Origin of the sequence: Paenarthrobacter histidinolovorans (assembly GCF_014647595.1) — a bacterium.
GTDB classification, from domain to species: domain Bacteria; phylum Actinomycetota; class Actinomycetes; order Actinomycetales; family Micrococcaceae; genus Arthrobacter; species Arthrobacter histidinolovorans.
The window spans coordinates 1-55,292 of record NZ_BMPM01000007.1 but is presented as its reverse complement, the minus strand read 5'-3'; the positions used below and the strand labels follow the sequence as shown (position 1 = coordinate 55,292).

Genomic DNA, 55,292 nt, shown 5'->3' with positions numbered 1-55,292 from the left:
GCCGCAACAAGGGCCGTGTTGGCGCCGCGGCTGCTCCGGCCGCCATCCGTTCGGCGCTGGGTCCGCTGGCGTACCACCTGGACCGGGACGTGTTCGACGCCGGCGATGTGGTTGTGGAGGACGACTCACTGGAAGCGGGCCAGGAGCGCGCCGGCCGCGCCATTTCTGAATTGCTCGACGCCGGAAACCTCACCGTGGTGCTGGGCGGCGGCCACGAGACCGCGTTTGCCAGCTACCTGGGCGTCGCAGGCTCGGATGTGGTCAAGGGCAAGCGGCTGGGCGTGCTGAACCTTGACGCCCACTTCGACCTGCGGGATGAGCCCACGCCGAGCTCGGGCACGCCGTTCCTTCAGATGGCCCGGGCGGAAGCCGCCGCCGGGCGCGAACTGCAGTACGCCGTCGTCGGAATTTCCGAGCCGAACAACACCCGGACCCTTTTTGACACCGCCCAACGACTGGGCGTGAAGTACTTGCTCGACGAACGCTGCTCACCGGAGGCCGTGGAGGTGTTCGTCGCGGACTTCCTGGCCGGGGTGGACGTGCTCTACCTGACGATCGACCTCGACGTCATGCCGGCTTCGGTGGCGCCCGGGGTGAGCGCACCTGCGGCCTATGGCGTGCCGCTGCCCGTGATCAGCGCGGTCTGCCGGCAGGTTGCCGCAAGCGGGAAGTTGCTGCACGTGGACGTCGCCGAGTTGAACCCGGAATTCGATATTGATTCCCGGACTGCCAAGGTCGCTGCCCGGCTGGTGAACACCCTCCTGGGATAGTCGCCCCAGCCCCTTTTCCCACCGGCGTCCGCCGCTTAGCCTGTGTGGAGGGAAGGATGGCGATGCACGTAGTTAATGTGCAGGACAAGTGGGCCTGGGTATCCGGGCTGCTGGCCGTCGGCCTGGGGCTGGTGGCCCACATGGTGGCTGGCGGCAGCGCTCCGGCCCTTCCGGTTCTCCTTGCCTTCGCGGCGCTGTGCTGCCTTGCGGCCCAACTCCTGGCCCGCTGGGTCCACGGGCCTTTGATCCTGCTGCTGATATCCGGAGTGGCGCAGCAACTGCTGCACTTCGGGTTCGCCGCATTTGGCGGTTACTACCCTGGCAGCGGGTGGGTGGAGCACCTTCACGGCGTCGGGCAGAGTCCTGGCGATGCGCCGGCGGCAGCAGCTTCAAGCGGGGGTTCGCCGCACATCATGCTCTACACCCACATGGCCGCCGCCATCCTGACTCTTGTGGTTGCTGCCGGGGTAACGGGACTACTCAAACGCGCGTCATTGACGGCAACCAAGGGCAACACTGCGTAGCCGGACGAAAGGCTGCGTCGCCCGGCGAAAGCCTGGGCAACGAATGTTGGGCAGGCTTGGTCGAGCCCTTTAGTGTCGACTGCACGTGGTGTACCCAAGAGGCCAGGGAGCTGCCTGCAAAGCAGCGCACGCGGGTTCGAATCCCGCCACCACGTCCAATCGGGCTCCTGGGATCGTCCGCGAGGTGGCAGTAAATGCCAGTGTTTTGTCCAAACATTGGCATTAACTGCCAACTCGCCGCACGTGAGACCCAGCTCACTCCGTTGCCAGTCATCTTACAAATATTCGGCAAGCACCGACTATGATTGATGGGTCGCCCTCGCATGCGGCACGTAATAGGAGGCCCCCAATGACCCCTGCAATGACTGCAGAACGCGAAATTCGCCTGTCCTTTTCCAGGGCCGACGAAATCCACGACGGACTCGAGCAAGCCGTGGATGCATTGATCAAGAACGCAGCGGCAGACGCCAACTGCGGCATTCTGGTGACCAGGCACGAGCCCGGCACCTACACCGTGGCGCTGGACGAATCCGTTCCCTTCGGTCAGACCCACGAAGTACTCGCTGCCTGATTGCCACCCCTGACGGCATCACCGGCAGCGACACCAAAAGCCGGGGCCCGTTCCCTTCCGCATCTACTACCCGCGGAAGGGAACGAGCCCCGGCTTCTGTTTAAGCTCCCCCACCCAACTGAGTCGCAGCTGAGGTCGTTCCCAGCGCTGGGAACGACCTCAGCTGCGACTCAGTTGGGCATTCAGGCGCGGCGGAGAACCACGCCGTCGGACTTCATGAACAATTCCTTGCCCTCTTCGGTAACGCCGGGCCCTGAATGCTCAAGCCACACGACGTTTCCGCTGCTGGAAACTTCTTCAACCCGACCGGCTGCGATGACGTGGGCGTACTTGACCACTTCCACCGTGTCGCCGGCTTTCAGCATCTTCCAATCGGAAACCATAGCCGAGTGAGCGTTTCGCCTGGACAGGACTGCTCCGCGTGCCTTCATTGAACTTCTACCCCTTTGTGGATGTTCTCTGTTGTGTATTGAGTTGTGTGAACGGTTGCCCGTCAAGCCCACGACATCTTCGGCGTGGACGTGACGTACACCATAAGTTCTACTACATTTGCCACGCCCCGGTGCCTGCGTTGCGAACAAACACCGGGGCGTGACAAATCTGCCCATCAAATGAGCGTCTTATTCGTCGTCAGGCCAAAATCCCGACGGCGGATTCGGCGGCCGCACGGACCGCGCCGGAGCCAACCAAACGGTCAGCCGCTTCGAGTTCGGGCGACAGGAACCGGTCGGCTCCCGGTCCCTGGACCACTTCGCGAAGCACCTCAAGCACTGCCGTACCGGCAGGACCCGGAGTGAGTTCGCCGTCGGACAGCTGCGTACGCATGTCAATGGCGCGGGCGCTGGTGACGAGTTCGACGGCGAGCACCCGGCGCAGGTTCTCCACGGCCTTGCGCAGCTTCCGGGCTGCATGCCAGCCCATGGACACGTGGTCTTCCTGCATGGCGGAGCTCGGGATGGAGTCCACCGACGCCGGAACGGCCAGGCGCTTGTTGTCCGAGACCAGTCCGGCCTGCGTGTACTGGGCGATCATCAGGCCGGAGTCCACCCCGGGGTCTCCGGCGAGGAAGGCCGGCAGGCCGTGCGAACGGGCAGGGTCCAGCATGCGGTCCGTGCGGCGCTCGGCGATTGAGCTGAGGTCCGCAACGGCGATGGCCAGGAAGTCCAGGACATAAGCCACGGGGGCGCCGTGGAAGTTGCCGTTGGAGGTGACGCGACCATCGGGCAGGACCACAGGGTTGTCGATCGCAGCGGCGAGTTCGCGGGACGCTACCAGCGCGGCGTGGTCCACGGTGTCGCGGACAGCGCCGGCAACCTGCGGAGCACAACGCAGCGAGTAGGCGTCCTGCACCTTGGTGTCGTTGATCCGGTGGGAAGCAACGATCGGTGAGTTCGACAGTACGCGGAGCATGTTGTCGGCGCTGGCGGCCTGGCCCGGGTGCGGGCGGAGCGCTGCGTGAAGCTCCGGCAGGAACACCTGATCGGTGCCGAGCAGGGCCTCGACGCTGAGCGCGGCGGTGACGTCCGCCGTCGCGAGCAACAGACGGATGTCTGCGATGGCCATCAGCAGCATGCCGAGCATGCCTTCGGTGCCGTTGACGAGGGCCAGGCCCTCCTTTTCGGCCAGCGTGACGGGCTCGATGCCGTGCTGGGCCAGGAGCTCAGCGACAGGCGGCTTGCCAGCGGTTCCGTACAGTTCGCCGTCGGGACCGGTTGCTTCGCCTTCACCCATGAGGACCAGTGCGCAGTGTGACAGCGGTGCGAGGTCGCCTGAGCAACCCAGCGAGCCGAACTCGCGGACCAGCGGCGTGATGCCTGCGTTGAGGACGTCCACCATGGTCTGCAGGACCACGGGGCGGACGCCGGTGCGACCGGAGGCCAGGGTCTTGGCGCGGAGGAACATGATGCCGCGGACCACTTCGCGTTCCACGGCCGGGCCCATGCCGGCAGCGTGGCTGCGGATCAGCGACTTCTGCAGCTGGGTGCGGAGGTCGTTGGGGATGTGGCGGTTGGCGAGTGCGCCGAAGCCCGTGGAAATGCCGTACGCGGGGACGTCGCTGGTGGCGAGGTTATCGATGTGGGCGCGGACCTTGGCCACGTTGTCCAGGGCTTCCTGGGAGATGGTCACCTTGGCGTCGTGGCGTGCGACGGCGACGACGTCTTCCGGGGTTACGCCACTGGAGCCGAGGGTGACGGTCAGGGGTTCGTGGGTAGTGATAGTCACTTTTATTGCCTACTTCTCGTTCATGGGGATGCGGACGCCGCGTTCGTTGGCGACCTCGAGAGCACGGTCGTAGCCGGCGTCGACGTGGCGGATGACGCCCATGCCGGGGTCATTGGTCAACAGCCGTTCGAGCTTCTCCGCGGCCAGGTCAGTACCGTCAGCGACCGAAACCTGCCCGGCGTGCAGGGACCGGCCAATACCAACACCGCCACCGTGATGGATCGACACCCACGTAGCACCGGAAGAGGTGTTGATCAGGGCGTTCAGCAACGGCCAGTCAGCAATAGCGTCGGAACCATCAGCCATGGACTCGGTCTCCCGGTACGGGGACGCCACCGAACCCGAGTCCAGGTGGTCACGACCAATCACGATCGGGGCCTTGACCTTGCCCTCCTTGACCAACTGGTTGAACAACAACCCGGCCTTGGCGCGCTCGCCGTACCCAAGCCAGCAAATACGTGCCGGCAGGCCCTCGAACTCCACCCGCTCCTGCGCCGCGTCAATCCACTTATGCAGATGCTTGTTCTCCGGGAACAACTCCTTGATCGCCTCATCCGTGACCCGGATATCCTCCGGGTCACCCGAGAGCGCAACCCAACGGAACGGGCCAAGTCCCTCGCAGAACAGCGGACGAATATACGCCGGAACGAAACCCGGGAACTCAAACGCCCGGTCATAACCGCCCTTGCGTGCCTCATCACGGATCGAGTTGCCGTAATCAAACACCTCAGCACCGGCGTCCTGGAACTCCACCATGGCCTGCACGTGACGGGCCATCGAAGCCTGGGCCTTCTTGGTGAACCCTTCCGGATCCGCCTCGGCCTCGGTGTGCCACTCAGCCACGGTGATGCCCTCGGGCAGGTAGGACAACGGGTCATGCGCACTGGTCTGGTCCGTGACCACATCAAAAGTGATCTCCCCGGCCTTGTGACGGCGGAGCAGCTCGGGGAACACCTCGGCGGCGTTGCCCACGTAACCTACCGACCAGCCGCGACGCTCGTCCTTGGCCTTCTGGACCTTCGCGATCGCAGCATCGAGATCCGTTTCGACCTCGTCCAAGTACCGCTTACCCGCACGACGACGCAGCCGGGTCTCATCCACATCCACGATCAAGCACGCGCCATCATTCAACGTCACGGCCAACGGCTGCGCGCCGCCCATGCCACCACAGCCACCGGTCAGCGTCAGCGTCCCGGCCAGCGGTCCTTCGGTGGAACCCTCCTCGGCGGGGGCCGGGTGCCGACCCTCCGCTTTGAGCTTGTTCCCGACCGCAGCAAACGTCTCATACGTGCCCTGCAGGATGCCCTGCGTGCCGATGTAAATCCACGACCCAGCCGTCATCTGGCCGTACATCATCAAACCCTCAGCCTCGAGCCGGCGGAACTCAGGCCACGTCGCCCAATCCCCCACCAGGTTCGAGTTCGCCAACAACACCCGCGGAGCCCACTCATGAGTGCGGAACACACCCACCGGCTTGCCCGACTGAACCAACAGAGTCTCGTCCTTCTCCATGGTCTCCAACGTCCGGGTAATCGCATCAAACGCAGCCCATGACCGGACAGCACGGCCCGTGCCACCGTAAACAACCAAGTCATCCGGACGCTCAGCAACCTCCGGATCCAGGTTGTTCATCAACATGCGCAACGGCGCCTCGGTCTGCCACGACTTGGCAGTAAGCTCAGTACCCCGCGCGGCCTTGACCGGACGGGCACCAGAAGTGAAATCGGCGGGTGCCATGGTGACTCCTTCGTCTGTGGGAAGTGTGTGGTGAAAAGATCTTCTGCTTCTACTAAAGCCCCTTTATCAAGCGGCCGGAACGGCTTTTTGCAGGGTGCTGTCCGGTATCGCAGACATGCGGGGCCTCTCGCTTTCGCGCCGGAATGCGCGCATGCTGGACCCATGGCAACGTATCGAGTGTCCACCTTGGTCGCCGCGCCGCCGGAGCGGGTTTTCGACACCTGGACGGATCCGGACCGGTTCACGGAGTGGATCGGCGGTGTCACCCGCGTGACCGATCGCGTCGGCTCCGCCGCCCAAGCCGGCAGCAGCTACACGGTGTGGTTCGGCCGGATGGCCAGCCCGACGGAAGTCATCTCGGCAGAACGGCCCCGGCACCTGCGCACGCGGTTTGGCAACGCGATCCTCAAAGGGGAATCGGATGTCACGTTCACCCCGGAAGGTGACGGCACGCGCATCCAGCAGCTGTTCGAGACACGCGGTTTTGTGGCCACGGTGGTCGGACGACTCTTTGCCATGGGATCGTACCGGGGCAGTTTCCGGGGCGAGCTGGAGACATTCCGCGCCATGGTTGAACGCGATAATCCCGGAGCGGGCAGCGGGTAGCGGCGCGCTTAGGGTGCGTCAGCCCGCCGTCGGACGACCGTGGATCCGTACGGACAGTTCGTCCGCAGCTTTCCTGATGCGGGCAGCCAGTACCGGCCATTGCTCAGCGGGCACTTTGTCCTCCAGGAACGTGACGGCGACTGCCGCCGTCGGCCATCCAACGTGGTCCGTCACGGCGACGGCGATCGAACCGAACCCCGGGGTGATTTCCCCGTTTTCCGTGGCGTAGCCGCGCTGCCGCACCTGGTCCAAATGGGACGACAGAGCGGAGTACTTCATGATGGGGAACTCGACGTCATGCCTGGATGTGAAGGCGGCAGCGTTCGGGTACAGGGCGCGGACCTGCGACTTTGGCAGGGCAGCGAGGATCGCCCGGCCCGACGCCGTGAGGTGGCTGGGAAGGCGAACCCCGACGTCGGTCACCAGGCTTGGGCGGTTCTTGGCGCGTTCTTCCACGATGTAGAGGACGTCGCGGCCGTGGAGCACAGCCAAGTGGGCGCTCTCGCCGATCACGTCAACCAGCGAGGCCAGCATGGGTCGGCCCAACCGGGACAATGGCTCCTGCCGCGAATACGCGGAGCTGAGTTCGAAGGCACTGATGCCCAGTCCGTAGCGCTGTTCCTCGTGCAGGTGAAGGACGAAGCCGTTGGCCTCCATCACGCCAAGCAGGTGGTAAACGCTGGACCGCGGCAGGCCCAGTGCCGTCGCGATGTTCGACGCCGCCATCGGCCCCCGGCGCGACGCCAACAGTTTCAGGATGCGCAAGGTGTTTTCGGCAGCAGGGACTTTGGACGTGGCCTTGCCGGGCGCAGGTGGCGTGGTGGTCATGGTTCCTCGATGCTGGGGGATCTTGAGGGCTACCAAACCATACTGTCCGGTATCCCGTACTCAAGCGTGCATCTTTCGAAAGCCAATGACCAGCACCGGGCCACCGGGAGTGTCCGGAATACCGGACACTCCGACGTTGTTTCAGACCGACCCGGGCCGTTGCCGGCCAAACCTAGGCCGGGGTTTAGGCCGGAGATGCACCCTTGCGGCGCAACAGGAACGTGATGGCACCGGCCGCTGCCAAGACCAGCGCCACGATAAGGCCAATGGTCCAGCCACTCATGCCGGCAGCAGAGGCAGCCATCGGTGCAGCGGCCTCTTGGGACTCTGAATCCACCGACGCGGACTCCTTGGCAGCTGACGCTGCCGGCGGCACGGAAATGCTCGGTGCGGCCGAAGGCGTTGCTGCGGGCTTTTCCGCGGCTTCCGGCTCTGTTCTGGTTTCGGCCAGCCCGACGGCGGGAGCGTACTCGCGCGGCCAGGGAATAACGATCGGGGCTACCCCGGCGCCGGACTGCTGCGATCCGTCAACGCTGCCGGCAGCAACCTGCCCACCAGCGGCGGCGGCCTGGCGGGCAGCTTCTGCCGCCGCTTCTGCCTGGCGTGCCGCCTCCGTTTGACGTGCGGCTTCAGCGGCCTTGGCAGCGTCGGCGGCCTTGCCTGCGTCGACGGCTGCTGTATCCGCCAAGCCGGCAAGCTCGGCGATCATGGCATCGATCGAGGCAACGTGGGCAGCGGTTGTTTTGTCCCGATCGGCGGCTGCGGCCTGGCCTGCGGTCATGAAGGCCTCGAGATCTGCACGGCTGCCATCAAGAGCAACGCTCGCGGCCGCACGAACCTCCGGCGTCGAATCCAACGCGTAACTGGTCTGGATGCGATTATCCAGGTTTCGGGCTTGGTCATAGCCGTATTCGAGGAAGTAGCGTGTATCCGGGTGACTCCAGGACTTTCCGGCTATCGAGGCAGCCTTGCGAACGTATTCGCCGCCCGTAGCGTGGAGCTGGGCAACGCGCTGCCTCTCGTTGACCATGACGGTGCCATCCAACTTTTCTGCAGCATCGCGCCCGACGGTGATGAAGTCCTTGATCGCGGCGTCGCCACCCAGCAGGGCAGCCTCCGCGGCCTTCCGAACCTCCGGGGTACCTACCAGCGCAAGGTCCAAAGTGGCCTGGCGTGCTTCGGTGGTCAGGGTGTTGAAGTCGGCATCGGGAGCCGTCAGGGCTGCCAGAAGACCGGGCACTTCTTTGGCAGCCTTGGCAAAGGCTTCCCGTAGTGGCTTCTCAGTGATCATGCTTGCGCCGTCGATAACAGCACGTGGGAGTGCCTGGGCGGACTGGAACTTCCATTCGGCCGTCAAACGGGCCGAGTCTGCTTTTTTCGCAGCTGATGTCGCGTTTTTGGCTTTCTCCACGGCAAACCTGGCGCGATCAGCAACAGCTGCGGCGCCGTTGGGGTTGGCTCCGATATCGGCCTTGACCTGCTGGAGCAGCCCTGACACTGTCGTCAACTCAGCGTCGTGACCGGCAACCACGAACTGGCCGTAGCGAAGAAAGTCGGCCACCACATCCCCGTTTTCGGTTTTCAGCGCGGCCTCCGCAGCGGCAGAGACTGAAGGGTTCTCGGAAGCCAACACGGCATAAGCCGCCATGCGGTCCGTCATCCAGACCTTGGCGCGCCAGCCCTTAAGGACAAAATCCTCAATAGCCCCATCGCCCTTGTCCAGGCTCTCGGACGCGGCGCGTTCAACATGGACATTGCCGTACTCCTGAAAGAACGTAGCAGCGACTCTGAGGTCAGCCTTCCACGTCTCGGCCCAGCCCGTGGCGAGGAATGCATCGATCTTCTCAGGATTGTTCGCGGCCAAGGCGTCCGCAGCCGACGACCTCACACGCGCACTTCCCCGCGTCGTCAGTTCGGTAACCAGCTGCTTGCGGTCCGCCGCCAGCGCGACGTCCTGTCCGGCGTCGAGGAATGCCTGAAGCGCGTCCGCGCCGCCCACCAGGGCTGCAGCGGCGGCGGTGCGTGTTGCAGGACCGCCAGTCTTCCAGAGCTCAACAACGCCAGCGGTGTCACTTACCCGCTCCACGAACGGCACGGGAGCCTGCGACGCACTCGGAACCTCAAAATTCGGAACGTCATACGCCTGTGCGGGCGCGGCAAAGAGCAGGGTAGCCCCTGCTGCCAAGGCAACAACGGCAGCCGCCCAACGGCGTCGCGTAGCGCGGATTACGGAAATCATGAGTCCCCCAAGTAACAGATGCAAGAGTCAGCACAGAGTTCAAAGGGGGCGACGCGTAATGCGAGGGATGCCTGACCGTGTTGAAGAGCTGTCCGCGGTCATCCTATCCGACCGGGAACTATGACTTTTACCACCATCCATATGGCCGTAAGCGGAGTGTCTGCGATCAAAGACACCAAAGCCCCGTGAGTCCGATCACAAGGCTGCCAAAAGTGATCTGCTGGATAGCGATCCCCTCCCAAAGACGAGAAGGTTTTACTATGCAACAAACCAAGCTGGCCGCGGAGAGCTCTGTCCTCCAAGCCGCGGGTACGGCGCTCAGCCGAGGCCTCAACGTCCGCCACATCCGCTTCATGGCACTCGGATCGGCGATCGGCACGGGCCTGTTCTACGGCTCGGCGTCGGCCATCCAAAAAGCCGGCCCGGCCGTTCTGTTGGCCTACATCATCGGCGGCGCCGCCGTCTTCATGGTGATGCGCGGCCTCGGCGAAATGGCCGTGCGACACCCCGTGTCCGGTTCCTTCGGCCAATACGCCAGCCGCTACCTGGGCCCCTTCGCCGGTTTCGTGACCGGGTGGACCTATGTTTTCGAAATGGCAATCGTGGCCATCGCAGACGTCACGGCCTTCAGTATCTACATGGGCTTCTGGTTCCCGCAGGTGGACAGATGGATCTGGGTGCTCGCGATCATCCTGTTCCTGGGCGCCATGAACCTGCTCAGCGTGAAGGTGTTCGGCGAGCTTGAGTTCTGGTTCTCGCTGATCAAGGTTGTGGCGATTATCGCCATGATCGTGGGCGGTGCGGCAATCGTCGTGTTCGGCTTCCAAACGGGCGACGGCGGTGGCGTGGCACCGGGACTGGGGAACCTCGTCAACCACGGCGGTTTGTTCCCGAACGGCTTCGAGGGGCTCCTGGCCGCGTTCGCCGTCGTGATGTTTGCGTTTGGCGGGATCGAAACGATTGGCATCACCGCTGGCGAAGCCGCAGACCCCAAAAAGGTCATCCCGCAGGCCGTCAACACTGTGCCCGTACGTGTGCTCCTGTTCTACGTGCTGACTTTGGGCGTGCTGATGAGCATCTTCCCGTGGAACGAGATCGGCAGCAGCGGCAGCCCGTTTGTGCAGATTTTCGACGGACTGGGCATTCCGGCCGCTCCGCACATTCTGAACGCGGTGGTCATTACGGCCGCGCTCTCTGCGATCAACAGCGACATCTTTGGGGCCGGGCGCATCCTGTTCGGTCTGGCGCAGCAGGGCCACGCGCCAAAGAGCTTCAGCAAGATCTCCCGCCACGGCGTTCCGTGGATGACCGTGGTGATGATGGGCTGCATCCTGCTGGTTGGCGTGGTTTTGAACGCCGTCATTCCGGAAGACGTGTTCGTGCTCATTGCCTCGATCGCCACGTTTGCCACGGTGTGGGTCTGGGTGATGATCCTGGTTTCGCATGTCGCCATGAAGCGGGAGATCAAGCGCAAGGGCCTGCCGGCGTCGGAATTCGGGTCGCCGCTGTGGCCTGCCGCGTCCATCCTGACCATGGCGTTCATGGCGATGGTGATCGTGATCCTGGGGGTCTTCGAGGACACACGGGTTGCGTTGTACGTGGGCGGAACCTGGCTGGTCCTGCTGTTCGTGGCCTACAAATTGTGGGTCCGCGGTGGTGGCCTGCGTCGGGCCGAGCTGGTGGACGAGACCGCCTGATTCCCTGCGCCGATGTGACAGCTAATGCCAATATTCTCGCGGAACATTGGCATTACCTGTCACCTCGCGGAGGGAGCGAGGGAGAGCTGCTCTTCCAACTGCTCCATGGCCTCGGGAAAGCCGGCGATGTCAATGGTGCCCCGTGTTGTGTTCAGCTGGCTCGAGCGGACACCCCGGCCAAGCAAGCGCGCATCATTCGGGTGCGGGTCCCGAAAATCGGGCTCGGCCCTCCCGCTGACCAGGAAAGTGAAGAGCCTTTCCTGCGAAGGATTGTTCGGATCCGTTCTGACAAAGTCCACAGCTGGTGCCCGGAAGGACACCAGCCCGCGCTCCCACCCCACCCATCGACCGTTTTCCTGTGGCTCCCGGCAACGGATCCAACACTCCAGGTTTCCGCGTCGCAGCATGCGATGGAAGCGCAGCTCCGCGAAGAGAGCGTCCAAATACAGCACGGCGTAAGAACCAAAGACACCAACAACAGCAGTGATAACGGCCCAGTACAGCGGGGCCCCGGTGATCACAAGCATCACCGTGAACGCTGTCACGGCCGCAAGGTTGATCACGGTCGCGACTGTCCTACTGGAACGCAAAGACCTCACTTTAGCCATGCGGACACTCTAAAGTGCCAGCGGGTTGGTTCCCGCCGATGTGACAGCTAATGCCAATATTCTCGCGGAACATTGGCATTACCTGTCACCTCGCGGAGGGAGCGAGCGGGGCCCGCCCGCTACCGGGCCGACCAGCCGCCGTCCATGGTGTAGCTCGCACCGGTGACCATGCCGGCGTCGTCGGAGGCCATCCAGGCGGCCAACGACGCAACTTCCTCGGGCTCCACCAGCCGCTTCACCGCCGACTCCGTGAGCATCACTTTGGCCAGGACCTCGGCCTCGGGGATGCCGTGGAGTCGGGCTTGGTCGGCTATCTGGCGTTCCACCAACGGTGTCCGGACGTACCCGGGATTGATGCAGTTGGAGGTGACCCCGCGCTCGCCGCCCTCCAAAGCGGTGACCTTGCTGAGTCCCTCAAGACCGTGCTTGGCAGACACGTAGGCGCTCTTGTAAGCAGATGCCCGCAACCCGTGGACCGACGAGATGTTGATGATCCGGCCGAACCCATTGGCGTACATGTGCGGGAGAGCGGCCCGGATCAGGAGGAACGGCGCCTCCAGCATCAGGGCCAGGATCCGCCGGAACTCTGCGGGTTCGAACTCCTCGATCGGCGCGACCTTCTGGATGCCTGCGTTGTTGATCAGGATGTCGCAGTCGAGGCTGAGGGCGCCCAGCGCCTCAGTATCCAGCAGGTCCACTGTCCAGGCCGTGCCGCCGAGCTCATCGGCGAGGGCCGCAGCGCCGGAGGCATCGACGTCGGCCACTACTACTTTCGCACCACGGGCGGCCAGCGCCCGGGCGCAAGCAGCCCCGATGCCGCTCGCACCTCCCGTCACCAGTGCTTTGCGTCCGTTCAAGGAGTTGTCCATGGAGCTAGCCTTTCGAAGTAGATGAAGTGGCCAGCCCGTGGCGGATGGCATCCGCCTCGTCCACCTCTTGGAGCGCGATGCCCTTGGTTTCCTTGAGCGAGATAACCGCGACGGCGGTGATCGCGCAGGCGACCACGAGGTAGATCGCTGTGGGAACCCAGGAGCCGGTGTCCTTGAGCCACTGGGTGGCCAGCAGCGGCGCGAGTGAGCCGGCGAAGATCGACGTGACCTGCGAGCCGAGCGAGACACCGGAGTAGCGCATGCGCGTTGGGAAGAGCTCGGACATGATGGCCGGCTGACCGGCGTACATGAAGGCGTGCAGGCAGAGGCCGATGGTCACGGCAAGGACGATGACCACTGCGTTCTTGGTGTCGAACATGGGGAAGGCGAAGAACGGCCAGGTTGCTCCGGTGATGGCACCGATGAGGTAGACAGGCTTACGGCCCCACGAATCCACCAGCCGGCCGATCTGCGGAATGATCAGGAAGTGGATGACGTGGGCGATCAGGAGGGCCAGCAGGAGCGAGGACGTGTCGTACTTGTGAACACTCTTGAGGTAGACGATCGCGAAGCTCACCACGAGGTAGTACATGATGTTCTCTGCGAAGCGGAGGCCCATGGCCTGGAGAATGCCTTTGGGGTACTTGCGGATGACTTCGCCAACGCCGTAGCTGATGGCTTTGGACTCCTCCACCTGTGCCTTGGCTTCGAGGAAGATCGGGGCTTCCGTGACGTGGGTGCGGATGTAGTAGCCCACGAACACGATCACTGCCGAGAGCCAGAACGCGACGCGCCAACCCCAGCCGAGGAAGGCTTCGCTGCTCAGAGTGGTGGACATGACGAACAGGACCAGCGTGGCCAGGAGATTGCCCACCGGTACTGCCGCCTGCGGCCACGAGGACCAGAAGCCGCGCGATTTGTTGGGGCTGTGCTCAGCCACGAGAAGGACAGCGCCGCCCCATTCGCCGCCGAGCGCGAAGCCCTGGATGAAGCGGAGCGCCACCAGCATCGCCGGTGCCCAGTACCCGATGTCCATGAAACCGGGGAGGCAGCCCATCAGGAACGTCGAGACGCCGACGATCACGATGGTCAGCTGCAGCGTGGGCTTGCGGCCGAGCTTGTCGCCGATCTGACCGAACACGATCCCGCCCAGCGGCCGGGCGACGAAGCCCACCGCGTAGGTAATGAAGGCCTGGATGATGCCGTCCAGTTCGTTGCCCGTGCTCGGGAAGAAGTACTTGCCGAAAACCAACGTGGCGGCGGTGGCGTACAGGAAGAACTCGTACCACTCCACCACGGTGCCCACCATCGAGGCCGCGACGATCTTCTTCAGGCCGGAGCCTTTGCCGGCGTCTTTCCCGGCTTTTGATGCGGAGCGCTGCTCTACGCTCATATCCATCTCCTCAGTGTCCTCTTTGACCCTTTTGAACGTGATGTGATCCACAACACGAAATGCTCCACTGAGTATTGCTGCAGATTTGTTATGTCTCAATGACCAATAAGGCACCTTAGGTGTGCAGAATTGCAGATATGAATCCCAACCCGGATGACCTCCTCATCTTCCTTGCCGTCTCACGTTCAGGAAAATTTACGACGGCGGCCCAAGCCTTGGGACTGAACCACACCACGGTTTCGCGCAGGATAGCGGCGCTGGAGAAGGCACTCGGCGGCAGGGTCCTCGCGCGTGCCGCCGGTGGGTGGGAAGTGACGGAGTTGGGTGCCGAAGCCGTACTCGTCGCAGAGCGGATCGAAGCTGCGGTGAGTGCCCTGGGACCCAGTGATCGCGCACCCGACCCGATTACCGGCGTCGTACGAATGACCGCGACTGACGGATTCAGCGCCTATATCGCTGCGCCGGCGGTGGCCCGCTTGAGGAGGGAGCATCCCGGACTCAGCGTCGAGATCGTGACGGTGACGCGTCGGGCGTTGCAGCAGCGCTCCGGTCTGGACATCGAGGTGGTGGTCGGGACGCCGCAGGTGCACAGGGCCGAAGCGATCCGGCTCGGCGAGTACCGGCTGGGGATGTACGCGTCGCGCGCGTACCTGGCGGACCACGGGATGCCGTCCAGCATTGAGGAACTGACGCAGCATCAGCTGGTCTATTTCGTGGATTCCATGCTTCAGGTGGATGACCTGGACGCACCCCGAAGGCTGGTCCCGACCATGCGCGACGGTCTGAGCTCAACCAACGTGTTCGTCCATGTTGAGGCCACCCGGGCAGGGGCAGGGATCGGGTTTCTGCCGTGCTTCATGGCCGATCGGCACTCGGATTTGGTGCGGCTCCTGCCCTCAGACTTCGCGGAGCTGCTCCCCTACTGGATGGTCCTCCGCCCGGACTCCATGCGCCGCCCCGCGGTAGCCGCCGTCGTGCAGGCCTTACGGGAGGAGACGGAGCAGCGGCGGGAGGAACTGCTGGGGGCGAAGTGAGCTATCCGCCCGCGGGACGGGCCGTGAAGGCCAGGGTTCCATTTCGTCGGACAACGTGTAACATCCCCCTACGGGCATCGACGCCCGTGACGCTTTTTGGGGGGAAGTGATCACGATTCCAGCAAACAAACGGTGCAGGTTTCCGGCGCTTGCGGTCGATGCTGCATCCTCAATAGGCGTCCTATCACCGCACCCACTCCGCACGCTTCGCATCGCACGTCGGTCAGGTGTCCTATGAAGGGACTCTCATGAGCCAAAACCCCTATCCCACCGCTTATCCTCCACCCCAGGCCTACGGACAACCACCGCAAAGCAACAAGTCCTTCCTCGTGACATGGTTGCTATCCCTTCTCCTTGGCGTCTTTGGCGTGGACCGGTTCTATCTGGGCAAGGTAGGAACCGGCCTCCTCAAACTGTTTACCATCGGTGGCTTAGGCATATGGGCCCTCATAGATCTCATCCTGGTTCTGGCGAACCAAACGCGCGACAAGCAAGGTCTGCCGCTCGAGGGGTACCAGAAGCACAAGAAAGTGGCCCTAATAGTCACGGGCGTGGTCGTTCTCTTGAGTATCATTTTCAACGCAACCCGCGTTGGCTCCGGCCCAACAGCAGCCCCAAATGTATCCAGCACCAAAGCCGCATCCTCGGCATCGGCATCGGCTTCGGCATCTGCTTCGGCATCTGCTTCGGCTTCCGTGGACTCAACAGCTGAGAAGGAGGCGCAAGCCTCCGCAAAAGCGAAGGCGGACGCAGAATTGAAGGCAAAGGCTGATGCGGATGCTGCAGCAAAAGCCCAGACAGAGGCTGCGGCCAAAGCCGAAGCGGAGGCCTCCGCGAAGGCTAAAGCAGATGCAGACGCAGCTGCAAAGGCTGCGGCGGACGCTGCAGCAAAAGCTGCCGCTGGAACAGTCAGCCAACAAAACGCCCTGCGAAAAGCAAACAGCTACCTCGACTTCACAGCGTTCTCCTACCCGGGTCTTATCAAGCAACTTGAGTTTGAGAAGTATTCAACAGAGGATGCGACGTGGGCCGCAGACCATGTTAAGGCCGATTGGAACCAGCAGGCAGCCAAGAAGGCTAAGAGTTACTTGGAGTTCAGCTCATTCTCACGTGCAGGCTTGATCGATCAACTGCTGTTCGAAGGCTTCACTCCTGAGCAGGCGGAATACGGAGTGAGCCAGACGGGCCTATAGCAGGTTCGCCTAAGTGGCAGTTAATGGCAATGATCAGTGGCAGCATTGTCATTAACTGCCACCTCGCGGGGAGCTCAGGACCCCAGGGGGATCACCAGCGGCGTGTGGCTCACGGGGTCGTCGATCACGATGCACGGCAGGCCGAACACGTCCTCCACCAGCTCGGCGGTGACCACATCTGCGGGCCGGCCCTCGGCGACCACTGCCCCGTCCTTCATCGCAATCAGGTGCGTGGCGTAGCGGCATGCGTGGTTGAGATCGTGGAGCACGGCCACCAGGGTGTTTCCTTCACCGTTGAGGCGCCGGAAGAGTTCCAGCAACTCAATTTGGTGCGCAATATCCAGGAACGTGGTGGGCTCGTCCAACAGGAGCAACGGGGTCTGCTGGGCGAGGACCATGGCCACCCACACACGTTGCCGCTGCCCGCCGGAGAGTTCATCCACCAAACGCCCGGACAGCGACGTTACGTTGGTGGCCTCCAACGCAGCAACTACTGCGGCTTCATCGGATTCAGACCACTGACGCAGCAACTTCTGGTGGGGATAGCGCCCACGGGCTACGAGGTCGGCCACCGTGATTCCGTCGGGCGCAATGGAGGTTTGCGGCAGCAACCCCAAGCGGCGGGCCACTTCCTTGGCGCCGTACGACGAGATACTCTTGCCATCCAAAAGCACCGACCCGGACGTAGGCTCCAGCAGCCTCGACAGCGCCCGCAACAACGTCGATTTGCCGCAGGCGTTGGGGCCCACGATCACCGTGAACCCGCCGTCCGGAATACGCACGTCAAGCCCCTCGGACACCGTGCGCCCGGCGTAGCCAAGGCTCACGTTCTCGGCGCTGAGCCGCGCGCCGGAGGGCCGGGCGGAATCCGGCCTCGAAAGGGCCGCAGAACCCGGTTCAACCAACACATCAGTCACAGCAATCTCCTTTAATTCTTCGCTCATTGCCGCTTCACTTCACGGGCCAGGAGCCATACGAGGTAGCAGCCGCCGATGCTGACGGTCACCACGCCCACGGGCAGTTGGATGGGCGCGAAAAGGTTCTGCGCCACGATGTCGCTGGCCACCAAAAGAAACGCACCCATGGCGGCTGAAGGAACCATGCCCACGGACGCGGACCGGGTGAGGCGGCGCGCCAATTGCGGGGCAGCCAAAGAAACAAAGGCGATCGGCCCGGCAGCGGCGGTGACCATCGCGGTCAACGCCACGCCCACCACTGCGAGGACCAGCCGCGAACCCTCCAGCCGAACGCCCAAGGCGCGGGCGGCGTCGTCGCCCATCTCCAAAAGCCCCAACCGCCTGCCGTAAAAGACAAGCACCGCCAACAACACGGCAAAGACGCCCACCACGGGCGGGACCTGCTCCCAGGTGACCTTGTTCAGGGACCCGGCACCCCACACGGCTGCAGACATGGCCTGCTCCAGCGAAGCTTTGAGAATGAGCCAGGTATTCACCGACGCCAGCATGGCGCTCACGGCGATGCCGGCGATGATGAGCCGGAAACCCTGGATGCCTTTCTTGTAGGCGAACAGGTACACCAGCGCTGCAGTCACCAATCCGCCCACCAAAGCACCGGCCGACACCGCAAAGTAGCCGCCGCCCATCAGCAGGATGACCACCAGCGCGCCGGTATAGGCGCCGGTGTTGAAGCCGATCACGTCGGGACTTCCCAGCGCGTTCCGGGTCAGCGACTGGAAGATCGCCCCGCTGACCCCCATGGCCGCCCCCAATAACAGGGCCAGGAGGACGCGGGGCAATCTCCACTCCACCACCACCATGTGCACGGCGCCGCTGGACTTTCCAAGCAGCGCAGAAACAACGTCCGGTACCGCAATGCTGAACTCACCCAGGCCAAGGGCGACGACGGCGAGCGCCAGGGCGGCGGCAAACAGGACGGCGGTGACAACAAGGGTCCGGACGTCGAGGCGGAAGGAGACCCGTCCGCCAAAGCGCCGGATGGAGAGGGTTCGCCGGCCGAAGTCGATATTCTTCGCACGATCAAGGGAATCCACCGTGTCAACCGTTGTCATAGCGTGCTCACTTTCCGGCGTCGGATGAGCCAGATAAGGACGGGCGCGCCAACGAACGCGGTGATGATGCCGACCTGCATTTCACCGGGGCGGAGAACAAGGCGCCCCACGATGTCGGACACCAGGAGCAGCACGGGCGAGAGCACCAGCGTGTAGCCAAGGATCCACCGCTGGTCTGGCCCAACGATCCAGCGGGAAACGTGCGGAATCATGAGGCCCACGAAACCGATGGGCCCGGACGCTGCGGTGGCAGCGCCGCAGAGCAGGGTCACCGCGATGATGGTCCAGATCCGGGTGCGCACGATGTTGGCACCGAGCGACCGGGCCGTGTCGTCGCCCATCGCCACGGCATTCAGGGGCCGGGCCATGGCCAGGGCAATGAGCGTGCCCACGAGAATGAACGGCGCCACGGTGGTGACAATGTCCCACGTACGGTTGCTCAAGGTGCCGGCGCTCCAACTGCGCATACTGTCGAAGACGGCCGGGCGAAGCAGGGTGATGCCGGACGAGACCCCGCCGAGGACAGCGCCCAAGGCAACTCCGGCAAGGGTGAGACGGAGCGGCGTCGCCCCACCCCTTCCCCGGGACCCGATGAAGTACACCGCCACGGTAGCCACTACGGCGCCGGCGAACGAGAACCAGATGTATTCCTGGATGCTCGTGACACCGAAGAGCGCAACGCCCAGGACCACGAAGAAGCCTGCACCAGCATTGACGCCCAGGATGCCGGGGTCCGCCAACGGGTTGCGCGTCAAGGCCTGGATCAGCGCCCCGGACAGGCCGAGCGCTACGCCGACGACCACACCCGTGACGGTCCTGGGCAGGCGGAGGTCGTGGATGATCACGTGTTCCGGCGAGCCGTCGTAAGCGGTGATGGCGGGCCAGAGGCTGCCAAGGTCCACGTCTTTGGAGCCCACCACCAGGCTCAGCCAGAGGACCAGTGCCAACGCAGCTATTGCGGCGAGCAATCCCAGCAGCCGGTACCGGTTCACGGCCATCAGGCCCGCCGGGCGTGCATCAGGGCTGGAAACCGGCGCCGCGTCCTGCACTTCGGTTACGACAGAACGCGGCGCCATGGTCCCGGACGCCATTCAGAGGCCCAGCAATTCGAATTTTGCGTCCTGCAGGTCCACGATTTCCTCGCGATCGCGCTTCCCGTCGGACCAAAGTTCGTCGAACCAGCGGCGGGTTTCGGCGTCGAGGTTTTCCCAACGCTCGTCCCAGGCTTCGCTCTTGTCGGTCCAGTAGCCGATCAGCTTGTAGGACCCGGGAGTGAGCTTCTTTTCCTGCCGAAGGTACTTGCGGATCCCGCGCAGCACCTTGGTTTCGCCTGCCACCCAGATGTAGCCGACCCCTCCGGGCAGTTCCATCGACCGCAGGACCTCGCCAAGCCGGGACTGGCTGTGGCCGTTCCCGCCGTAGATCCAGGCCACTTCGGTTCCGGCGCCAAGATGCAGCTCCTGCTGGTGTGTGGAATCTTCGACTTCGATCAGGACCCGGGTGCGGACACCCGGCGGCGTCTGCTCCACGAGTCGCGCAACCGCCGGAAGTCCAGTGGCGTCGGCCAGCAGGATCTGCCATTGCAGTTCGGCCGGCGGTTCGTACAGTCCAGTGGGCGAGTTAAGCCCGACGACGTCACCCACCTGGGCGCGCTGCGCCCAGGAAGCCGCCAATCCGCCGTCGTGAACCACGAAGTCGATGTCCACGGTGCCTGCGGCATTATCCACGGACCGGACCGTGTACGTCCGCATGGCGGACGGTTCCACACCATCGACCCAGTCCCAGGAGTCCCCGGTGGAGATGGGCAGCCGGGCCTCGCGGGCACCAGGATCGGGAAGGAACACGCGCAGGTATTCGTCGCCGATTCCAGTGGTGTCAAAGCCGGCCAGGCAGGGTCCACCGAACGTTATCCGGACCATTCCCGGTGTCACAAGGCGAGTGGAAATGACCTCGGCCCGGTAAATGCTCATCATGACAGGAGCGCCTTTTCGAACTTCTCCAGGAGGGCGTACTGGCCACTGGGCGAGCCGTAGATCATTTCGAGGTCGTACGTGTGGATCTGCTTGTTGGCCACGAAAGGCAGTGAGGTCCACAGCTTGTTGTTGGCCAGCGGAGCGAAGGCATCCGGGTTGGCGCCGTCCTTCTCGGGAACCTCGGTGGTGATGGCGACGTCGATTCCCTTGAGCTGCTCCAGCTGTTCGGCGCTGAGTTTGGTTCCCTCGCCATCAGCCAAGGGTGAGACCTGCAGGCCGAGGTCCTTGATCACCAGGCAAGGCGTTCCGTAGCAGCTGACCGAAACCTGATCCTGGTAGTAGTCCACGGGACCTACCACCAGCTTGTCCTGGCCTGCCTCGGCCAGGCGCTTCTTTACGTCGTCAACCTTGGCCTGGTACTTATCCATCCATGCCTGGTACTGCCCGGTCTTGTCGAAGGCCTCGGCCACAGCTTTGAACTTGGTGCGCCAATCGCTGCCATCGAAACCGTTGAAGGTATAGGTGGGAGCGATGTCGGAGAGCTTGCCGTCGAGCTCCTTGTCGTAACCCAGGCCGTTCAGGATCACGTCGGGCTGGGCTTTCAGGATGGCCTCAAAGTTGAACTCCGGGTAGTTGGTGAAGGGAGTGATCCCCTTCAGGGCTTCCTGGTCAAAGAATGACGGAAAGCCCGAGTAGCCGCTGTCACGAATGGGCTGCTGGCTCGCGAGGGGAATGTCGAGGGTGATGAGCATGTCCAGGTCCGTGGTGTACATGCCCAGCGCTTTCCTGGGCTCGGCTGGAATGTTCACTTCCTTGACCTCACTGGTGACAGTGCGGGTCTCCGATTTTGTATTGGCGCTCGCATCGCTGGTTGCGCAACCAGTCAGGAGCAGAGCGGCGGATGCCATTGCCGCGATGGCGGCTGACATGGTTTTCGGGCGTGAAATCACGGCGGTCCTCTTTGGTTCTCAGGGGAGACGGAGAGCTCCCATTGGCGGCCCCGACCCTGGGAAGAGTCTCTGGTGGGCAGCCGAAGTTAGGTATACCTACCCTAACAAGGCACTGAGGAAGAAAACCGGTGGAATTTAGTCGGAACCGGCCAAAGAGTGGTGGTTTCCGGCCTTAAGCGAGGCAACGTACCAGCCGGGAGTGTGCCCCATCACCTTCCGGAACACCTGAACGAAGGCGCTCGGATTGTTGTAACCCACCCGCCTGCTGACCGTGGAGACCGGGTACCCCGCCGCGAGCAAACCCAGCGCAACCCGCACCCGGGCATGGATCCGCCACTGGGCGAACGTCATCCCGGTCTCCTTGTGGAACAACCTGGACAAATTGCGCACACTGACGGCAACCACAGCACTCCACTCCTCCAACGAACGGTCCAGTGCCGGATCATCAAGGAGGGCCCTGGCCATCAATTCCAGCCGCGGGTCCGTGGGCATGGGCAACAGCATCGGCCGGGAATCCACGACGTCGAGCAGTCCCACCACTACGTGTTCAGAGCGTCTGCGGATGGAATCATCCATGTCAAAGGTGCTCATGTGCCGGAGCAACTCCTGCGCGGCTGCGGGCACCGTGACAGCTACGGTGCGGCTCTCCAGGTGCGGCGCCACCCGGGCGTTGATGTGCGAGCAGTAGAACCCTGTTCCCTGCGTGGACTTCACTGCATGGACCACACCCGCAGGGATCCACAGGCCCAACGTGGCCGGGACAGCGAAGAACCCGCCGTCGGCTTCCACCGTGAGCACACCACGGGCACCCCAGAGCAGCTCATGCGTGTCGTGGACGTGTTCAGTCCACGTGGCCGGCGTCGCGCACTCGAAGTAGCCCGTATGGACACCCCGGACCTCCGGCACGAAGGCGTCCCCGGCAGGCATCTCCTGCTGCGGCGCCGACTGCGGCACACCGTGTCCGGATTGCGATATAGCTTGGCGGGTCATCTGGCCTTCTCGAAGTTAGGTGAGCCTTACTATGGTAAGCATGCCTTCCAGTTCCGCTCTTCAGCCCTGCCCAACCGGGCGCAACAAGCAAGCACCGTGGAAGGTATCCCGGATCTTCACGTTCGCCTTGTTCGCGAATGGCCGCTGGAAGCTGCTGCTGGGTGGCTGCGCCGGACTCGCGCTGCACCAAATCAGCGAGGCTCTGGTACCGGCCACCATCGGCGCGGCGGTGGACAACGCCATCCAACCCAACGACGCCGGCGCCCTCCTTGCGTGGCTCGGCGCCCTGGCAGTGGTGTTCGTTGTGCTGGCACTCTCGTGGCGGCTGGGAACCCTGGCCACCGAACGTTCCTTCAATTACGGCTCGCACGACCTCCGCCAGTTGGTGGTGGGACGAACCCTTCACCCACGTGGAATGGCCGCCCGGCGCGCACCCGGAGAAATCGTCGCCATTGCATCCTCCGACGCCGACAGGGTTGCCGGACTCTCATGGCTGATCAGTGGTGGCCTGGCTGCCGTGGCCGGAGTGGCCACTTCTGCCATCACGTTGCTGCTGATCTCCGTGCCCTTGGGGCTGGCCGTCCTCCTGGCGACCCCTGTGATGCTGCTGGTCATGCACCATCTCACCAAACCCCTGGAAAACCGCAGCGACGTCGAACAGTCCACGGCCGCGCGGGCCGGAGCCTTGGCAACGGATTTCATCACCGGGTCCCGCCCCCTGAAGGGTCTCGGCGCCGAAGACGCAGCCATCACCCGCTACCGCTCCGCGAGCCGGAACTCGCTGGCGTCGGCCCTGAAAGCCATCCGCGCCAAGTCCGCGTATACGGGAGCAAGCACCGCCCTCTCCGCTGCGTTCCTGGCCGGAATCGCCTTCTTCGCGGCCTGGTTCGCGGTCCAAGGCAGTATCAGCGTTGGCCAGCTCGTGGCCGTTGTTGGCGTCGCCCAATTCGTCCAAGGACCCATGACCTCGCTCGGTTTCCTCAGCGTGGAACTGGCTCAAAAGCGCGCCTCAGCGGCCCGGATCGCAGCTGTGCTGGAGGAACCGGCCGCAGTGCCGGCCACCGGACAGTCCGCCTCACTTGGGACGAAAGAGCGCACGACGGCGGTGGCAAGGTCCGCGGCGGCCAGCACCCCGCTGCTCGAGATCCACAGGGGCGCAGCTGACAGTACCCTCCCCGCCTTCACGGCATCCGCCGGGGAGATCGTGGGCATCGTCCTCCCCGACAGCACGCAGGCGAGGCTTTTGGTGGACACCCTTGGCGTCCGCGTACCCACCGCGCCAGGCCTCATCTCCATTGATGGCCAGGATGCCGCAGGGCTGGACCCCGGCCACGTCCGATCCATGGTCTTCGCCGACAACCACGACGGCGTACTGTTCCGGGGCAGCGTCCGCGAAAACGTCGCAGCAACCGCCCCGCAACTGGAGGAACGCGCCATGGCCGCTGCCGCCGTCGGGGACTTCGTGTCCCGACTGTCCGAAGGCACTGAAACCGTCCTGACCGGCCACGGCCAGAGCCTCTCAGGTGGCCAGCGGCAACGGCTGGTCCTGGGCCGCTCGCTGCACCAGCAGCAACCGGTGCTGGTGCTCCACGACCCCACCACCGCCGTCGACACCGCGACAGAAGCTGTGATCGCTGACGGTCTGCGGAACTTCCCGGACAAGGCGCTGGTGCTGGTGACAACCAGCCCCACCCTGCTCGCAGCGTGCCACCGCGTAGTGCTCATGGGTGCGGACGGAACGCCGGAAAGCGGCACCCACCGCGGCCTGCTTGCCACCTCAGACGGCTACCGCCAGGTGGTGGGTTCGTGAGCACGGAAATCCTTCCCATTGCCTCACCCCGCGAAACGCGGAAGGCCATGTGGCGCTTGCTGGCTCACCGCCCGGGCAGGCTCACGCTGACCATCGTGGTGTTGCTGGCGGCATCCTGCTGCGGGCTGGCGGCACCGGCAATCCTGGGCATGATGGTCAATATCGCAGCCACGGGCGGAGACGTCCTGCCACTGCTGTGGCTGGCTGTTGCCTTGCTGGCGGCCGGCGGCCTGGGCGCCCTTCTGGGCATTCTGGGACAGAACCTCCTGGCGCGGATCTGCGAGGAAGCCCTGGCCGGACTGCGCGAGGACGTGTTTGCCGCAGCAGTGCGCAAGCCGCTGGCACAGCTGGAAAAAGCAGGGATCGGCGACGTCGTTGCCCGCGTTTCAGGCGATGTGGAGGCAGTCAGTGAGGCTATCTCCCGCGTGTTGCCCGCGTTCACCAGCGCAGCATTCACCATTGCCGTGACGCTGTTGGGCTTGGGGGTGATCGACTGGCGGTTCGCCGTTGCAGTGCTGGTTGCGGCACCGTTGCAGGTCATTACACTGCGCTGGTTTCTCAAGCGGACAGCCCCCATCTACCGTACGGTGCGGATCACCGAGGCCAGCAGGACTGAACAGATCATCGAGACCGTCCAAGGTTCGTCGTCGGTCGTGGCGCTGGGGCTTGGTGAACGCCACGCGGACCTTGTTGCGGCGGCCTCCCGTGAGAATATCGGCCATTCACTGCGCGGGGTCGGCTACCTGACCCGGTTCTACAACCGCCTGAACCTGGCCGAGCTCATCGGGCTGTCCGCCGTTTTGCTGGTGGGGTTCTGGCTTCATGCCGAGGGCGCCGTGACCATTGGGGCGGCGACTGCGGCCGCACTGTATTTCTACCGCTTGTTCGATCCGATTGGCCTGGTCCTGGGACAGTTCGACGAGCTCCAGAAAGCGGCCGCGGGCCTGGGCCGGATGTTCGGGCTGACACAATCGGCAGGCGCGGCTGCTCCCCGCATCAGGACCAGCCAGGCACCCAGCGGGACCACCCCGGAAACGGACACCGGAATTGTCCTGGACGATGTCTTCTTCGCCTACCCCGGCCAACGTCCTGCCCTCGACGGCGTCTCCCTCATGATCAAGGCCGGCGAACGGGTGGCCATTGTGGGAACGTCAGGGGCAGGCAAGACCACCCTGGCCAAGGTCATCATGGGCCTGGAACGGCCACAGGGCGGAACTGCCTTGGTCGGGGGCCTCAACGCCGCCAGCGCCCACCCCGCGGAGCTGCATCAGCACATCGCCATGGTGAGCCAGGAAGTGCATGTCTTTTCCGGCACCCTCGCAGAAGACCTCAGGCTCGCCAAGCCCGACGCTTCCACCCAGGAATTGCGGCAGGTCCTGCACGCTGTGGGGGCTACCTGGAGTGAAACGCTCGACGACGGCCTGGAGACTCCCGTAGGTGCCGGCGGCCACCAGCTCACGCCTGAGCAGGCTCAACAAGTAGCCCTCGCGCGGCTCCTGCTTAAGGACCCCCCGATCGCCGTCCTGGACGAAGCGACGGCAGAGGCGGGGACTGGTTCGGCCGCGATGCTAGACCAGGCGGCGGAAGCTGCCCTGGCAGGCAGAACGTCCGTGGTGATCGCGCACCGGCTGTCGCAGGCAGCCTCGGCGGATACGGTGGTGGTGATGGAGCACGGGCGGCTTGTTGAGTCCGGCCCGCACCAGGAGTTGTTGGCCAACGGCGGCCGGTATGCCACCCTGTGGGAGGCTTGGAACAGTTCCCTGAGCCGCGGCTAGCTTCACTCCGCCGGGGGATCGTGCCTCACCGGGGTGCCGGCCGCGAAGGCCCGGACCTTGGCATCATCCCAGATGTGGGCCGGCACGCCGCCGCCCAGCAGCCTGCGGGCCAGCGTGGGATCATCACCGAAAGGAACATGGCTGCCGGCCATGATCATGTTGCCGTATCGTCGCCCCTTGAGCATGGCGGGATCAGCGATGATCATGGTGTGCTCGAAGGTGTCGGCGATGGTGGCCGCGTCAGCACGGGCATTCTTCAGGTCCGGCGCGTCCCCTGAATTGACCACATACAGTCCGTCAGCAGCCAGCACAGCATCCGCATGTGCGGTGAACTCCCGGGTGGTCAGCGCGCGTGGGGTGAAGGCCCCGGCGAAGACGTCGCGGATGATGAGGTCCCGGGTATCCGGAGTGAGGGACTCGGTGACTTCCCGGGCTTCTCCTACGCGGATGCGCAGCAACGGCGCCTTGGGTAAATCGAACCAGCCGCGGACGTAGTCGGCCAACTTGCCGTCAAGCTCCACCACCACCTGCCGTGCTTCGGGGTACGCCGCGTGGAAGTACCGCGCCATGGAACACGCTCCACCGCCCAGATGGAGGGCACGCAGCTTGGGCTTGTGTTCGCGGGGCCATCGCGATTCCACCAGGGCGGCAATCCACCGCATGTACTCGAAGTCCAGGAACAGAGGATCGGCGAGGTCGATGTGTGAGCTCATGACGCCGTTGATCTTCAGCAACCAGCCATTGGAGTTGTCCTGGTCCTGCAGCAATTCACAATCGCCGGTATCGATGTAGTAGACGCCTTCCACCGGGCCGTCAGGACGGGTGCCGGAAGGCACCTCGACGACTCCCGCCGTCGACCTTTTTCCGCGTTTCGCCACTATTTCCGCCCTGCCTGATCCATGGTTCCAGCCTAGTGGAGTGCCGTGTTACCCGGTTCAGTCACATTAGTAGTAAGGATACTTACAAATTCGTCCCGTTGAGCCATATGATCGCTGCATGAACCTTGGAGCATCGGTGTGGGCGGAGGTATTGACGGCAGCAGTGGCGTGGCTGACGGTGGTCTGCCTCCTGCTCGCACGGGTGCCCAAACCGCCCAGCCTGCTCGATTCACCGCTGGATATGGACTCGCCTCTGGATATGGAACAGCCCGAGGAGAGCGACCACTGACTCAGGACCCGACGCCGGGACGCACCATCCGGTGTTCGGGCAGCGAATACCACGACGGGTCACACAACTGGCGCCTGCCGTCGGGGACGAATCCGTTGCGGCGGTAGAAAGCCTGGGCCCGCGGGTTATCGTCCAGGACCCACAGATAGGCCGGACCGTCCCCGATCAAGGCATCCACCAGCGCTTGTCCAACACCCCTGCCGTGGATCCGCTCCAAGGTGTAAAGCATGAACAATTCCGTCTCACACGGGCGGTCCTCGTCGTCGCCCTGACCAGCCGCTCCAAGCCCCACCAGGTCGCCATCGGGCCCGAAAGCCAGCATCCTTGCATGGCCCGCGGCAATGTACTCCCTGTACTTGTCGATGCGTTGGGGCAAACCTGCTTCCTGCCTGGCAAAGAACTCATCGGGCAGGAGCCGTCCGTAACTCTCGCGCCACGACTGGAGGTGCATCACGGCCATTGCGCGCGCATCGTCCACCGTCGCCGGGCGAAGGGTGAAGTCCATCTACCGCACCCTCGCGATCGCGAATCCGTCCCAGCCCTTGCTGCCAACCGTCTGGATGGCAGTGGCATCCAGACGGGGATCCTGCCCCATCATTTCCAGCGCCTTCACAATTCCGGGCGCATTCGTCTCGTCCCGCCCGGGCTCCAGGATGGCACCGTCCCAGATCACGTTGTCCATCACGATCACCGTGCCGGGGCGGCCCAGCCGGACGGCCCAGTCGAGGTAGTTGGCGTCGTTTTCCTTGTCCGCATCAATGAACACAAAGTCGAACGCCTCCTGGCCGGCAAGGGTCGGAAGTGTGTCCAAGGCAGCACCCACCCTGATGTCCACTTTGTGGCCAACACCGGCGGCGTCAAGGTTGGCGCGGGCCACGTCGGCGTGCTTCCGGAGGTATTCGCACGTCACGATCCTGCCGTCGTCGGGCAGTCCCTGAGCCATCCACATACTGCTGAAACCGGCCAGCGTTCCAATCTCCAGCACCCGCCTGGCTCCGGACATCTGCACCAGCATCCGAAGCAACTTGCCGGCGTTGGGCGCCACCTCTATAGCCGGCATGCCGGCCTCCAGCGCAGAGGTCACCGCACGTTGGTGGGCAGGTTCGGGATGGACGACGACGTCCGTCAGGTAGCGTTCGACGTCTACCCAGCCGGGTTCGGCCACGTGTTCAATCATGGCCCCCAGTCTTGCACTGACGGCCCGCCGGGGAAAGCACCTAGTCCGAAGCGGAGATGGCGTCTTCCAGGCGCTCCACTTTGCCGGTCAACTCGCCGCTGTAACCGGGGCGGATGTCTGCCTTGATGACCAGCGAGACGCGACTGCCGTAGCGTCCAACCGCCTCAGTGGCACGCTTGACGACGTCGAAAACTTCATCCCATTCACCTTCGATCGTGGTGAACATGGAGTCCGTCTGGTTCGGCAGCCCGGACTCGCGGACGATCTTGACGGCGGCTGCAACGGCGTCGTGCACTGAGGCGTCAGGGGTGGGTCCACCGTTGTCGGCGGCAGCGGGCTGGCCTGAAGGGGCAACTGAGAATGCAAGCAACATGAATCCAGTGTTTCATGTGCTGGTTTGTCATATAACAACGTACTCCCGCGTAACAACGGGCCTGAACGCCTCCGTTGCTACCCTGACAAGCATGGAACAGCCCTCTGAACGCAAGCCCCTCAGGGCAGACGCCGCACGCAACGTAGACAAGATCATTACCGCCGCCCGGCAGTGCTTCCGTGAATACGGCCCCGAAGTACCCTTGCAGACCATTGCCGCCACCGCTGGAGTTGGCCCCGCGACGTTGTTCCGCAACTTCTCCGACAAAGAACAACTGGTACTCGCTGCATTGTCGCGTCAGTTGCGCCAGCACGTGGACCCAGTGGCCGCTGCGGCCGCCGACGGCATGGACGCCACCGAAGGCCTCATCAACGTCATCGACGCCGTGATGCGGGTAGCCAGCGAAGACGCCAACCTGCTTGATGCAGTCGCGGGACGCCGAGGTCTCCTGATGGGCATCACCGGCGGCCTCATCGGGTCCATGGCTACCCTGCTGGAACGCGGACAGGGCCAGGGATCACTGCGCAAGGACATCACCATCGAGGACATGGTCAGGCTGGTGGCCATGCTGATCGGGGCCGTCGACACCATGGAACCGGGTTCCGAAGCCTGGAAGCGTCCTGTGGCGTTGATTGAGGACGCCATCAGGACCGAACGCCCTTCGCGTCCCCTGCCGGAACAGTCGGGCATCCCTGGAGTGACGCTCACCGAAGGCGCCTGAAACCCTTCGGGGGCTGCGGCAACCGGGGCACCGCAACCAGGCCTTCGCAACCGGGCCTTCGCAACCGGGCCCTCGCAACCGGGCCCTGACCCGATGGTGAGTCCTGCCCATCGCGGAGTCGACGCCAGGCCCGTATTGTCAACCGTATGAATATTCCCCTGAGCTCATACTCTTCCAGCGGAGCGGGATCCGCTGCCACGGTCGGCCTGGCCCTGCTGTTCATGCTGATCTACTTCGCCGTGATCTTCGCGATCATTGGTGTGCTCTACATGGGAATCTTCACCAAGTCCGGCCGACCGGCCTGGGCCGCTTTCACACCTGTCTACAACGGGATCAAACTGCTGGAGATCGCCGGACGCCCTTGGCACTGGTACTTGCTGTTCCTCATCCCGTTCGCCGGGATCTACTTCAGCATTGTGGCCCTGAACGATCTCGCGAAGAGCTTCGGAAAAGACGCCGGCTACACGGTGGGACTCGTTCTGCTTCCGGTGGTCTTCGTACCTATGCTTTCTTACGGCTCCGCCCAATATCTCGGACCGGCAGCCGGCCGGCAGTTCATGGCGTACCAGCCGGGTTACCAGCAGGGTTATGGGCAGCCCCAGGGGTACGGGCAAGTGCAGGGGTACGGGCAGCAGCCGCAAGGCTATGCCCAGTCCCAGGGATACGGGCAAACGCAGGGTTACGGGCAACCCCAGGGCTACGGGCAACCGCCTGCCCAGGACAACAGCGGCCAATAGCCCACCGGCCAGGAGTACCGCTAGCCCCAACCCAGCAGCCGCAGTAATGCTGCGGCTGCTGCGCCGGAGATGACAACAACCAGGAAGGGCGCACGAAGCAACAGCGCAACAGCTGCTGCCACCAAGGCGCCGATCCGGGCATCAAGAACCAGACCCTGGCCCGATGCCACGGCATTCACCACCGTGAGGGACGCGAGCAGCCCGATGGTCATGGTTCCGGCCACGTGCATGATGCGGGGGTTGTCCAGCAGCTTGGCCGGCACAAAGTAGCCCACGAGTTTGGTGAGGTAGGCCAGTGCACAGGCGATGAGGATCCACAGCCACAGGTTCATCGTGTCCCGCCTTCCCTGTGACGCTCACTTCCGTGCCCGCCGTTTCCGTGCCCGCCGTTTCCGTGCCCGCCGTTTCCGTGCCCGCCGTTTCCGTGCCCGCCGTTTCCGTGCCCGCCGTTTCCGTGCCCGCCGTTTCCGTGCCCGCCGTTTCCGTGCCCGTCCTTTTCGTGCCGGCGCTTCTCCGCATAAGGGTCCACGTCGGGTTCAAGCCCTTCATCCATGCGCGAGTGGCTGAACCAGCCGATTACTCCTGCGACCACTGCCGCCACGAGGATGGGCACGCCCGACGGCACAAACGGCACCGCCAGGACGGTGGCCAGGGCGCAGGCGGCGGCAATCGCCCAGGGCTGCCGACCCTTGAGCCGGGGCCACAGCAGCGCGAGGAAAGCCGCAACAGCGGCGCCGTCCAAGCCCCACTGTTTGGGATCGCCCATGGCGTCGCCCGCCAGCGCCCCAACCGCCGTAAAGATATTCCATAAAACGAATATGCCAATCCCGGCCGTCCAGAATCCGCGCGCTTGTTCACCGGGATCGGACTGGCCTGAAGCCGTAGCAGTCGATTCATCAATGGTGATGTGGGCAGAGACGTAGCGCTTCCAGCCACCAGGACGCAGCATGGCATTGATCTGCATTCCGTAGATGCCGTTCCGCAACCCCAGCAGGGCACTGGCCGTCATGGCGGCAACACCTGAGCCTCCACCCGCCACCACACCGATGAAAGCGAACTGGGATCCACCGCTGAACAGCAGAAGGCTCAGCACCATGGTCTGCCAGAAATCGAACCCGGATGCGACCGAGAGAGCCCCGAATGACACACCGTACAAACCGGTCGCAATGCTCAAGGAAAGGGCGACCTTGAATGCCGGTGACTCCCTCAGCTTCGCGGGAGCGGAACCGCCACTCATTTCCGGAGACTCCACGACCAAAGAATCAGGGGAAGCTGCAGGGGCAAGCGGACGGTGTGGATGCGACGCTCTTTTTCCGTGCCATCGGGACCGTAGGCGCGCCGCAAGGCATCAATATGCCCTGCGAGGAATGCAGTGAACATGGCAGTAGTGGCGTCGGCAGAAACCCTTCGCGTGGCGGGGATCAGCAGTCCGACGGCGGCCGCTGCCTCCAGCAGGCCGGAGGAGGCGATCCATTCCTCGCGGGACATAACTGCCAGCGGACCATTCGGGCGGCTCCCCGGCTCATCCTTGCGGCACAAGTAATCGGGTACCACCGGCTTGTAGAAGGAGGGCGCACGGAAGTGCTTCACCGCACTGGTCAGGAGAAGGGCACTCAGGGCGACTGCGGAGGTTGTACGGGTTGCTTGGGCTGACCAGCGAAAAGGCATGAGACCACTCAATCACACGCCGGGTGGCCCCCAAAGCCGGAGCCGCTCCGCCCTAGTTGGACACCATCAGCTGGGCGAGGACCTGGGCGGGTTTGTTGGTGGTGATCTCCTGGATGCCGAGCCCTTGGCACAGGGCAACGTCCTTTTCGGAGTCCACCGTCCACACCCTGAAGACGCGCCCGGCTTCCAACCAGCGCTGGACATTCCGGGCGTGCTCGCGCACATAGTCGATACCGGGCCCGGCGATGCCCACCTGCCCCTCGTCCAGGACACGCTCGGCGTCCTCCTGGGCTGCCTTCATGACGTTTGCCACCGCAGCACCGCTAAGGAAACCCAGGCCCAGCTCCTGGCGGATTTCCTGCACCGTAAAGTCATCCACCAACTGGCAGATATGTTGCCCCGGAACCGACTGAAGCAGCCGCTGGATGGAGTCGGAGTCAAAGCTCATGAAGGAGACCTGTATATTCTCCAGCCGTGATTCTTCGGCGGACCAGCCTTCCTCCTCCAGAAGTGCGATGACCCTCTCCTCGAGCTTCAGGCCATAAGGGCTGGGATGCTTGAGTTCAATCGCCAGGCCAATGTCCCTGCCGGCCCCGCGGAGGATATCCAGCAGTTCCGGCAGCGTGAGAAACTGGTCTGCCACTCCCCCATAGGCGTCGGGGATACGCACCCCTTTCCATGAGGAGAAATCCAAGGACCGGAGCTGCTCAAGGGTGTGTTCAGATACAGGACCCGTACCCGTGGACGTGCGGTCGAGGTTGGCGTCATGCAGGAGCACCACGTGTTGGTCGCGGGTCAGGTGAACGTCGCACTCCACACCGTCGGCGCCATCGGCGATCGCCTTCAAATACGCCGAACGGGTGTGCTCGGCGTACGCGGCACTGGCACCGCGGTGCGCGTAGACCTTGGGGCGAAACGGGGCGAAGTCGTCGCTGCTCATGCAGACACGGTAGCCCACGCGGCCGTCCCAACGGGGACTACGCTGGGCTAATGCAGGTGAACTCTGAGCGAATCCCAACTGAAGACGTCACCACCCCCGGCCCGCTGCCCACGCAGCCAGGTACGACGACGACGCGCGGCCGTACCGCCGTCGTCGATCTTTCCGCCGGTGAACGGGAGAAGGCTGCCGCGCTGCTGCGCATGAAGCGCTTGGCGCTTGCCCTCCTCATTGCCATGGCAGTGATATTTGCTGTGGCTTTCGCCTTTCAAAAGCAGTATCCGTGGCTCGAATATGTCCGCGCCGCCGCGGAGGGCGGCATGGTGGGTGCCCTGGCGGACTGGTTCGCTGTGACAGCGCTGTTCAAGTACCCCATGGGCTTGAAAATCCCGCACACAGCGATCATCCCAAGGCGGAAAGACCAGATCGGCGAATCGCTCAGTGAGTTTGTGGAGAGCAACTTTCTCTCCCAGGAGGTTGTGCAGGAGAAACTGGCCAGCATCGATATTGCCCGTAAAGCCGGGCTTTGGCTGTCCGCCCCCGGCGGGGCCGAACGCGTGGCCAAAGAGGGTGGCGCGGTGATCCGCGGCGCGTTTACAGTCCTCAACGACGACGACGTGCAGGCGGTCATCGAAGGAATGGTGCGCAAGCACCTCCTCACTCCTCCGTGGGGGCCGCCCGTAGGCCGGATGGCTGAACGGATCTTCGCTGATGGACACCACCACACGCTCGTGGATCTGCTGGTTGACCGCGCCGCAGACTGGGTTGATGCCAACCATTCAACCGTGAACCGGCTGGTGTCGGACCGCTCGCCCCTGTGGGTGCCGACGTTCGTTGACGGACTGGTGGGAGACCGCGTGCACGTGGAACTTTCCAAGTTCGTCCGCGCCGTCCAAGCCGACCCGAACCACCAGGTCCGGCAGTCCATTGATGCGTACCTGACCGACCTTGCCCAGGATCTGCAACATGATCCGGCAATGATCGAGCGGGCGGAGAGCATCAAGGCACAGATCCTGGGCGACCCCGAGGTCCGCGAACTGGCCTCCCGCACGTGGGGAACGGTCAAGACCGCCCTGCTCAACGCCGTCGACGATCCCGACAGTGAACTGAGCCAGCGCTTCAAGAGCGCCGTGCGCGACTTCGGTAAGCGCCTGGTCAAGGACGAGGAACTTGCGGGCAAGGTCAACACGTGGATCGGTGATGCCGCCGGCTACCTCGTCAACACGTACCGGTCAGACATAGCGGGCGTCATCTCGGACACCGTGGCGCGATGGGATGCGGAGGAGACCTCGCAAAAGATCGAACTCCAAGTGGGCAAAGACCTTCAGTACATCCGCATCAACGGTACCGTGGTGGGTGCCCTGGCCGGCCTGGCGATTTTCACTGTGGCCCATCTGCTCTTCGGCTAAGGTCGGGGCCCGGGATTGCCGGGTGTTCCAGGACAGGTCTGGAGGTTTCCAGGGTGCGTTGGTACCGTCAACCCATGCCTATCAAACTCGAAAATGTCGGTATTGCGGTCCGGGACCTGGAAGAAACAATTGCCTTCTTCACCGACCTCGGCCTGACAGTGATGGGCCGGGACACGGTCAGCGGTGAGTGGGCAGACACCGCCGTCGGGTTGGATGGCAACCACGCCAAGATCGCGGTACTCCAAACCCCCGACGGGCATGGCCAACTGGAACTCTTCGAGTACCTCCATCCCGATGCGATCGAAACGAACCCAACCCTTCCCAACGAGATCGGCATGCACCGCGTTGCCTTCTCCGTTGACGACATCGATGCCGCCCTCGAGATCGCGGCCAAGCACGGATGCACCCCTCTGCGCGGCGTCGCCAACTACCAGGACATCTACAAACTGACGTACCTTCGCGGGCCCAGCGGCATTCTGGTCATGCTGGCCCAGGAAGTGAAAGGGCACTGAAGCTCAGCCCAGCAAGTGCACCATCTGTCCTGGCCTCGCCTGGCCTATGAGGTCCAGATCGTCATCCCGAACAAAGGCAATCACCGGGGATTTGGCGGTGGCGGGTCGGTCGGCAAGGGCAATAACCGGAAGGCCCGACGCCGGTAACACCACCGAGCCTGCCGCCAACGGTTGGGCCTGGGGTGCTGGAGCCGAGGCAACCTCGAGCGGCCGGCCCGCCAGCCGCGCACCGACACGGTCCGACTCGGGCGAGAGAATCCACGGTTCCGTGGTCAGGCGATGCCACAGTCCGGCGTCGTAATTGGGGACGCGGGGTCCGCGGCTGATCCTGGCGACCACCGGCCGTTCCGGGTCCAAAGCGCGACGGGCCGTCTGATGGATGCGCGGGAAACCCTGCCCTTGTGCCTGGCCGAATGACAATGCGGCGCCGGCTTGGAGCGCCCCGCGGCCAGTGAATCCGCCCTGCACGGCCAGGTAGTACCGGATTCCAAATCTGGCCGGCCCGAAGGACAGCACTGCTCCGGGAGCCACACGGACGGGCTTGTTCAGTGGCAGCTCTTCGCCGTTGAGGGTAACGACGCCCTCGGCACCAGTCACTGCAACGGCGGAGCCGGTGACGAAACGGAGTTTAAGCCCGCCCACCAGCACCTCAAGACCGGGAGCGGCGTCGGAGTTACCCAGCAACGCGTTGGCAAGGTTCATGGATGCACGATCCAGGACATGTTCCGGGTCAAGCACCAGGCTTGAGAACCCGGGATCCACCACTACTGCACCCATGCGGCCTCCCACTTCACGTCTTCTGCAGTCCAACCGGAATCAGGCGAACGCCTCGATGCCCACGCCGGCCCGCTCAAGGCCTTCGCGAACCGCGGTCGCCATTGTTACCGCTCCCGGTGTATCGCCGTGAATGCACAGCGAATCAGCCTGGACAGGCACAACCGTGCCGTCAATGGCCACTACTTCCTGACGCGTGGCCAGTCGCACTGCCTGAGCCACTACCGCGGCGGGGTCGTGCAGGACTGCGCCTTCCTGCGTGCGGGGAACCAGCGTTCCGTCCGGCAAGTACGCCCGGTCCACGAACGCTTCGCGGAAGACAGGGTGTCCGGCTTCCTCGGCCAGGGTGATCCAGGCCGAGCCCGGCAAGCCGAGCACAGGAAGCCCGGGATCATATGCATGGACGGCCGCAACCACGGCCTCGGCTTGTTCGGCGTCCCGGACAATTCTGTTGTACAGGGCGCCGTGTGGCTTCACGTAGTCCACCGATGCCCCTACAGCGTGGGCCATCCCGTCCAGGGCGCCAAGTTGGTACAGCACATCGCCGAACAGTTCGTCGAAGGTCATGTCCAGGGAACGCCGGCCAAACCCTGCCAGGTCCCGGTACCCGACGTGCGCTCCCACGCGAACATCGAGTTCAAACGCGGCACGGCAGCTGTCCAGCATGGTGAGGGGGTCTCCGGCATGGAATCCACAGGCCACGTTGGCGCTGCTCACGATGCGGAACATCGAGGCGTCGTCGCCCATGGTCCAGGAGCCGAACGACTCCCCCAGATCAGCGTTCAGATCCATCGTTGCCGCCTTCCAGTGTCAGGGTCTCTTCAGGGGTCAAATTCCCAACAACATTCTTGGGTGCGTTGGGAAGGAGCTCACCGGGAACAGTGTCCGGCAAGGGGCCAAATGCTTCCTTGGCTGTTGACACCACGGCCCGGCCCATCATCATGTTTCCAGCACCACCTACCACTGCGCCCACCCCGAACGGCAGTGCGCGGCCCAGGAACGCGGTGCCTTGCCGTTTTATCAGGCTCTTGAGGAAGGCGCGCTGGATGGTGTCGCGGATGACCCCGAAGCCGCTGCCCGGGATCTTCTTGGTCAGAGTCCGGCCCCAGGCGTTGGTGACGCCTTTGCCGCGTCCGAGCGACTGCCCGCTGAGGGCGCCGAGCATGGACGTGCCTTCTTCGCCCAACATGATGGCCATGACCATGGTTTGGGCCCGCACGGGATCAGTAAGCCGGATGCCGTGGAGTTCGGCCAGCGAGGACGCGTACAGCGCGGTGGTTTCCAGGAAGCCCACAGTGGCCAGGGCCGAGAGTCCCAGCGATGCTGCGGTCCCGATTCCGGGCACGACGGCGGTGGCGCCCACCGCTGCACCCCCACCGGAAATGGCGAACAGGTAGTGGCGCTCGAGTTTGGCGGCAAGCTGAGCCGGGGAATCGTTGGGGTGCCTGCGCTGAAGCCTCCGAAGGTTCGCCAGGACCAGGGGACGCTGGACCTCCACTGCCTTCAGGAGCACGTTGTGCACTCCTGGCTTGGTGTTGCCTTCGGCATCGAAGACTGCGTTGTGTGCTGTCTCCTGGGCGATTTTCACCGCCGGGTTGGGTCGCTTGGGCATATTCACCTCTCCGTGGCAGCTCTGATTGTTCAGGGAACTGATGGTTTTAGCCTATGCCACACTCCAACGTTGCAAGGGCCGTTTTGTACCGTTTGTGGATACTATTCCGCGCAGAGCGGACCCCGTTTCCAGCCTTCCGCGGCGTAGACTGAGGTCACTCACGGAAGCAGTCCAGCAAGGACAGGGAGTACCCGTCGTGAACGCACCGGACAAGAACGAGCACCTCGAGCGGCACCACACCGACGCCCCGGCGGAGGGTGAAACCGAAGGCTGGGTTCCGCACGACACCGGCCTGCACAGCCAGGACCCGGCGGAGGGTCCAGACATCGACGACGACGCCCCGCCGTCGGGCGCTTCTTGACCTGACGTCTTCCGCGCCGCGTCTTCCCTCGCCGCGTCTTCCCTCGCCGCGCCTTCCCGTGCCAGCCACGGGACGGCCTTACTCAGTGTCCTGACACAGGTTTAGGCTGGTGAAATGGCCGCCCTGAGAGCGCTGCGCCCCTTTGCACACCGGGAATTCCGGGTGTTGATCTCCGCCCTGTCGATTTCCATTTTCGGCTCGGGCATGTGGGCAGTGGCGATGGTCTACGAGGTCATACATCTGGGCGGCGGGCCGCTGGAGTTATCGTTGGTGGCCACCGCCGCCAGCATCGGACTGGTGGGATTCGTCCTGGCGAGCGGCATCGCCGCCGACCGTTTCCCCCAGCGGCTGCTCATCATCGCCGTGGAGGGGGCAAACCTGGCAGTGATCGCCACGGTGACTTTGCTGGCGATGCTCAATGTCCTTCAACTCTGGCACCTGGCCCTCGGTGCGTTCGTCCTGGGCGTGGGGCAGGCCTTCTTCTTTCCGGCATACTCGGCGATCCTTCCGCGCATCCTGCCCGCCGAAGACCTCCTCGCGGCCAACGGGATGGAAGGCACCGTCCGGCCCATCCTCCAGCAGGCGGCCGGGCCGGCGATTGCGGGCATCCTGGTGGCGGCGTTCTCACCGGCCCACGCCGTTGCCGGGGTGGCTGCCTGCCATTTCCTGGCCTTCGGCATCCTGAACTTCCTCAACCGACGGGCTCTGGTCGGCACCGATGCAGACGGGGCATCCTCCGAGGCGTCGGCTGGACGGTCCTTCCTCCAGGACCTCCGCGAAGGGTTCAGCTACACCGTCCGCACCCCCTGGCTCCTGTGGACGCTTGTGTGGGCGTGCCTGTCCGTACTGTTCCTGATCGGGCCAATCGAGGTCCTGCTGCCCTTTGTCGTCCGGGACCAGCTCGGTGGCGATTCAAGAATGTTCGGCTTCCTGCTGGCCGTCATGGGCGTCGGGAGCGCCGTGGCCGCGCTGGCCACCGCGTCTTTCCCCCTCCCGCGCCGCTACCTGACGGTGATGGTGGTGACGTGGGGCCTCGGCAGCCTGCCCGTCGCTGCCATTGGTTTCATGGACAGTGTGTGGCTGCTCGGAGGTGCCATGCTCATCTTCGGGGTCACCGAGGGCATGGGAACGGTTATCTGGGGCACGCTCCTGCAGCGAAGGGTCCCACGGCATTTACTGGGCCGGATTTCGAGCCTGGACTTTTTCGTCTCCCTTGCCCTGATGCCTGTGTCCATGGCGCTCGCCGGTCCCGTGGCCGAGGTGGTTCCCATCTGGCTGATCTTCCTGGTGGCCGGCCTTGTATGCCCGGTCATGGCGTTCGTGGCCGTCTTCGCAGCACGAATGATGACGGACGAGATCGACAATCCTCTGACCCGGGTTGTTTCCGAAGCTGCGGACCAACAGTCCGGCTCCGTGTAACGCGGTCCTGTCGCAGGCTCTACCCGGGCACGTGCGCTGTGGTGCGGCGCGCCACCAGATGCGGCGTCCGCACCAGGTGGGTGGCCGGCGTCGTCCCTTCCAAACGGTCGACGGCGCGGTCCACCGCGGCATGGGCAAGAAGCGGCGCGTCCTGGCTGATGGAGGACAACTGGACGTAGCTGAGGCGCGCAAATTGGCTGTCGTCGTAACCAAGGACGGACACGTCTTCCGGCACGCGAAAACCGCTGGCCCTGAAGTTCTCCCAGACGCCCAGGGCGCAGCGATCGTTAAAAGCCACGACGGCGGTGGGCAGGTCCTCCTGCAGCTCACGTCCGGCGCGCAAACCATCTTCTTCCGTGGGACCACCCGGGACGATGCGGACAGCCAGTCCGCGGCGCTCCATTTCATCCCGGAAGGCCGCCCTGCGCTGCGGACCGGAGACGGCTTCGCCGCCGTCAACGTGGGCAATGCGCCGATGGCCAAGCGACGTCAGGTGCTCGATGGCGATGCGCATGCCGGCTTGGTCGTCGCTGCTCACGGAGTCCACGGAATCGCCAACGTCATCCCGAAGCAGGCTGACTACAGGCACCCGGGCGGCGTATCCGGCCAACTCCTGCTCTTTGAGGGTCGGGGAAATCATGATGAGGGCTTCGCATCCCAGATCCAGCAGCGACTCCACTGCCCGTTCTTCGGATCGTCCGTGGGCCACCGCGCTGAGCGCGATGTCGTAGCCCCGGAGTGTGGCTCCGGCGTAGGCGGCATCAACGATTTCGGCATGAAAGGCCTGGGCAGTGGTGAAACTGACGCCGAGGAGTTTCGTACGGTTGCTTCGGAGGAGGCGGGCGCGGCTGTCCGGTCTGTAACCGAGTGCCCGGGCTGCTTCCTGCACTCTTGCCCGGGTAGCGTCCGATGCGCCTGGAACGTCCCGCATGACGATGGAAACGAGGGCGCGTGAAACACCTGCCGCTTCCGCTACGTCCATCAGCGTGGGCCGTTTGCCCGTCATGGCTCTCCTCTGCTCGGGAGCCAGTCTATAGAACGATCCAACTGCATGGCTTCCGACGAGTCGTGCGGTCGGTCGCGACTCAGACGACCGACCGCACTAGCCCGTTCATGCAGCGATGGCGCCCCGGGCGGGCCCCAGAACCCGCCACACCCATCGCTGCCTACTGTGCCAATGACGCGACGCGGCCGAAAAGGGCAACGGCGCTGAACGCGGTCAATGACATGGGCACTGGATATGTACTCCGACTTCCTCAAACATGACGCGGAGTTCCGAAGAATATTTTCCAGGATGCGCTTTTCGCCTGAGCTCCACGACATCTTCGTCGTCATTTCAGGGCACTTTTCCGAATCCGGCGCAATGTGAACAGTAACTCGAGAAACGTTCTAGAACGATCTAGACGCACCCACCCAACCCGTGCAACCATTGATCCACTAGAACGATCTAGATCCCCGAGAAGGAGCCCCAGTGACGTATCTCCAGCACCCGGTCCAGGCGGAGCAGCCTGTCCGCATCGCCGTCATCGGTGCCGGCTGGATCGGCAAGTTCCACGCCGAGTCCATAGCCCACCGCATCCCGAACGCACGGCTGGAAGCAATCGCCGACCCCGCGCTTTCCGCCGTCGACGAACTCGCCAGCGGGCTCGGTGTGGCGAAAATCAGCACAGACGCCGCCGATGTGCTGGCCGATCCGGATGTTGATGCCGTCCTCATCGCCACTCCCCTGCGTTTCCATGCCGCGCTGATCAAAGCCGCCGCATCGGCCGGCAAGGACGTCTTCTGCGAAAAGCCCGGCGGGCGGACCATCGCCGAACTCGACGCCGCCATGGATGCTGCGGCGAGCGCCGGCGTCGTTCTCCGTTTTGGCTTCAACCGCCGCTACTCCAGCGATTTCGCTGCCGCCCGCAAGCTGGTGGACGACGGTGCCGTTGGCACACCGCAGCTCTTGCGCTCCCTCACCCGGGACCCCGGAACCGAAGCCGGCATCAGCCACCCGGAGCGCATCGCTCCCGGCACAATCTTCCTGGAAACCCTCATCCACGACTTTGACACCCTTAACTGGCTCAACCCCGGAGCCGTCCCCGTCAAAGTCCACGCGGTCGCAGATGCCCTGGTGGCGCCGGAGGCGAAGTCGGCTGGCCTGCTGGACACCGCCGTCGTGACCATCACGTACAGCAATGGCGCAATCGCTGTGGCTGAAGCGAACTTCAACGCGCTCTACGGCTACGACGTCCGGGGCGAAGTGTTCGGCTCCGCAGGGATGGTCACAGCCGGTACACCGCAGGCCACCAACGCCACCAGCTACACAGCCGCAGGCATCGTCACGGAGACCTCGCGGCTGAACATCCATCTCTTCCACGACGCCTACACCGCCGAACTCGCAGCATTCGCGGGCGACGTCGCGGCACGCCGTGGCTACGCAGGTGAAAGCACGACGGCGGCATCCTCCCCAGCACCCGTGGCGGCACCGGGTGGGGTGGACGCGCGGAACGCGTTGGCCGTGGCACTGGCTGCCTTCAAGTCCGCGGAGACAGGCCTGCCCGTTGAGGTTTCGGAAATCGCGGAACTGCGGGCCGCCGAGCCCGTTCCCAAGCACGCCAGCGCCCAGCCCGCGCCCGCCGGTGTCCCCGCATGAGCTTCCGCCTGGCCGTCTGCGCGGAAATGGTCTACGGCGATTTGCCCCTGCTTGACCGGGTTCGCCGGATCCACGAGCACGGCTTCGAGGTAGAGCTGTGGGACACCCGCGGACGGGACATCCGCGCCCTGGCCGCCACTGGGGCTACGTTCTCCTCCATGAGCGGATACTTCGGGGGCAGCGTCATCGACCCCGCAAACGCCCACGAGGTCCTGGCATCGGCAGAAAAGCTGATTCCCACTGCGCTGGAGCTGGGCGTGGAGCGAATGGTGGTCCATCCTGCCGAACTCGGTGAGGGAGGTCGGGCCGTGAGGCCCGCCTACCGGTCCACGGGTGACATGTGGCTGACCGGACTCAGGACCTTGGAAAGGCTTGGCGAACTGGGCGCAAAGCACGGAGTCACGTTCGCCTTGGAAAACCTCAACACGATCCTTGACCACCCGGGCATTCCGCTTGCGAGGGCCAAGGACACGCTGGCCCTTGTGCAGTCCGTGAATCATCCCAACGTGAAGATGATGCTGGATCTGTATCACGCACAAATGGGCGAGGGAAACCTGACCGAGCTGGTACGTGCGGCGCAGCCATTCACCGGCGAAATCCAGGTGGCCGACGTACCCGGGCGCTTCGAACCCGGAACAGGCGAGATCAACTATCCGGCGATCGCGAAAGCCCTTGACGAGTCCGGATTCACGGGTGTGATCGGCTTGGAAGCCGGCGCGATCGGCGGTCCGGGAATTGAAGCCGGTGACGCCGCCCTTGCCGCCTTCCGCGCCGCGTTCACGCGCAACTGAGTCGCAGTAGTGCGCGTTGCGGGCGCTGGAAACCGACCACCCGTACCACGCACTACTGCTACCACTCTGGGTCAATACTTGACAGGCTCCATGCGGCCGGATCGCAGGGAGAGCACAGCGGCCTCGGCGATCGCTTGGGCCTTCAGTCCGTCTTCCATTGACGGAGCGGGGGCCTCGCCGCTTTCCAACGCTGAAACGAACGCAGAAAGGACCGCGGCATACGTTGGCTGGACGCGTTCGAACCAGCCGGAGTGCAGCCCGTCGTCCACCACGGACGTGCCGGAGTAGCGGGACACCGCTCCCGTCCTGTGTCGTCGGGCTTCCACCATCCCCTCGGAACCCATGACCTCGATGCGCTCGTCGTACCCGTAACCGGTGCGGCGCACACTGTCGATCTGGACCAATGCCCCGCCGGGAAGCCGCAATGTAACGGCGGAGGTGTCGACGTCGTCGTAGTCCGCAATGGCGGGTTCCGCCAACGCTGAGCCGGTGGCGAAAACCTCCACCGGATCCAGGCCGGAAAGCCATCGGACCAGGTCAAAGAAGTGGACCGTCTGGTCACGCATCTGGCCGCCGGAGACGGCGACGTAGGACAACGGCGGCATGGATGGGCCGCGGGAGGTGAGCTGGATCAGTTCCACCGTGCCGATCCCACCGGAATCCACCAGACGTTTGAGTTCGCCGTAGTCGCGGTCGAAACGGCGGTTGAAATCCACCATCACAGGGACGCCGCACTCCTGCGCGAATGTGGCGGTTTCGCGGGCGCGTTCCAGGTCCAGATCGATGGGCTTCTCGCACAAGGCCGCAATTCCGACGGCGGCCGCTCGCCGAAGGTGCCCGGCGTGCGTATCGGTGGATGAGGCGATGAAGACGGCGTCAATCAGGGACGGGTCGAAGAGCTCCTCCAACTCCGTGGCGGCGGCAGCACCATGGGCTGCTGCGAGGGTTTGTGCGCGCTGCCGGTCGACGTCGTAAACGAGTCGAAAGTCGACCCCCGGATGCGCGGCAAGGTTGGCGGCGTGGACGGTGCCGATGAAACCGGCACCTATGAGTGCGAAGCGGATCATGTCAGGCGGCTGCTTTCCGGTGTGCTGATGCTGGGACTTTCCATGCGGAATCGTCGTGGTGCGAGGCAGCGACAGCCTCCACGAACTGGACGCCGATCAATCCGTCGATTCCGGTGGGGAATGACAGCGCGCATTCCGGGAGAGGCGTGGAGTCGCGGCGTGCGCGGAGGACCTCGGCGAGATCGGAATAGAAGTTGGCGAAGGCCTCGAGGAAGCCCTCGGGGTGGCCGAGGCCGACGCGCGTGAGCCGGGACGCATCGTCGTGGAGGGTGCTAAGCCCATGCGTGAGGACTGTAGTGGTGCCTGCGGGATCCTGGACCTTGAGGTGATGCGGGTCCTCGTGCTGCCACTCGAGGCTCCCCTTCTCGCCGTACACGCGGATGCGGAGTCCATGGTTGTGGCCGGTGGCCGCCATACTTGCCCAGAGGCGGGCCGGGACGTCGCCGGTCAGTTCGATTTCCACCGTGGCGTTGTCGAAAACGCGGCGCCCGGGCACGAAGGTCTGCAGCCGGCCGGAAAGACGTTGGGCTTCGAGTCCGGTGATGTAGCGCAACAGATGGAAGGCGTGCGTGCCGAGGTCGCCTACGACGCTCGGGAAGCCGGCAATGTCCGGATTGGTGCGCCACGACGCCTGCTTGTGGCCCTCCTTTTCAAGCGGCGTGGACGCCCACCCGGAAGCGTGTTCGACGTCGACAAAGCGGATGGCGCCCAGCTCACCGCTACGGACCATGCGGGCCGCCTGTCGAACCATGGCGTAGGCGGAATAGCAGTGCGGCACCGCAAGGATCGCGTCATTGGCGGCGGCGATGCGTACGAGTTCGGCGGCGGAAGCCGAGCCCTGCGTGAGCGGCTTCTCGCAGACCACCGAAATGCCGTTCCCGAGGAACGCCCGGGCGATCTCAAAATGACTGTCGTTGGGCGTAGCCACCACAACCACGTCCACACCGTCTGCACGGGCGGCCTCGGCGACGGCCATTTCACGGGCGTCGCCATAGTTGCGCTCCGCCGTCACACCAAGCGAGGCACCGATGGCGCGGGAACTGCTCGATTCCCGCCCGAAGATTCCTGCCTGGAGGTCGTAATGGCCATCCAGCCTCATGGCGAAGCGGTGGGTCTTGCCGATGTCGGCGCCCTGGCCGCCCCCGATCATGCCGGCGACCAATTGCCGGGAATGTGGTGCACTCATGGAAGATCTCCATTGACTCTTTGGAATTTACTTGGACCGGTCCATAATGGCTGTGGGGAGGGTGGAGCGTCAAGCCCTCTAAGCTTGGATGGAATCCGCCGGAGCGAGAAGGGACATTGCGTGACTGAGGCCTTCAGCGCATCTGGGACCAAGCCCACCATCCGCGACGTCGCCACCGCCGCCGGCGTCTCAAAATCCCTGGTCTCCCTGGTCCTGCAGGGCTCCGCCAACGTCAGTGAGAGCCGCCGTCGTGCTGTTCTGGAAGCCATGGAGCAGCTGGGCTACCGACCCAACCGGCTGGCCCAACGCTTGTCCGGTACCCGGAGCGGAACCATCGGGGTAATGCTCAATGACATCCGAAACCCATGGTTTGTGGAATTACTGGAGGGACTCACTGCGTCCCTGCACGCGGCCGGAATTTCGCCGGTTCTGGCCGACTCCTACACCGATAACCGGGTGGGCCGCAGTTCCGTGGAGACGTTGCTGGAGCAAAGGATTGACGGACTGGTGGTGGTGGGTACCACCTCGGAGTCGGCCGCGATCGGAAAAGCAGCGCAGAGTGTCCCCGTGGTTCTGGCCGGAACCCGTGAACCGCACCTTCCCGGCGTCGACATCGTCGTCAATGACGACGACGCCGGCGCGAGGCAAGCCACCGAGCACCTGCTCTCACTGGGGCACCAGCGCATTGCGCATCTTCAGGGGCCGGGCGAGGTCGGCAAGCTGCGACGGTTGTCCTTCGAACAGACTATGCTCGACGCCGGACTGGAACCATCGGTGGTAACTGGCGGGGTGAGCGAGGAAAGTGCCTACGCTGCCGCGGGCCGCCTGCTGGCCGGAATCAAAAGGCCGACCGCGATCTTCGCTTACAACGACATTGCATGCATCGGCGCACTGTCCGCAGCCGACGACCTTGGACTGTCGGTACCCAAGGATCTCTCGCTCGTTGGCTACGACAACACCTACCTCGCCAAGATCCGGCATCTCTCACTGACCTCCGTGGACAACGGCAACCTCGCCGTAGGCGTGGAAGCCGGTAAATTCATCCTCGAGCGGCTTACAGCCCCGGACCTTCCTGCCCGCTTGCACCAAGTGCCGTCGCAGCTGCAGGTGCGGGGGTCCTCCGGTGACGCTCCCTCGTAGCTACCACTTCCGTCGGCCCAGCAACAGCACTCCTGCGTTGGCTCCGACGATCAGGGCGATTCCGGCCCACTGCAACGGGGCAAGTTCCTGACGCAACATCAGGACTCCGATGACCGCCGCGAACACGGGGTTGATGCTCATCAGAACGCCGAACAGGTTCGCAGGCACCCTCCGGAGCGCGATCAGGTCCGCCACATACGGCAGCACTGAGGCCATGATGCCAGCACTCACAGCACAGAGCACAGCAAAGCAGTCCACGGGTTTGGTCAGAAAAATTATGACGGCGACCGGCAGGAAGAGGGTCGCGGACACTCCCGAGGCCGCCGCTGTTCCCTGGATTCCTTTGATTCGCTGGCCCACAATCCGATTCAGGACTATGTAAGCTGCCCAACTGCATGCGGCAATTAGTCCAAGGCTGATGCCCAGGAGATCCGTTGAGACCTCCGGACCGGTGATCGCGACAACGCCCGTCGCTGCGGCGATCGCGCACAAGGCACTTCCCGTCCTTCGAGAACCTGCCAGTGCCACGGCTAGCGGGCCCAGGAACTCCAGTGTCACCGCCAGCCCCAGGCCGATGCGCTGAATGGATGCATAGAGCCCAAGGTTCATGGTTCCAAACGACAGGGCCAGAAGAAGTACCGGCCACCATTGGTGCCAGCCCAGCTCGCGCAGCCTCGGCCGCACGACCGGAAGCAGGACAGCCGCGGCCACAAGTTGTCGAACAGCCACGACGCCCACAGGTCCCATGACAGGAAAAGCGAACGAAGCACTCGCGGCCCCCAGCTGGTTCGAGAGCGCGCTGGCTACGAGGGTGGCGGCTCCCCCGGCCTTGCCCGCAGCGGCGCTGGTCTGTTCCATGATGAGATTCTGCGCTCCCGGGGTTCAGTCGCTAAATGCGTAAACCGAGGTATTTATGCGCTGCATGCATGAATATGATGAGGGGCATGGACGTGGAACTGCGCCAATTGCGCTGTCTGATCGCGATAGTGGAGCAAGGCACGTTTACCGACGCCGGCATCGCGCTTCGAATGTCCCAGACCGCCGTGTCACGAAACATCGCAGCCCTCGAAGATGCATTGGGGACACGTCTCGTGTGGCGGACCACCCGCAGCGTTGCGCTGACAGCCGCCGGTGAACGCGCCCTGGGCAAGGCCCGCAGAATCATCGCGCTCCTTGCCGAACTCGAACAGGATGTCCGCGCCGGCACAGGGCAGGTCCGCATAGGCTACGCGTGGTCGGCTTTAGGTGAGCACACAACCGAATTCCAACACCGCTGGAAATTGCGCTTCCCGCACACCGAACTGCAACTCACCCGTTCCAACACACCCAGCGGCGGCCTGCTGGACGGAACCACCGATTACGCGATCCTTCGACGCCTCCCGCAGTCCACCGCCATCGAGCATATCGGCGTCGGTGAGGAGAAGCGCTACTGTGCCATGTCCACTGTCGATCCTCTGGCCTCACGGAGATCGGTGACTTTGGCTCAGATCGCCACGTTGCCCGTAGCGATGGACCTGCGCACGGGTAGCACCACACTGGACCTGTGGCCGGAGCAGGGTAAGCCGCCGCAAGTGGTCCCTATCCACGACATTGACGATTGGCTGACCGTAATCGGCAGCGGGTCCGCCCGTGGCATCACCGCAGCCTCCACCGCACATCAGTACCGACGCCGGGGAGTCGCCTACCGGCCGGTGCGTGACGCCCCCGTGGTTCCGGTGTACGTGGCGTGGCTGAAGAAGGACCCGCCCCGGGATCGCCAGGCTGTGATTGATCTACTGGCCGAACTCTATCGCTCCGCGCTTTGACGCCCCACGCCATACCCGTGAAGGCAAGCGGTCTACGTCCGCAGCGGTGTGTGGTGATGGTTGCGTCGCGCTGTTTGGCCGGGATCGATGTGCGGTGGCGGGGTGAACCACGGGACGCCGTTCCTGCTGGCAATCTTCCACTGTTCCTTGTGGATGACGTGGTGATGGTGTGAGCACAGGAGCACGCCGTTGTCGGTGTTGGTGGGGCCACCTTGCGACCAGTAGGTGATGTGGTGGGCTTCGCACCAAGGCGCCGGCATGGTGCAGTCCGGGAAAGCACATCCTTGGTCTCGGGCGTTGAGCGCCTTGCGGATGTGAGGCGGGAAGATCCGGCTGGTGCGGCCAATTCCGAGGACCTGGCCTTCGGTGCCGAGCAGGACCGGGAGGATGTCGGCGTCGCAGGCAATTTTCCGGATGACGTTCGGGTGGATGGGCCCTTGGAAAGTTGATACCGCGCTGCTGAGCCTGGTTCGGGAACCGCCAATGCCCTTGGCACCGTCGTTTGTGGACTTCGTGCCCGGGCCGGCGTTGACCGTGCCAACAGGATTGGCGGTTTGGTTTTGGGCAGCTTGGTTCTGAAGCTGGTCGAACAGATCCCGATGGTCAATAGTGACCATGACTTGAGGCTTCAAGCCTCCGTTGGCTGGTAGCTGAGCAGTTCTGAGGGCCAACGCGCAGCCGCCGACCAGACCGTCGAGGAGTCTCTGGGCACGGGAGCGCCGTTCCAGTTCCGGAACCCGCTGGGTCACGATGGTAGGCGTCCTGCCGAGGGTGTCGGTGATCTTGCCGTCGAGGGCTGCCTCCCCCGAGCCGCTTGGACGTCCATTGTTTCGCGCGTCGCCGTCGACGAGCCGGGGGTTGGTGGCCGCGTTCATCACGGTGGTGAGGGTTTCGAATTGTTCGGCCGTTGCGAAGATTTCGAGATGATGGAGCCCATGCCGGGGCTTACGAATGAACGCACCTTGGAGGTGGCGAAGCACTTCTTCCGTGGGTTCGGGGCCGTCCTGGTCGATGAGGTCCGCCCAGTGGCGTGCCGTCGTGGAGACAAAGTCGGGGTCGGACCGAATGGCTGTGGCGGTGAGGGCCTTCTCCATCCTGGTGATGGTGTCCTCATCGGTAAGAAGCTGAACGCGGTCCAGTGCAGTGCTGATCAGGGTGGCCGAGCCGGTGGATATCAATGCGTCCGCCACAGCGGAGGCGAGCTGTTCGCGCTGCGGTGGGATTGGCTCGCCGGCAATGCCGATACCGGGCAGGACGGTGCCCGCGAGGGCCAGCCGGCGTCGGGCTTCCTTGGCTGTGATCCTCAGCCGCGAACGGAGGAAGTCCGCGGCGTTCCGGTACCCGTCATCAAGCACAGCGGCACTTCCGGCCTCTTTGGCCGGGTCTGCCTGTTTCCCTGATGCCGGGTCTGTTTTTTCGGTCCAGCCTGTGCGCCATGCGACGCGCGTCGAAGACGAACCGAGTGCTTTACCGGCTTCATTGCGGGTTCGCTCCACGGCGTGGGCTGCGACGATTTGAAGGTACTCCACGATCCGGGCAATATCCTCCACCCTGCCGGCGAAAGCGCTCGCTTCACTGAAATCGAACATCGAGGCTTGCCCAAGAATCGAGGTCCGCACGCAATCAAGGGCGTCGGCGCCGTCTTCGAGGTAGTCCACCGCATGGTGCGATGAGGGATCCACCCTCTCCTCCGCCAGCCCGCTGATACCCATAAACCAACCCTGTCACGGCCCCAACCCACAGTAACCACGCCAATCTTCGTATGTGGATAAACCCAGCAACCGCTGTTAACAGCGAAAGCCGCCGGCCGCCGTCGTGCGTTGAAAGAAGCACGACGGCGGCAGACGGCTGGGCGCTAAACGGAGCCTTACAGGTTTTCCACCAGCGAGACGTCCCGGACGGCGCCCTTGTCGGCGGAGAGCGCCATGGCCGCGTAGGCGCGGAGAGCCGGTGACACCTGGCGGTCACGGTTCTTGGGCTTGTACCCGCCGTTGACTTCGAGCTTCTCGCGGCGTTCTGCGAGGATCTCGTCGGAAACCTGGAGCTGGAGCGAGCGCTGGGTAATGTCGATGCTGATGATGTCGCCGTTCTCCACCAGGGCGATGGCGCCACCGGAAGCAGCCTCCGGGGAGATATGCCCGATCGACAGCCCGGACGTGCCACCTGAGAAGCGACCGTCCGTGATGAGGGCGCACTTCTTGCCCAAACCGCGGCCCTTGAGGAATGACGTCGGGTAGAGCATTTCCTGCATGCCGGGGCCACCGCGGGGGCCTTCGTAGCGGATGACCACCACGTCGCCTTCCTTGATGGTCTTGTTCAGGATCATTTCCACGGCTTCGTCCTGCGACTCGCACACAACTGCCGGGCCTTCGAAGGTCCAGATTGACTCGTCCACGCCTGCGGTCTTCACCACAGCGCCGTCCACCGCCACGTTTCCGCGCAGCACGGCCAGGCCGCCGTCCTTGGAATAGGCGTGCTCCACGGAACGGATGCAGCCACCTTCCGCATCAGTGTCCAGGGAGGTCCACACGTTCGATTGCGAGAACGCCGTAGACGAGCGGACACCACCGGGAGCCGCGTGCCACAGTGCCTGCGCTTCCTCCGTGGCTTTGCCGCCGCGGATGTCCCAGTCGTCCAGCCAGCCGTCGAGGTCGGAGGAGTGAACGGAGTGGACGTTCTTGTGCAGGAGGCCGCCGCGGTTCAGCTCGCCCAGCAGCGCGGGGATACCACCTGCGCGGTGGACGTCCTCCATGTAGTACGTCTTGTCCTTGGCGACGTTCGGAGCCACCTTGGCCAGGCAGGGCACCTGGCGGGACTTGGCGTCCATCTCCGCAAGTCCGTACTCCACGCCCGCCTCCTGGGCTGCAGCCAGCAGGTGCAGGATGGTGTTCGTGGACCCGCCCATGGAGATGTCCAGGGCCATGGCGTTGTCAAAGGCCTCGGCGGTGGCGATGGAGCGCGGCAGCACGGAGTCGTCGTCGCCCTCGTAGTACCGCTTCACAAGCTCGACGACGGTAGCGCCGGCCTTCTCATACAGCGCCTTGCGGGCGGTGTGCGTGGCGAGGACCGAACCGTTGCCCGGCAGGGCGAGGCCGATGGCCTCGGCCAGGCAGTTCATGGAGTTGGCTGTAAACATGCCGGAACAGGAACCGCAGGTGGGGCAAGCGTTCTCTTCGATGAGGTTGATGTCGGCATCGGAAATGGATTCGTCCACGGCATCGGCAATCGCGTTCACCAGGTCCAGGGAGCGCACGGAACCGTCGGTCAGGGTGACGCGGCCGGCTTCCATGGGCCCACCGGAAACGAACACCACGGGAATGTTCAGGCGCAGCGCGGCCATGAGCATGCCCGGAGTGATCTTGTCGCAGTTGGAAATGCAGACGAGGGCGTCGGCGCAGTGTGCGTTGACCATGTACTCAACGGAGTCGGCGATCAGGTCGCGCGAGGGCAGGGAGTAGAGCATGCCGGAGTGCCCCATGGCGATGCCGTCGTCCACGGCGATGGTGTTGAATTCGCGCGGCACTGCACCGGCCGCGAGGATTGCGTCGGAGACAATCCGCCCCACAGGGGCAAGGTGGGTGTGGCCGGGAACGAATTCGGTGAAGGAGTTGGCCACGGCGATGATCGGCTTGCCGATGTCTTCGTTGGCGACGCCGGAGGCGCGCAGCAGTGCGCGGGCGCCGGCCATGTTGCGGCCGTGGGTGACTGTTTTAGAGCGAAGTGCAGGCATGAGTACCATCCTGCTGGGGTTTTGTTACCTCTGGAAGACGGTGCTGCTACTAGTAGTGAAAGTACCAGAGTAATAGTGTTGTCAGAGTGAAAGATGAGAGGCGCAAGGAACTGGGACTTTATCTCAGGACCCGCCGCACCCAGGCCCTGCGCTCCGACTACGGGCTTCCCCCGGTGGGGCGGTCCCGCGAGCGCGGATTGCGCCGGGAGGAGATCGCCTTCCTCTCCGGCGTCAGCGTCACTTGGTACACCTGGCTCGAACAAGGCCGTGACATCAGTCCCTCACGGCAGGTCCTGGAGTCCATCGCCCGGGCCCTGCACCTTTCGGACACCGGGCTCGGCTACGTGCTCTCCCTGGGTGGTTATTCTTCTGCGATTCCCAAGGGCCCGGTTGCCGCCGATGCGCCCGCGCACGTCCAGCGACTGCTGGAGGCCCTGGATCCCAATCCTGCCTATGCACTCTCACCGGACTGGGGCGTTGCCGGGTGGAACCGCGCCTATGAGGCGCTGTACCCGAACATTGGAACTTTCGACGCCGCCGACAGGAACCTTTTGTGGCTCGTCTTCACCGACCCCTACGTCCGTGACCTGCTCCCGGACTGGGACGTCACCAGCAAGAGGTTCCTCGCCGAGTTCCGGGCGGAGACGGGTCAGCGGTTGGGTGATCCGGATGTCGCGTACCAGGTGGAACGGCTCAAGGAAGCCAGCCCGGAATTCCAGGAAAGCTGGGACCGCTACGACATCCTTGGCTTTGAGTCCCGCGAGCGCCTGTTCCACCATCCGGCAGTGGGAGTGCTGCAGCTGGAGCACCACCAGGTATCGCCGTCTGACCGTCCCGACCTGCACATTGTGGTTTATACGCCGGCGCCCGGGAGTGACGCCGGTGAGCAGATGCAGCGGCTGTTGAAGGCGGATGCTTAGGCCAGCCGAATCTGGCCGCCGCGATTCATTCACCAAAACGCAGTTTCCAGCGAGATGAACCGAAGCGGCCTCCGACGTCGGGCTACATCCCAAGCACGAGCAGTGCCGGACTTACGGCAGTTGGTTGACGTTCGGCACCCAGGCTTTGGAGCCAGCGGTCATCGGGACCCCTTGCATGTCGGCTTCGGCCAGGTCACCATCCGTAGCCCCCCCGGGCGTCAATGACGCCGTTGTCCGAGTCATCCGGGGCGCTTCGGCGAGGACGCGATTGGCGGCGGACACGCCCCGCACCCCTAACCCAGTTCGCAATCCTTTGCCAGGTGACATCCCTGACAAATATTGAATCAATGGCCACCATTGCCAACGAGAACCACGGAAGACCCATGAGGACAGCGATGCCAAAATGGAATCCCACCATCGCGAAGAGGACCGGAATTCTGGTCCACCGGAACAGTAAGGCTCCTGGGAAAAGGAGTTGGATCAGGATCGAGCCGATTGAAGCGATGGCCACTGCAGGCGCCCACGCCGACACCAGCTCGCTGAGCTCCGGCCAAGGCGCAAATCGAGCGACATGAAGTGGGTAGTAGACGGCTGTTCCGTTTTGCCAGACAGTGCCCCCGGCCTTGAAAAGTGCTCCTGCGACATAGACGAACGCAACCTGACAGGTCAGTATCACTACTACCAAATTGTGCGACAGGTTTGTTAGCGCCTGTGGGAGTACGGGCGCTCCTTGCCACAGTCTGCTGATTGCAGACGCGCTTGCCGCAGCGCGAGCACGTCGTCTGGCATCCAGAGACCAGCGCATGGATGAGTCAGCGAACACTAAGCCGAGCAGGGCAATTCGAAATATGTTGTCACCCTGATCGGACACCATATCCTGCAGCTCAATCAAGCTGACCCACAAAACCCAGAAGGCAGGGAGCACTATTCTGGTGCGGTATCCCAGCAGCAGGGCAATCGCCAGCACGCCTACAAAAAGATAGAGGAGTGTGAAGAGTACGTCATATTGAATCAACTCATGAAAGGCCGAAAAGAGCCATATTCCAGGGAATGGGCTCCGCGGCGATTCGAGCTCCCCGGTCCAAGCGCTTGCCGAACCAAAAGTGTAAAAGCGGGTGCTGAAATTTGTCGCCAACAAACCCAGCGCCGTGATGGCTAGAAGCATTCGCGTGACAGCAAGGCCGTATGTGGCCTTCTTGGAGTCCATCAGCCATCCGTCCAGTGTCACCAGAACGTTGCGTAGCACCAGCAGCAGGTAGCGCGGCCCCTCCGACCAGAAATTTCTCCAAATCCGTCCAATTGTTGCTGCGGTGGACCTTAGGACCTTCATGGGGTTCACTTGACTCCCTTGAGATTTGAGAAGACCTCGCTGAAGAGCGATTCGTTCTGCCCCGGAAACACGAGTGTGCCACGCCATCCAGAGTCCAGCACCGTGACGGCCGGAGGCTTGGCGTCAGGCCGGTCTCGATCTGCGAATGGCGTCACGTTCTGTCGGCTGACTTGGAATTGAACAGCTGTCACTGAGCTTCCCCAGACAGCTTTGGCGACTTGGGTGGCATACGCCGCGGTCCGCCGTTCCTGGGCAAGAAACGTCTTGGTGTTCTTCTCCGATGCGGCTTTAGTCGCGCCGGTGGCTACGCCTGCCGTGATGGCTTTCTCCAGCCGGTCTTGCCAATTTTCGCCCTTGTAGTATCCGGCGGCCACCGTCTTCTTTTGCGCCGCAGTGAGCTTATCGAAGGACTGCTTGTACTCGGTGGCCTGCTGGAGGCCCAACATAGTGGCTCGCGGCGGGAATAGATTGTGATGGGTCATGTCTAACTCGGCCTCTGTTGCATTGACCCAATCTGTCGGCTTCTTCTCGTCACCGCCCAAGATTGCCCTGACCTTTATCGTCACGTTGCCATTGATTGGATCCGGTGCGAAAACGCTCCAGCTTTGGCCAAAGACGGGAAGCATGTAATTCGATAGCGTCTTTCCCGGAACCAGGTCTCGCAGTCCGCTGGCGGGTGCTACCCATAGGAATGTTGCAAATATGTGCCATGCGGTGAGCAGCACGCATACGGCGGCCACAATTCTGATCCAGACAGGACGATGCCTGGGCCTAAGCTCGGCCAGTGCCATTGGAAACCTTTCAGGGTTGGATTCTAACTTCACAAATGGGGTCGATGCTTTCGAAGCGAAAGCATCGACCCCATTTACGTGAACCGCCTACTACGAGGTGCGCTTCTTGCGGGCAACAACCAACGAGCCGAGACCGGCCGTCAACAGCAGAGCAGCTATGCCACCGAACAACAGAACGTTCGTGGCACCTGTGGTGGCCAGGTTGGAGCCTTCGGTACCGGCGGTAGCCGACGCGGCGTTAGCAGCCGTCGCCGAAGCAGCATCAGCAGCAGTCGCCGAAGCGGAGTCAGCAGCCGAAGCAGCGTCAGCAGCGGTCGCGGAAGCCGAATCTGCAGCCGAAGCAGCGTCAGCAGCGGTCGCGGAAGCCGAATCTGCAGCCGAAGCAGCGTCAGCAGCGGTCGCGGAAGCCGAATCAGCAGCCGAAGCAGCGTCAGCAGCGGTCGCGGAAGCCGAATCTGCAGCCGAAGCAGCGTCAGCAGCGGTCGCGGAAGCCGAATCAGCAGCCGAAGCAGCGTCAGCAGCGGTCGCGGAAGCCGAATCAGCAGCCGTCGCCGAAGCAGCATCAGCAGCAGTCGCCGAAGCCGAATCAGCAGCCGTCGCCGAAGCAGCATCAGCTGCCGTCGCCGAAGCCGAATCAGCAGCAGTCGCCGAAGCGGAGTCAGCAGCCGAAGCAGCATCAGCAGCAGTCGCCGAAGCCGAATCAGCAGCAGTCGCCGAAGCGGAGTCAGCAGCAGTCGCCGAAGCGGAGTCAGCAGCCGAAGCAGCATCAGTAGCAGTCGCCGTCGCGGAATCAGCAGCCGTAGCAGCATCAGTAGCAGTCGCCGAAGCAGAATCAGCAGCAGTCGCGGAAGCCGAATCAGCAGCAGTTGCGGAGTCAGCAGCAGTCGCCGAAGCGGAATCAGCCGCAGTCGCGGAGTCAGCAGCCGTCGCCGAAGCCGAATCAGCAGCAGTTGCGGAATCAGCAGCAGTTGCGGAGTCAGCAGCCGTCGCCGAAGCGGAATCAGCAGCCGTAGCAGCATCAGTAGCAGTCGCCGAAGCCGAATCAGCAGCAGTCGCGGAGTCAGCAGCCGTCGCCGAAGCGGAATCAGCCGCAGTCGCGGAGTCAGCAGCCGTCGCCGAAGCCGAATCAGCCGCAGTCGCGGAGTCAGCAGCCGTCGCCGAAGCCGAATCAGCCGCAGTCGCGGAGTCAGCAGCCGTCGCCGAAGCCG

Annotated in this window: 55 protein-coding genes and 1 tRNA gene (1 of these 56 running past the window's edge); 23 read left to right on the top strand and 33 right to left on the bottom strand. The window is 63.8% G+C overall.

Annotation, left to right across the window (positions count from 1 at the left end):
• The 4 genes from hutG to IEY62_RS15990 all read left to right on the top strand — a co-directional run.
• On the top strand, positions 1-770 hold the 3' portion of the coding sequence (hutG, locus tag IEY62_RS16005) for a formimidoylglutamase (RefSeq protein WP_189019630.1). The gene continues 178 nt to the left of window position 1, outside the view; 770 of the gene's 948 nt are visible here — the last part of the coding sequence; its start codon lies off the left edge, out of view; the stop codon is at positions 768-770.
• Between the two features lie 62 nt (positions 771-832).
• Positions 833-1,294: a hypothetical protein gene (locus IEY62_RS16000; RefSeq protein ID WP_189019628.1), complete on the top strand. Its 462-nt coding sequence runs from the start codon at positions 833-835 to the stop codon at positions 1,292-1,294.
• Between the two features lie 84 nt (positions 1,295-1,378).
• Positions 1,379-1,452: transfer RNA gene (locus IEY62_RS15995), tRNA-Cys, on the top strand.
• Positions 1,453-1,643: 191 nt separating this feature from the next.
• Positions 1,644-1,865, top strand: a complete 222-nt coding sequence (locus IEY62_RS15990; protein WP_018780282.1) for a hypothetical protein — start codon at positions 1,644-1,646, stop codon at positions 1,863-1,865.
• A 182-nt stretch (positions 1,866-2,047) separates the two neighbouring features.
• Here IEY62_RS15990 and IEY62_RS15985 read toward each other — a convergent pair whose 3' ends face one another.
• The 3 genes from IEY62_RS15985 to IEY62_RS15975 all read right to left on the bottom strand — a co-directional run bounded on the left by IEY62_RS15985 (position 2,048) and on the right by IEY62_RS15975 (position 5,825).
• Positions 2,048-2,296, bottom strand: a complete 249-nt coding sequence (locus tag IEY62_RS15985) for a hypothetical protein (protein WP_189019626.1) — start codon at positions 2,294-2,296, stop codon at positions 2,048-2,050.
• Between the two features lie 199 nt (positions 2,297-2,495).
• The gene (gene hutH / locus IEY62_RS15980) at positions 2,496-4,088 is read right to left on the bottom strand and encodes a histidine ammonia-lyase (protein WP_189019624.1); all 1,593 of its coding nucleotides are present in this window, start codon (positions 4,086-4,088) and stop codon (positions 2,496-2,498) included.
• 9 nt (positions 4,089-4,097) lie between these two features.
• Positions 4,098-5,825 carry a urocanate hydratase gene (locus tag IEY62_RS15975; protein WP_189019622.1) on the bottom strand — a complete coding sequence of 576 codons (1,728 nt, stop codon included), beginning with the start codon at positions 5,823-5,825 and terminating at the stop codon, positions 4,098-4,100.
• Positions 5,826-5,987: 162 nt separating this feature from the next.
• Between IEY62_RS15975 and IEY62_RS15970 the strand changes: the two genes are divergently transcribed.
• Positions 5,988-6,431 (top strand): SRPBCC family protein, encoded by a 444-nt coding sequence (locus IEY62_RS15970; protein WP_189019620.1) that lies wholly within the window; start codon positions 5,988-5,990, stop codon positions 6,429-6,431.
• 18 nt (positions 6,432-6,449) lie between these two features.
• On the opposite strand, the gene IEY62_RS15965 is transcribed toward IEY62_RS15970, so the two are convergent.
• Both IEY62_RS15965 and IEY62_RS15960 read right to left on the bottom strand, forming a co-directional pair.
• Positions 6,450-7,259, bottom strand: a complete 810-nt coding sequence (locus IEY62_RS15965) for an IclR family transcriptional regulator (RefSeq protein WP_189019618.1) — start codon at positions 7,257-7,259, stop codon at positions 6,450-6,452.
• Positions 7,260-7,443: 184 nt separating this feature from the next.
• A complete protein-coding gene (locus IEY62_RS15960; protein WP_189019616.1) occupies positions 7,444-9,498 on the bottom strand; it encodes an ALF repeat-containing protein in 2,055 nt (684 codons plus the stop codon).
• 260 nt (positions 9,499-9,758) lie between these two features.
• On the opposite strand from IEY62_RS15960, the gene IEY62_RS15955 reads away from it, so the two are divergent.
• Complete coding sequence (locus tag IEY62_RS15955; protein WP_189019614.1) at positions 9,759-11,195, top strand: amino acid permease; 1,437 nt, start codon at positions 9,759-9,761, stop codon at positions 11,193-11,195.
• A gap of 59 nt (positions 11,196-11,254) precedes the next feature.
• On the opposite strand, the gene IEY62_RS15950 is transcribed toward IEY62_RS15955, so the two are convergent.
• The 3 genes from IEY62_RS15950 to IEY62_RS15940 form a co-directional block, all read right to left on the bottom strand.
• A complete protein-coding gene (locus IEY62_RS15950; protein ID WP_189019612.1) occupies positions 11,255-11,758 on the bottom strand; it encodes a hypothetical protein in 504 nt (167 codons plus the stop codon).
• Positions 11,759-11,922: 164 nt separating this feature from the next.
• A complete protein-coding gene (locus IEY62_RS15945; RefSeq protein WP_189019610.1) occupies positions 11,923-12,672 on the bottom strand; it encodes a 3-hydroxybutyrate dehydrogenase in 750 nt (249 codons plus the stop codon).
• 4 nt (positions 12,673-12,676) lie between these two features.
• The gene (locus IEY62_RS15940; RefSeq protein ID WP_189019608.1) at positions 12,677-14,065 is read right to left on the bottom strand and encodes an MFS transporter; all 1,389 of its coding nucleotides are present in this window, start codon (positions 14,063-14,065) and stop codon (positions 12,677-12,679) included.
• Between the two features lie 137 nt (positions 14,066-14,202).
• Between IEY62_RS15940 and IEY62_RS15935 the strand changes: the two genes are divergently transcribed.
• Both IEY62_RS15935 and IEY62_RS15930 read left to right on the top strand, forming a co-directional pair.
• Positions 14,203-15,099: a LysR family transcriptional regulator gene (locus IEY62_RS15935; protein ID WP_189019606.1), complete on the top strand. Its 897-nt coding sequence runs from the start codon at positions 14,203-14,205 to the stop codon at positions 15,097-15,099.
• Between the two features lie 329 nt (positions 15,100-15,428).
• Positions 15,429-16,292, top strand: a complete 864-nt coding sequence (locus IEY62_RS15930; protein WP_229785377.1) for an Ltp family lipoprotein — start codon at positions 15,429-15,431, stop codon at positions 16,290-16,292.
• 74 nt (positions 16,293-16,366) lie between these two features.
• Here the strand turns inward: IEY62_RS15930 and IEY62_RS15925 are convergent, their stop codons facing one another.
• From IEY62_RS15925 to IEY62_RS15900, 6 genes are all read right to left on the bottom strand, one after another.
• The gene (locus IEY62_RS15925) at positions 16,367-17,236 is read right to left on the bottom strand and encodes an ABC transporter ATP-binding protein (protein ID WP_189019604.1); all 870 of its coding nucleotides are present in this window, start codon (positions 17,234-17,236) and stop codon (positions 16,367-16,369) included.
• Positions 17,233-18,321 carry a FecCD family ABC transporter permease gene (locus IEY62_RS15920; RefSeq protein ID WP_189019601.1) on the bottom strand — a complete coding sequence of 363 codons (1,089 nt, stop codon included), beginning with the start codon at positions 18,319-18,321 and terminating at the stop codon, positions 17,233-17,235. The genes IEY62_RS15925 and IEY62_RS15920 overlap by 4 nt, the downstream gene beginning before the upstream one ends.
• Positions 18,318-19,412 carry an iron chelate uptake ABC transporter family permease subunit gene (locus IEY62_RS15915; RefSeq protein WP_189019599.1) on the bottom strand — a complete coding sequence of 365 codons (1,095 nt, stop codon included), beginning with the start codon at positions 19,410-19,412 and terminating at the stop codon, positions 18,318-18,320. Before IEY62_RS15915 ends, IEY62_RS15920 begins: the two co-directional genes overlap by 4 nt.
• Positions 19,413-20,294, bottom strand: coding sequence for a siderophore-interacting protein (locus tag IEY62_RS15910; RefSeq protein ID WP_189019597.1), 882 nt, complete (start codon positions 20,292-20,294; stop codon positions 19,413-19,415).
• Positions 20,291-21,244: an ABC transporter substrate-binding protein gene (locus IEY62_RS15905; RefSeq protein ID WP_229785375.1), complete on the bottom strand. Its 954-nt coding sequence runs from the start codon at positions 21,242-21,244 to the stop codon at positions 20,291-20,293. Before IEY62_RS15905 ends, IEY62_RS15910 begins: the two co-directional genes overlap by 4 nt.
• 135 nt (positions 21,245-21,379) lie before the next feature.
• Positions 21,380-22,234, bottom strand: a complete 855-nt coding sequence (locus tag IEY62_RS15900) for a helix-turn-helix domain-containing protein (protein ID WP_229785374.1) — start codon at positions 22,232-22,234, stop codon at positions 21,380-21,382.
• Positions 22,235-22,274: 40 nt separating this feature from the next.
• Here IEY62_RS15900 and IEY62_RS15895 point away from each other — a divergent pair, with 40 nt between their 5' ends.
• Positions 22,275-24,044 carry an ABC transporter transmembrane domain-containing protein gene (locus IEY62_RS15895; protein WP_229785373.1) on the top strand — a complete coding sequence of 590 codons (1,770 nt, stop codon included), beginning with the start codon at positions 22,275-22,277 and terminating at the stop codon, positions 24,042-24,044.
• Positions 24,041-25,819, top strand: coding sequence for an ABC transporter ATP-binding protein (locus tag IEY62_RS15890; RefSeq protein WP_189019593.1), 1,779 nt, complete (start codon positions 24,041-24,043; stop codon positions 25,817-25,819). Before IEY62_RS15895 ends, IEY62_RS15890 begins: the two co-directional genes overlap by 4 nt.
• 2 nt (positions 25,820-25,821) lie before the next feature.
• Here IEY62_RS15890 and IEY62_RS15885 read toward each other — a convergent pair whose 3' ends face one another.
• Positions 25,822-26,697: a spermidine synthase gene (locus tag IEY62_RS15885; RefSeq protein WP_189019591.1), complete on the bottom strand. Its 876-nt coding sequence runs from the start codon at positions 26,695-26,697 to the stop codon at positions 25,822-25,824.
• 118 nt (positions 26,698-26,815) lie between these two features.
• Here IEY62_RS15885 and IEY62_RS15880 point away from each other — a divergent pair, with 118 nt between their 5' ends.
• Positions 26,816-26,986, top strand: a complete 171-nt coding sequence (locus IEY62_RS15880; RefSeq protein ID WP_189019589.1) for a hypothetical protein — start codon at positions 26,816-26,818, stop codon at positions 26,984-26,986.
• Position 26,987: 1 nt separating this feature from the next.
• Here the strand turns inward: IEY62_RS15880 and IEY62_RS15875 are convergent, their stop codons facing one another.
• From IEY62_RS15875 to IEY62_RS15865, 3 genes are read right to left on the bottom strand one after another with little or no spacing between them, the layout of a single operon-like run.
• On the bottom strand, positions 26,988-27,491 hold the full coding sequence (locus IEY62_RS15875) for a GNAT family N-acetyltransferase (protein ID WP_189019588.1): 504 nt from the start codon (positions 27,489-27,491) through the stop codon (positions 26,988-26,990).
• A complete protein-coding gene (locus IEY62_RS15870; protein ID WP_189019586.1) occupies positions 27,492-28,163 on the bottom strand; it encodes an O-methyltransferase in 672 nt (223 codons plus the stop codon).
• A gap of 40 nt (positions 28,164-28,203) precedes the next feature.
• Positions 28,204-28,536, bottom strand: coding sequence for a thiamine-binding protein (locus IEY62_RS15865; protein ID WP_189019584.1), 333 nt, complete (start codon positions 28,534-28,536; stop codon positions 28,204-28,206).
• A gap of 91 nt (positions 28,537-28,627) precedes the next feature.
• Between IEY62_RS15865 and IEY62_RS15860 the strand changes: the two genes are divergently transcribed.
• Positions 28,628-29,257: a TetR/AcrR family transcriptional regulator gene (locus IEY62_RS15860; RefSeq protein ID WP_189019582.1), complete on the top strand. Its 630-nt coding sequence runs from the start codon at positions 28,628-28,630 to the stop codon at positions 29,255-29,257.
• Positions 29,258-29,403: 146 nt separating this feature from the next.
• Positions 29,404-29,994: a DUF5684 domain-containing protein gene (locus IEY62_RS15855; protein ID WP_189019580.1), complete on the top strand. Its 591-nt coding sequence runs from the start codon at positions 29,404-29,406 to the stop codon at positions 29,992-29,994.
• Positions 29,995-30,014: 20 nt separating this feature from the next.
• On the opposite strand, the gene IEY62_RS15850 is transcribed toward IEY62_RS15855, so the two are convergent.
• The 4 genes from IEY62_RS15850 to IEY62_RS15835 are packed head-to-tail and all read right to left on the bottom strand — an operon-like array spanning position 30,015 to position 32,602.
• Positions 30,015-30,326, bottom strand: coding sequence for an AzlD domain-containing protein (locus IEY62_RS15850; RefSeq protein ID WP_018778883.1), 312 nt, complete (start codon positions 30,324-30,326; stop codon positions 30,015-30,017).
• Positions 30,323-31,231, bottom strand: coding sequence for an AzlC family ABC transporter permease (locus IEY62_RS15845; RefSeq protein ID WP_229785372.1), 909 nt, complete (start codon positions 31,229-31,231; stop codon positions 30,323-30,325). The genes IEY62_RS15850 and IEY62_RS15845 overlap by 4 nt, the downstream gene beginning before the upstream one ends.
• The gene (locus IEY62_RS15840; protein WP_189019578.1) at positions 31,228-31,662 is read right to left on the bottom strand and encodes a DoxX family protein; all 435 of its coding nucleotides are present in this window, start codon (positions 31,660-31,662) and stop codon (positions 31,228-31,230) included. Before IEY62_RS15840 ends, IEY62_RS15845 begins: the two co-directional genes overlap by 4 nt.
• Before the next feature lie 52 nt (positions 31,663-31,714).
• Positions 31,715-32,602 carry a glycerophosphodiester phosphodiesterase gene (locus tag IEY62_RS15835; protein WP_189019576.1) on the bottom strand — a complete coding sequence of 296 codons (888 nt, stop codon included), beginning with the start codon at positions 32,600-32,602 and terminating at the stop codon, positions 31,715-31,717.
• Positions 32,603-32,652: 50 nt separating this feature from the next.
• On the opposite strand from IEY62_RS15835, the gene IEY62_RS15830 reads away from it, so the two are divergent.
• Together IEY62_RS15830 and IEY62_RS15825 are read left to right on the top strand one after the other, a co-directional pair.
• Complete coding sequence (locus IEY62_RS15830) at positions 32,653-34,008, top strand: DUF445 domain-containing protein (protein ID WP_189019574.1); 1,356 nt, start codon at positions 32,653-32,655, stop codon at positions 34,006-34,008.
• Between the two features lie 74 nt (positions 34,009-34,082).
• Positions 34,083-34,520 (top strand): VOC family protein, encoded by a 438-nt coding sequence (locus IEY62_RS15825; protein ID WP_189019572.1) that lies wholly within the window; start codon positions 34,083-34,085, stop codon positions 34,518-34,520.
• A 3-nt stretch (positions 34,521-34,523) separates the two neighbouring features.
• Here the strand turns inward: IEY62_RS15825 and IEY62_RS15820 are convergent, their stop codons facing one another.
• Genes IEY62_RS15820 through IEY62_RS15810 form a run of 3 tightly spaced genes read right to left on the bottom strand, consistent with a single transcriptional unit; the run spans position 34,524 to position 36,906 of the window.
• Positions 34,524-35,297 carry a 5-oxoprolinase subunit C family protein gene (locus tag IEY62_RS15820; protein WP_189019570.1) on the bottom strand — a complete coding sequence of 258 codons (774 nt, stop codon included), beginning with the start codon at positions 35,295-35,297 and terminating at the stop codon, positions 34,524-34,526.
• 39 nt (positions 35,298-35,336) lie between these two features.
• Positions 35,337-36,086, bottom strand: a complete 750-nt coding sequence (locus tag IEY62_RS15815) for a LamB/YcsF family protein (protein ID WP_189019568.1) — start codon at positions 36,084-36,086, stop codon at positions 35,337-35,339.
• Positions 36,070-36,906 carry a hypothetical protein gene (locus tag IEY62_RS15810; RefSeq protein ID WP_189019566.1) on the bottom strand — a complete coding sequence of 279 codons (837 nt, stop codon included), beginning with the start codon at positions 36,904-36,906 and terminating at the stop codon, positions 36,070-36,072. The genes IEY62_RS15815 and IEY62_RS15810 overlap by 17 nt, the downstream gene beginning before the upstream one ends.
• Positions 36,907-37,102: 196 nt before the next feature.
• On the opposite strand from IEY62_RS15810, the gene IEY62_RS15805 reads away from it, so the two are divergent.
• The gene (locus tag IEY62_RS15805) at positions 37,103-37,267 is read left to right on the top strand and encodes a hypothetical protein (protein ID WP_189019564.1); all 165 of its coding nucleotides are present in this window, start codon (positions 37,103-37,105) and stop codon (positions 37,265-37,267) included.
• A 114-nt stretch (positions 37,268-37,381) separates the two neighbouring features.
• Positions 37,382-38,686, top strand: coding sequence for an MFS transporter (locus IEY62_RS15800; protein WP_189019562.1), 1,305 nt, complete (start codon positions 37,382-37,384; stop codon positions 38,684-38,686).
• 19 nt (positions 38,687-38,705) lie between these two features.
• Here IEY62_RS15800 and IEY62_RS15795 read toward each other — a convergent pair whose 3' ends face one another.
• Positions 38,706-39,692: a LacI family DNA-binding transcriptional regulator gene (locus IEY62_RS15795; protein WP_189019560.1), complete on the bottom strand. Its 987-nt coding sequence runs from the start codon at positions 39,690-39,692 to the stop codon at positions 38,706-38,708.
• Positions 39,693-40,157: 465 nt separating this feature from the next.
• Here IEY62_RS15795 and IEY62_RS15790 point away from each other — a divergent pair, with 465 nt between their 5' ends.
• On the top strand, positions 40,158-41,324 hold the full coding sequence (locus IEY62_RS15790; RefSeq protein ID WP_189019558.1) for a Gfo/Idh/MocA family oxidoreductase: 1,167 nt from the start codon (positions 40,158-40,160) through the stop codon (positions 41,322-41,324).
• Positions 41,321-42,115 (top strand): TIM barrel protein, encoded by a 795-nt coding sequence (locus IEY62_RS15785; protein ID WP_189019555.1) that lies wholly within the window; start codon positions 41,321-41,323, stop codon positions 42,113-42,115. The genes IEY62_RS15790 and IEY62_RS15785 overlap by 4 nt, the downstream gene beginning before the upstream one ends.
• A gap of 71 nt (positions 42,116-42,186) precedes the next feature.
• Here the strand turns inward: IEY62_RS15785 and IEY62_RS15780 are convergent, their stop codons facing one another.
• Both IEY62_RS15780 and IEY62_RS15775 read right to left on the bottom strand, forming a co-directional pair.
• Entirely contained in the window at positions 42,187-43,182 is a 996-nt protein-coding gene (locus tag IEY62_RS15780; protein WP_189019553.1) for a Gfo/Idh/MocA family protein, read from the bottom strand.
• 1 nt (position 43,183) lies between these two features.
• Positions 43,184-44,368, bottom strand: coding sequence for a Gfo/Idh/MocA family protein (locus tag IEY62_RS15775; RefSeq protein WP_189019551.1), 1,185 nt, complete (start codon positions 44,366-44,368; stop codon positions 43,184-43,186).
• Positions 44,369-44,488: 120 nt separating this feature from the next.
• Between IEY62_RS15775 and IEY62_RS15770 the strand changes: the two genes are divergently transcribed.
• A complete protein-coding gene (locus IEY62_RS15770) occupies positions 44,489-45,508 on the top strand; it encodes a LacI family DNA-binding transcriptional regulator (protein ID WP_189019549.1) in 1,020 nt (339 codons plus the stop codon).
• Here IEY62_RS15770 and IEY62_RS15765 read toward each other — a convergent pair whose 3' ends face one another.
• The gene (locus tag IEY62_RS15765) at positions 45,509-46,366 is read right to left on the bottom strand and encodes an EamA family transporter (protein ID WP_189019547.1); all 858 of its coding nucleotides are present in this window, start codon (positions 46,364-46,366) and stop codon (positions 45,509-45,511) included.
• Between the two features lie 68 nt (positions 46,367-46,434).
• Here IEY62_RS15765 and IEY62_RS15760 point away from each other — a divergent pair, with 68 nt between their 5' ends.
• A complete protein-coding gene (locus tag IEY62_RS15760; RefSeq protein WP_229785371.1) occupies positions 46,435-47,313 on the top strand; it encodes a LysR family transcriptional regulator in 879 nt (292 codons plus the stop codon).
• 32 nt (positions 47,314-47,345) lie between these two features.
• On the opposite strand, the gene IEY62_RS15755 is transcribed toward IEY62_RS15760, so the two are convergent.
• Positions 47,346-49,025: an HNH endonuclease signature motif containing protein gene (locus tag IEY62_RS15755; RefSeq protein WP_229785369.1), complete on the bottom strand. Its 1,680-nt coding sequence runs from the start codon at positions 49,023-49,025 to the stop codon at positions 47,346-47,348.
• Positions 49,026-49,180: 155 nt separating this feature from the next.
• The gene (gene ilvD / locus IEY62_RS15750; protein WP_189019545.1) at positions 49,181-51,043 is read right to left on the bottom strand and encodes a dihydroxy-acid dehydratase; all 1,863 of its coding nucleotides are present in this window, start codon (positions 51,041-51,043) and stop codon (positions 49,181-49,183) included.
• Positions 51,044-51,129: 86 nt separating this feature from the next.
• On the opposite strand from ilvD, the gene IEY62_RS15745 reads away from it, so the two are divergent.
• Positions 51,130-51,963 (top strand): helix-turn-helix transcriptional regulator, encoded by an 834-nt coding sequence (locus IEY62_RS15745; protein WP_189019542.1) that lies wholly within the window; start codon positions 51,130-51,132, stop codon positions 51,961-51,963.
• Positions 51,964-52,156: 193 nt separating this feature from the next.
• Here the strand turns inward: IEY62_RS15745 and IEY62_RS15740 are convergent, their stop codons facing one another.
• Together IEY62_RS15740 and IEY62_RS15735 are read right to left on the bottom strand one after the other, a co-directional pair.
• On the bottom strand, positions 52,157-53,293 hold the full coding sequence (locus IEY62_RS15740; protein ID WP_229785403.1) for an HTTM domain-containing protein: 1,137 nt from the start codon (positions 53,291-53,293) through the stop codon (positions 52,157-52,159).
• Positions 53,294-53,298: 5 nt separating this feature from the next.
• Entirely contained in the window at positions 53,299-54,084 is a 786-nt protein-coding gene (locus IEY62_RS15735) for a DUF5819 family protein (RefSeq protein WP_189019538.1), read from the bottom strand.
• Between the two features lie 157 nt (positions 54,085-54,241).
• Between IEY62_RS15735 and IEY62_RS15730 the strand changes: the two genes are divergently transcribed.
• Positions 54,242-55,292, top strand: a 1,051-nt coding sequence (locus IEY62_RS15730; RefSeq protein ID WP_189019536.1) for a hypothetical protein, incomplete at its 3' end; no start/stop codon positions are given.

What these genes read in the sequence shown, in the direction of transcription:
- IEY62_RS16000 (WP_189019628.1), top strand. Translation starts at nt 833, where the DNA reads ATGCACGTAGTTAATGTGCAGGACAAGTGGGCCTGGGTATCCGGGCTG.
- IEY62_RS15990 (WP_018780282.1), top strand. Translation starts at nt 1,644, where the DNA reads ATGACCCCTGCAATGACTGCAGAACGCGAAATTCGCCTGTCCTTTTCC.
- IEY62_RS15985 (WP_189019626.1), bottom strand. Translation starts at nt 2,296, where the DNA reads ATGAAGGCACGCGGAGCAGTCCTGTCCAGGCGAAACGCTCACTCGGCT.
- IEY62_RS15975 (WP_189019622.1), bottom strand. Translation starts at nt 5,825, where the DNA reads ATGGCACCCGCCGATTTCACTTCTGGTGCCCGTCCGGTCAAGGCCGCG.
- IEY62_RS15970 (WP_189019620.1), top strand. Translation starts at nt 5,988, where the DNA reads ATGGCAACGTATCGAGTGTCCACCTTGGTCGCCGCGCCGCCGGAGCGG.
- IEY62_RS15965 (WP_189019618.1), bottom strand. Translation starts at nt 7,259, where the DNA reads ATGACCACCACGCCACCTGCGCCCGGCAAGGCCACGTCCAAAGTCCCT.
- IEY62_RS15960 (WP_189019616.1), bottom strand. Translation starts at nt 9,498, where the DNA reads ATGATTTCCGTAATCCGCGCTACGCGACGCCGTTGGGCGGCTGCCGTT.
- IEY62_RS15955 (WP_189019614.1), top strand. Translation starts at nt 9,759, where the DNA reads ATGCAACAAACCAAGCTGGCCGCGGAGAGCTCTGTCCTCCAAGCCGCG.
- IEY62_RS15945 (WP_189019610.1), bottom strand. Translation starts at nt 12,672, where the DNA reads ATGGACAACTCCTTGAACGGACGCAAAGCACTGGTGACGGGAGGTGCG.
- IEY62_RS15940 (WP_189019608.1), bottom strand. Translation starts at nt 14,065, where the DNA reads ATGAGCGTAGAGCAGCGCTCCGCATCAAAAGCCGGGAAAGACGCCGGC.
- IEY62_RS15935 (WP_189019606.1), top strand. Translation starts at nt 14,203, where the DNA reads ATGAATCCCAACCCGGATGACCTCCTCATCTTCCTTGCCGTCTCACGT.
- IEY62_RS15925 (WP_189019604.1), bottom strand. Translation starts at nt 17,236, where the DNA reads ATGAGCGAAGAATTAAAGGAGATTGCTGTGACTGATGTGTTGGTTGAA.
- IEY62_RS15920 (WP_189019601.1), bottom strand. Translation starts at nt 18,321, where the DNA reads ATGACAACGGTTGACACGGTGGATTCCCTTGATCGTGCGAAGAATATC.
- IEY62_RS15915 (WP_189019599.1), bottom strand. Translation starts at nt 19,412, where the DNA reads ATGGCGTCCGGGACCATGGCGCCGCGTTCTGTCGTAACCGAAGTGCAG.
- IEY62_RS15910 (WP_189019597.1), bottom strand. Translation starts at nt 20,294, where the DNA reads ATGATGAGCATTTACCGGGCCGAGGTCATTTCCACTCGCCTTGTGACA.
- IEY62_RS15900 (WP_229785374.1), bottom strand. Translation starts at nt 22,234, where the DNA reads ATGACCCGCCAAGCTATATCGCAATCCGGACACGGTGTGCCGCAGTCG.
- IEY62_RS15895 (WP_229785373.1), top strand. Translation starts at nt 22,275, where the DNA reads ATGCCTTCCAGTTCCGCTCTTCAGCCCTGCCCAACCGGGCGCAACAAG.
- IEY62_RS15880 (WP_189019589.1), top strand. Translation starts at nt 26,816, where the DNA reads ATGAACCTTGGAGCATCGGTGTGGGCGGAGGTATTGACGGCAGCAGTG.
- IEY62_RS15875 (WP_189019588.1), bottom strand. Translation starts at nt 27,491, where the DNA reads ATGGACTTCACCCTTCGCCCGGCGACGGTGGACGATGCGCGCGCAATG.
- IEY62_RS15870 (WP_189019586.1), bottom strand. Translation starts at nt 28,163, where the DNA reads ATGATTGAACACGTGGCCGAACCCGGCTGGGTAGACGTCGAACGCTAC.
- IEY62_RS15865 (WP_189019584.1), bottom strand. Translation starts at nt 28,536, where the DNA reads ATGTTGCTTGCATTCTCAGTTGCCCCTTCAGGCCAGCCCGCTGCCGCC.
- IEY62_RS15860 (WP_189019582.1), top strand. Translation starts at nt 28,628, where the DNA reads ATGGAACAGCCCTCTGAACGCAAGCCCCTCAGGGCAGACGCCGCACGC.
- IEY62_RS15855 (WP_189019580.1), top strand. Translation starts at nt 29,404, where the DNA reads ATGAATATTCCCCTGAGCTCATACTCTTCCAGCGGAGCGGGATCCGCT.
- IEY62_RS15850 (WP_018778883.1), bottom strand. Translation starts at nt 30,326, where the DNA reads ATGAACCTGTGGCTGTGGATCCTCATCGCCTGTGCACTGGCCTACCTC.
- IEY62_RS15845 (WP_229785372.1), bottom strand. Translation starts at nt 31,231, where the DNA reads ATGAGTGGCGGTTCCGCTCCCGCGAAGCTGAGGGAGTCACCGGCATTC.
- IEY62_RS15840 (WP_189019578.1), bottom strand. Translation starts at nt 31,662, where the DNA reads ATGCCTTTTCGCTGGTCAGCCCAAGCAACCCGTACAACCTCCGCAGTC.
- IEY62_RS15835 (WP_189019576.1), bottom strand. Translation starts at nt 32,602, where the DNA reads ATGAGCAGCGACGACTTCGCCCCGTTTCGCCCCAAGGTCTACGCGCAC.
- IEY62_RS15830 (WP_189019574.1), top strand. Translation starts at nt 32,653, where the DNA reads ATGCAGGTGAACTCTGAGCGAATCCCAACTGAAGACGTCACCACCCCC.
- IEY62_RS15825 (WP_189019572.1), top strand. Translation starts at nt 34,083, where the DNA reads ATGCCTATCAAACTCGAAAATGTCGGTATTGCGGTCCGGGACCTGGAA.
- IEY62_RS15820 (WP_189019570.1), bottom strand. Translation starts at nt 35,297, where the DNA reads ATGGGTGCAGTAGTGGTGGATCCCGGGTTCTCAAGCCTGGTGCTTGAC.
- IEY62_RS15815 (WP_189019568.1), bottom strand. Translation starts at nt 36,086, where the DNA reads ATGGATCTGAACGCTGATCTGGGGGAGTCGTTCGGCTCCTGGACCATG.
- IEY62_RS15810 (WP_189019566.1), bottom strand. Translation starts at nt 36,906, where the DNA reads ATGCCCAAGCGACCCAACCCGGCGGTGAAAATCGCCCAGGAGACAGCA.
- IEY62_RS15800 (WP_189019562.1), top strand. Translation starts at nt 37,382, where the DNA reads ATGGCCGCCCTGAGAGCGCTGCGCCCCTTTGCACACCGGGAATTCCGG.
- IEY62_RS15795 (WP_189019560.1), bottom strand. Translation starts at nt 39,692, where the DNA reads ATGACGGGCAAACGGCCCACGCTGATGGACGTAGCGGAAGCGGCAGGT.
- IEY62_RS15785 (WP_189019555.1), top strand. Translation starts at nt 41,321, where the DNA reads ATGAGCTTCCGCCTGGCCGTCTGCGCGGAAATGGTCTACGGCGATTTG.
- IEY62_RS15780 (WP_189019553.1), bottom strand. Translation starts at nt 43,182, where the DNA reads ATGATCCGCTTCGCACTCATAGGTGCCGGTTTCATCGGCACCGTCCAC.
- IEY62_RS15775 (WP_189019551.1), bottom strand. Translation starts at nt 44,368, where the DNA reads ATGAGTGCACCACATTCCCGGCAATTGGTCGCCGGCATGATCGGGGGC.
- IEY62_RS15765 (WP_189019547.1), bottom strand. Translation starts at nt 46,366, where the DNA reads ATGGAACAGACCAGCGCCGCTGCGGGCAAGGCCGGGGGAGCCGCCACC.
- IEY62_RS15760 (WP_229785371.1), top strand. Translation starts at nt 46,435, where the DNA reads ATGAATATGATGAGGGGCATGGACGTGGAACTGCGCCAATTGCGCTGT.
- IEY62_RS15755 (WP_229785369.1), bottom strand. Translation starts at nt 49,025, where the DNA reads ATGGGTATCAGCGGGCTGGCGGAGGAGAGGGTGGATCCCTCATCGCAC.
- ilvD (WP_189019545.1), bottom strand. Translation starts at nt 51,043, where the DNA reads ATGCCTGCACTTCGCTCTAAAACAGTCACCCACGGCCGCAACATGGCC.
- IEY62_RS15740 (WP_229785403.1), bottom strand. Translation starts at nt 53,293, where the DNA reads ATGAAGGTCCTAAGGTCCACCGCAGCAACAATTGGACGGATTTGGAGA.
- IEY62_RS15735 (WP_189019538.1), bottom strand. Translation starts at nt 54,084, where the DNA reads ATGGCACTGGCCGAGCTTAGGCCCAGGCATCGTCCTGTCTGGATCAGA.